The following is a 56520-nucleotide window of genomic DNA, read 5'->3' as shown; positions in this document are numbered from 1 at the left end:
CGTGATCGCGATCACCACCAGGATGTTGCGCCCCGGCACCCCGCGCGCGACGAGGAACAGCACGAGGAGGAGCGAGACGACGGAGATGGCGAGGTCCATGAGGGGCTCCCTGGCGGCGCGGTCGCGCGCGGGCGGCGATGGTCAGCGCTGCGGCGGTGCGATGCCCGACGGCCGCAGCGCGGCGAGGACGCGGCGCAGCCGCAGCCGCCAGGGATCGCGCCCGGTGCGGGCGAGGTCCCGGCCGCAGGCCCGGGCGGTCTCGGGGCCGAACTGAAAGGCGATCTCGGTCGACTCGGCGATGCGCAGGGCGAGGGCCGGCCTCTGCGGCGCCACTTCGCCGGCCGTCCAGCCGAGCACCGGAAAGAAGCAGTTCTCCACCACGGTGCCGGGCTCGACCGGATGCGCCACATCCGCGCAGACCGAGGCGGTGGCCAGAAGGGCGAGCCCGAGTTCCGAGGCTTCCGCGGCGCTGAGGCGGACCGGGTAGTCCCGCGGGCCGAAGCGCACCACGAGGTCGAGGGCGTCGGTGCCCGCGGCCACCACCGTGAAGCGCACGTCCGCCGGGGGAGCAACCTGCGATCCCATGGGGGAGCAGCCTTCCGCGCGCTGGCCGACGCGTCCGCCGGCCGGACCACCTTGCGGACGCATAGCGCCGCGCTTGCCCCAGACGCAACCCCGGGCTCAACGCCCGGGTGCGGCGGGGACGTTCGCGGCCTGCCGCCCGTCCGCCGCGCGGGTGCCCACGCGCTGTCCCTGGCGCAGCAGCTCAATATGCGAGGTGGCGACGCGGGCGCCTGGCTTGAGGCCGCGCAGGATCGCGGTCTGCTCGCCGTAGGCATCGCCGGTCTCGACCGGCGTCATGGCGACCGTGCCGTCCTCGCCCACCGTCCAGACGATGCGCTGGTCGAGCTGCGAGGAGAGCGCGATGGTCGGCACGAGCAGCTTCTCCTCCTGCCCGACATGCACGCGGGTGCGCACGAACGCGCCGGGCAGGAAGCGCTCATCCGCGTTCTCCAGCCGCGCCCGCACGAGGCGGCGCGCGGTACGCGGATCGAATCGGTTGTCGAGCCGGTAGATCTCCGCCCGCCGCTCGGGCTCGGAGGCGCCGCTGGTCACCCCGATGGAGGCCGTTCCGGCCTGCATCGCGCGGCGCACGGCCTCGGAATCCTCCGCCGACAGCGCGACCTGTACCTCGATCGGCTCGATCTGCACCACGCTCACGAGTTGCGTGGCGTTCTCGGTGACGAGGTCGCCGAGATTGACCTCGGACAGGCTGGAGCGCCCGTCGAAGGGGGCGCGGATCACCGCGTATTCGAGATTGAGCTTCTGGCGGGCGATGGCGGCCTCCGCCTCCTGCACCCGGCTGCGGGCGACCGCGCGGTTGCTCTCCAGCTGCTGGTAGCGCTGCTCGGAGGCGAAGCCCTTCTCGGCCAGGGTCTCGGTGCGCTGCACCTCCACCTCCGCGAAGGAGAGCTGCGCCTGGGCCTGCTCGCGCTGGGCCTCCGCGGTTCTCAGCGCGACCTCGAAGGGACGGGGATCGATGCGGAACAGCACCTGCCCCTTCCGGACCGGCCCGCCCGGCTCGAAGGGCCGCTCCACCACCACCCCGGTCACCCGGGGCTGGAGCGCCGCGTCGCTGTTGGAGACGATCACCCCCGTGTAGGAGAAGGCGATGGGCACCGTCTCGGTGCGGGCCTGCGCCACCGTCACGTCGAATTCGGGCCTGGCCGCGTTCCCGGCGGTGTCCTTGGCAGCCTCCTTGCCCGGTTCCTGGCCCGGCTCCTGGCCCGCCGGACGGGCGCCGAGCCAGCCGGCCACCGCGGCCGGCAGCGCCGCGCGCAGGCCCTCCGGCAGCGGGCGGCCGGCCAGGAGCCACAGGCCGGCGCCGGCCAGCACGAGGCCGAGCCCAGCGAGCCCGGCACGAATCCATGAACGCACGCGGTATCTCCCCGACGAGGGCAGCAGAGGAAGGGGCGCAAGGCCCGCCGGCCGGCCAGCCGCCGCCCCTTGGGGAACTCGCCCGGGGGCGAGACGTTGCACGGCCTTGTTGGCCCACACCTCAATTGCGCGCGAGTTCATCCGCTGGCTGCGCGCGGGAACGCCGAGGCCGGGATGTTCGCCTATTTCGTCGACCGCCCCGTCCTGGCGGGCGTGATCTCCGTGCTGATCACGCTGATCGGCGGCGTCGCCGGCCTCGCCCTGCCCATCGCCCAGTTTCCCGAGATCGCGCCGCCGATCATCAACGTCCAGGCGACCTATCCGGGCGCCACCGCGCAGCAGGCCTACGAGGCGATCGCGATCCCGCTGGAGCAGGAGATCAACGGCGCCCAGAGCCTTCTCTACATCAGCTCCACCAGCAACTCCGACGGCAGCGTCAACCTCGACGCCACCTTCGAGGTCGGCTCCGACCTCAACGCCGCCGCCGCCGAGGTGCTGACGCGCGCCCAGCGCGCCGAATCCCGCCTGCCCGAGGCCGTGCGCGCCCAGGGGCTGGAGATCACCAAGAGCACGCGTCAGCGCCTGGGCAACGTGGTGCTCTACAGCGACACCGACACGTACGACGAACTCTTCCTGTCCAACTGGGCCGAGACCCAGGTGATCAAACCGCTGCGGCGGGTGACCGGCATGGGCCGGATCGTGAACTTCTCCAACAAGCGCTACGCCATGCGCATCTGGCTCGACCCGGCCCGCATGGAGGCGCTCGGCATCGCGCCGAGCGCGATCACGGCGGCGATCGAGCAGCAGAACGCGCAAATCACGGTCGGCTCGCTCGGCCGCGAGCCGGTCGAGGCCGCGCCGGCCTTCGAATTGCAGATCGTCACCAAGGGCCGCCTCACCGAGGCGCGGGAATTCGCCGACATCGTGATCCGCGCCAACCCGGACGGGTCGGTGGTGCGCGTGCGCGACGTGGGACGGGTGGAGCTCGGCTCCGAGCAGTACGGCAGCCGCTCGACCTTCGACAACAAGCCCGCCGCCTCGCTGGGCCTGTTCCAGAACCCGGAGGCCAATGCCGTCGAGGTCATGCGGGGCGTGCACGCCACCATGGCCGACCTCGCCCAGCGGTTTCCCCCGGGGCTGAAGTACAAGGTCGCCCTCGACCGCACCGACTTCGTCCGCGCGGCGATCCACGAGGTCTACAAGACGCTGTTCGAGGCGATCCTGCTCGTGGTGATCGTCACCTACGTCTTCCTCCAGAACTGGCGGGCGACGCTGATCCCGGCCATCGCCGTGCCGGTGGCGCTGGTGGGCACCTTCGGGCCGATGGCGGCGCTCGGCTTCTCGCTCAACACCCTGAGCCTGCTCGGGCTCGTCCTGGCGGTGGGCCTCGTGGTCGACGACGCCATCATCGTGGTGGAGAACACCGAGCGGCTGATGCGCGAGGGCCGGCCGCCGCGCGAGGCGGCCCGCGAGGCGGTGAACGAGGTCGCCGGCCCGGTCATCGCCACCACCCTGGTGCTCGCCGCGCTGTTCGTGCCGGTGGCCTTCATCCCCGGCCTCACCGGCCAGCTCTACAACCAGTTCGCGCTCACCATCGCGATCTCGGTGCTGATCTCGGCCGTGGTGTCGCTGACCCTGACCCCGGCGCTGTGCGCGCTCCTGCTCAAGCCGGGCCACGGCGACGACCGGGCCCGCTGGCGCGCGCCCCTGCGCTGGTTCAACCGCGTCCTCGACCGCGGCGCGCAGGCTGCGGCCTCCTCCACGGCGGCGCTGTCGCGGCGCTTCGCCGTTACGGCGCTGGTCTTCCTGGGCTTCGCCGGCCTCACCGTCTGGCTCGTCTGGCAGCGCCCCACCGCCTTCGTGCCGCAGGAGGACCAGGGCTACTTCTTCGCCGACATCGCGATGCCCAAGGGCGCCTCGGTCGCGCGCACCGCCGAGATGGTGCGCAAGGTCGGCGAGGCGGTGCTGGAGAATCCGGCCGCCTCGAACACGATCGGGGTCGCGGGCCGCGGCATCCTGGCGGACGTCACCGCCCCCTTCTACGGCTTCCAGATCCCGACCCTGAAGCCCTGGGACGCGCGCGAGGCCACGGTCACGGACGTGATCGCGGCGCTGCGCCGCCAGTTCAGGAACCACCCGGACGGGGTGCTGCGCATCGTCGACCCCTCGCCGCTGCCGGGGCTCGGCAACCGCGGCGGCCTCACGGTGGAACTGCAGGACCGCAGCGGCGAGGGGGGCCTGCGCCTGGCCCGCACGGCCGACGCCTTCATCGCGAAACTGAAGGAGCTGCCGGAGATCGGCGGGGCCACCGCCACGACGAGCTACGGCGTGCCGCAGCTGCGCCTCGACATCGACCGGGCCAAGGCCGAGCAGCTTGGCGTGAGCCTGCAGAGCCTGTTCGACGCGCTCGGCACCTATGTCGGCTCGTCCTTCGTCAACCTCTTCAACCGCTTCGGCTTCGTCTACCAGGTCTACGTCCAGAGCGAGGCGCAGGGGCGGCGCACCCTCGACGACCTCCAGCGGCTGACCGTGCCGAACAACCGCGGCGAGCCGGTGCAGATCGGCTCCCTCGTCACCGCCCGGTTCGTCAGCGGGCCGACGGCCGTCCTGTCCTACAACACCTACCCGGCGATCGAGATCGCGGTGGAGACCGCCGACTCGGCGAGTTCGGGGGCGGCCATCGCGGCGGTGGAGAGGCTCGCCGACACGGCGCTGCCCACCGACTTCGCGGTGGAATGGACCGAGGTCGCCTACCAGGAAAAGATCGCGGGCGGCTGGGCGCCGCTGATCTTCACCCTCGGCGTGGTGATGATCGTGCTCCTGCTCGCCGGCCAGTACGAGAGCCTGCGGCTGCCCTTCGTGGTGGTGCTGGCAACGCCCCTGGCCGTGTTTGGCGCCGTCGGCGCGCTCGCGCTGCGCGACCTGCCCCTCGACATCTTCGGGCAGATCGGCCTGCTGCTTCTGGTCGGGCTCGCGGCCAAGAACGCGATCCTCCTCGTCGCCTTCGCCAAGGAGCGGCGCGAGGCGGGCGAGGAGGCGCTGCAGGCGGCGCAGGACGCCGTGCGGCTGCGCATCCGCCCGATCCTGATGACCTCCTTCGCCTTCATCCTCGGCGCGGTGCCCCTCGCCATCGCCAGCGGGGCCGGCGCCAACGCGCGCATCTCCATCGGCACGGTGGTGATCGGCGGCCTCGTGGTGGCGACCGTGCTGACGCTCCTGGTCACCCCGGTCTTCTACGTCGCGGCCGAGCGGCTGGGATTCCGGCGCCGGCGCGCCGCGCCGCAGGAGGTGCAGAAGGAGGCGCCGCAGCCGGCGGAATGAGCTACCGCGGGGCCGTCGCGACCGCGATGTCGTAGTGCAGAACCTCCTCGCGGGTGCCGAGCGATTCGTAGAGCGCGATGGCCGGATCGTCGCCGTGATCGGCCTGGACGAACACCGCCCAGGCGCCGCGCTCCGCCGCGATCGCGCGCAGGCGGGTGATGAGCGCGGTGGCGATGCCCCGCCGCCGGTGCTCCTGCGCGACGGCGAGGTCGTAGAGGTAGACCTCGCGCCGTGCCCGCTCGAGCTTGTCGAGTTCGTAGGCGACGAGCCCGCCCGCCACCGCCTCGCCCGCGAGCGCCACCAGCACGACGATGTGCTCCCGGCCGAGCAGCCCCTCCAGGTAGGCGTCGTCCGGCGGCGCCGCACCGTAGGTTTCGGGCTCCGCGAAGGCCGTCCCGAACAGCGCGTTCAGGGCGCGGGCCGGGGCGAGGTCGGCGGGGCCGAGGCGGCGCAGGGTGACGGGGGGTGCGGACATGGCGTGGGCCTCGACCTGACACGGGGGCGCCTTCGGCCGGAGCGGCCGCGCGGGTCCATCCTTCCCGCCCGGTTTGGCGTGCGGATGGCAAGCGCGCGCAGCAACCCCTCTCCCGTCCGGGCTGGCAAATGCACAGTTCGGGTCCTGCGGGTGTCTCCTCTCCCCGCACGCGGGGAGAGGAGACGTCTGCGCCTCATGCGGCGAGGTGGAGGGCACGGCCGAGCCGGAGGCCGCCTCCGCACGCGCGCCTTCAGGCCGCCCGGCTCTCGAAATCGATCCGCGGGTCGATCCAGCTGTAGGTCAGGTCGGAGATCAGGTTCACCACCAGCCCGACCAGCGAGAAGATGTAGAGGTTGGCGAACACCACCGGGTAGTCGCGGTTCACGATCGACTCGAACGACAACAGGCCGAGGCCATCGAGGGAGAAGATGGTCTCGATCAGCAGCGAGCCGGCGAAGAAGGCCGAGATGAAGGCGCCCGGAAACCCCGCCACCACGATCAGCATGGCGTTGCGGAAGACGTGGCCGTAGAGCACTTGGCGCTCCGAGAGGCCCTTCATGCGCGCGGTGAGCACGTATTGCTTGCGGATCTCGTCGAGGAAGGAGTTCTTGGTGAGCAGCGTCGAGGTCGCGAAGGCGCCGAGCGCCATCGCGGTGATCGGCAGCGTGATGTGCCAGACGTAGTCCGTGACCTTGTGCCAGAGCGAGAAGCTCTCCCAGCCCTCGCTGGTGAGGCCGCGCAGCGGGAAGATCTGCACGAAGGAGCCGCCCGCGAACAGCACGATCAGCAGGATGGCGAACAGGAAGCTCGGGATCGCGTAGCCGATGATGACCACCCCCGAGGTCCAGACGTCGAAGGACGATCCGTCCCGCACCGCCTTGCGGATGCCGAGCGGGATCGAGATCGCGTAGGAGATCAGCGTCATCCACAAGCCCAGCGTGATCGACACCGGCAGCTTCTCGCGGATCAGCTGCAACACCGAGACGTCGCGAAAATAGCTCTTGCCGAAGTCGAACCGGGCGTAATCCCAGATCATCTTGGCGAAGCGCTCGTGGGCGGGCTTGTCGAAGCCGAATTGCTGCTCCAGCCGCTTGATGAAGGCGGGATCGAGTCCTTGCGCGCCGCGGTAGCGGGAATTGGTCTCGCCGCCGCGGGGCGCGGCTTGGCCGCCGCCGAGGTCCCCTCCCCCGCCGGTCACGCGCGACATCGCGGAGTTCTGGCCCTGGAGCTGGGCGAGCACCCGCTCGACGGGGCCGCCCGGGGCGAACTGCACGATCACGAAGGAGATCAGCATGATCCCGAGGATGGTCGGGATCATCAGCAGGAGCCGGCGCAGGATGTAGTGGGCCATCGTGTCCTATCCGCGCCCGATCCGCCGCGCCTTGGCGGCGTCGTGCCACCACAGGGCCGGGGCGCCAAGCCCGTATTTCGGCAAGGCGGCCGGGCGGCCGTAGATGTCCCACAGGGCGAGCCGGTGGGTGCCCGAATACCACATCGGCACCCAGTAGCGGCCCGCGCGCAGGCAGCGGTCCAGGGCCTTGCAGGCGACCGTGAGGTCCTCGCGGCTCGTCGCATCGGCGATGCGGTCGAGCATGGCATCGACGGCCGGATCGCCGATGCCGGCGAGGTTCTGCGAGCCCGGGGTGGCGGCGCTGCGGCTGCCGTAGACCTCCCGCAGGGCCGCGCCCGGCGTGACCGAGCCGCCGAAGCGCGCGGCCACCACGTCGAAGTCGAAATCCTTGAGCCGCGACTGGTACTGCGCCGGATCGACGATGCGGGACGAGGCCCGGATGCCCAGGAGCGAGAGGTTCTTGATGAAGGGCTGGACGTGCGGCTGGAACACCGGCGTCGAGTCGAGGAACTCGAAGGCGAGCGGCTGGCCGCCGGGCAGCCGGAGCTGGCCGCCCTCGCGGGTGCAGCCGGCCTCGCGCAGGAGCGTGTCCGCCCGGCGCAGCAGGCTGCGGTCCTGGCCCGAGCCGTCCGAGCGCGGCGGCACCCAGGGCTGGCCGAACACCTCGTCCGGCACCTTGCCGCGGAAGGGGTCGAGGAGCGCCAGTTCCGCTGCGGAAGGCATTCCCTCCGCCTTCAGGTCCGAGTTCTCGAAGAACGAGGCCGTGCGCGTATAGGCGCCGTACATCAGGTTCTGGTTCGTCCACTCGAAGTCGAAGGCGAGCCCGATCGCCTCGCGGATCCGGGGGTCCTTGAAGACCGGACGGCGCAGGTTGAACCACCAGCCCTGCGTGCCCGAGGGGGTCGCGTCCGGCACCGTCTCGCGCCTGACCCGCCCCTCGGTGGCGGCCGGGAAGTCGTAACCCGTTGCCCAGACCCGGGCGGTGAATTCCTCGCGCCACGTGAAGGCACCGGCCTTGAACGCCTCGAACGCGACGTCGCGATCGCGGAAGTACTCGTAGCGGATCTCGTCGAAGTTGTTCTGGCCGGCATTCACCGCGAGGTCCGCGCCCCAGTAGTCGCGCACCCGCTCGAAGGCGATGAAGCGGCCGACCTCGAAGCGCCCGACCTGATAGGGGCCGGAGCCGAGCGGCGCTTCGAGGGTCGAGGCCTCGAAGTCCCGGGTGCGGTAATAGGCCTCCGAGAAGACCGGCAGTTCGGCGACGATCAGGGGCAGGTCGCGGCTGCGGCCGGGCGCGAAGGTGACGGTGACGGCCTCGTCCCCCTCCGGCACCGCCTCGGCGACGTCGCGCAGCACCTGCGCGATGCGCGGATGGCCCTTCTCCTTGAGAATCCTGATCGAGAAGGCGGCGTCCCGGGCGGTGAGGCGCGAGCCGTCGTGGAAGCGCGCCTGTGGGCGTAAGGAGAAGCGGTAGGCGAGCCCGTCCGGGCTGATGCGCACCGAGCGGGCGATGAGGCCGTAGAGGGCGTCCGGCTCGTCGAGCGCCCGGGTCATCAGGCTGTCGAAGGTCAGGTCGAGGCCGGCGGCGCCGTCGCCCTTCAGCACGTAGATGTTGAGCGTGTTGAAGGTCTCGAACGACTGATTGCCGGTGGTGGTGGCGATCTGCGTCGAAAAGGTGCCGCCCTTCGGCGCCATCGGCTCGACGTAGTCGAAGCGGGCAAAGCCCGCCGGGTACTTCAGGTCGCCGAAGCTCGACAGGCCGTGCCGCTCCTCCCCGGAGGCCCGCGCGGCGCCGGGCCGCCCGAGGGGCAGCGCGGCGGCGGCAGCGCCGGCGAGCAGCGCGCGGCGGGTGGGGCGCCGGCTCATCGGGCGACCCCGGTCTTGGCGGCGAGCGCCTCGTCGTACCACCACGTCCAGGGGAAGCCCGAGCCGCCGTATTGCGGCAGGGTCGAGGGCCGCGCGAAGCGGTTCCAGCGCAGCGTCCGGCTCACTCCCGAGGCCCATTGCGGCACCACGTAATCGTGGGCGAGGAGCACCCGGTCGAGCGCCCGCGTCGCGGCCACGAGCTCCGCCCGGTCGCCCGCGAAGATCACCTTCTCGATCAGGGCATCCACCCCCGCATCCTTGATCCCCGCGAGATTGCGCGAGCCCGGCCGGTCGGCGGCGGCCGAGCCCCAGAAGTCGCGCTGCTCGTTTCCCGGCGAGAGCGATTCCGCCCAGGAATTCAGCGCCAGCGCCTCGAATTCGAAGCTGCGCACGAGGTTCTGGTACTGGGCCGGATCGACCACCCGCAGGGTGACGCGGATGCCGAGGCGTTCGAGCTGGGCGCGGTAGGGCAGCACCACCCGCTCGGCGGCGTTGTCGTAGCCGAGGAACTCGATCGTGAGGGGCTGGCCGGCGGCATCGACCATCTGGCCGCCCTTCTGGCTGTAGCCGGCCTCCTGGAGCAGCCGCACCGCCTCGCGCAGGTTGGCGCGCAGCGCCTCGGGGCTGCCGTTGACGGGGTTGCGGTAGGGCTCGGTGAAGACGCGCGCGGGAATCTTGTCCTTCACGCTCTCGAGGATCTCGCGCTCGCGCCCCTCGGGCAGGCCGGAGGAGGCGAGTTCGGTGCCGAAGAAATAGGAATCGACCCGCTTGTAGAGCCCGTAGAACAGGGTGCGGTTCATCTCCTCGAAGTCGAAGGCGAGGTTGAGCGCCCGGCGCACCCGCGGGTCGGCGAATTTCTGGCGGCGCAGGTTGAGGGTGAAGGCCTGCATGATGCCGCTGCCGCGCGAGGGAAACTCCTCCTTGAGGATCCGCCCCTCCCGCACGGCCGGGAAACCGTCGTAGGCGGTGGCCCAGTTGCGGGCGATGTTCTCGGTGCGCCAGTCGAACTGGTCGGCCTTGAACGCCTCGATCAGCACCGTGGCGTCGCGGTAGTACTCGTCGCGCAGCGTGTCGAAGTTGTAGCGGCCCTTGTTCACCGGGATGTCGCGGCCCCAGTAATCCGGCACGCGCTCGTAGGTGACGCTGCGCCCGGCCTCGAAGCGGGCGATGCGGTAGGGGCCGGAGCCCAGCGGCGGCTCCAGGGTCGTCTCGGTCGGGTTGCGGGGCCGCCCGCTCGCGTCCTTGCCCTCCCACCAGTGCTTGGGCAGCACCGGCATTTGCCCGACGATCTGCGGCAATTCCCGGTTGCCGGTCTCCGAGAAGGTGAAGCGCACCTCGCGCTCGCCCAGGGCCTCGGCCTTCGTCACGTTCTGATAGTAGAACGCGTATTGCGGGCTGTTGGCCTTCAGAACCCCGAACGAGAACACCACGTCTGCGGGCGTCAGCGGCGCCCCGTCGTGCCACTTGGTCCCGGGGCGCAGCCGGTAGGTGACGCTGCCGAGATCCTCGGCCACCTGCACGCCCTCGGCCAGGAGGCCGTAGGAGGTGAAGGGCTCGTCGCCCGCCTCGGTCATCAGCGTGTCGTAGACGAGCGGGACCTGGCTCTCGAGGTCCCCCTTCACGCCCGCGACCACGAGGTTGAAGTTGTCGAACGAGCCCTGGAAGCCGAGGCGCAGCAGGCCGCGCTTCGGCGCGTCCGGAGCCGCGTAGTCGAAATGGGTGAAATCGGCCGGGTATTTCGGGCTGCCGAGCAGCGACAGGCCGTGGCGCCAGGGTGCATCGGCGGCCCCGGCGGGGCCTGCGGCGAGGCACAGGAGGGCGAGGGCGGCGAGGCGACGTGCGATCAAGCGAGCAGATCCTCCGGCTGGCCGGCGCGAGGGCCGGTCTCGTCGTGGGTTCGCCCCTGTTGTAGGTCTGGCCGGTCCGATCCGCCAACCGGACCGAAGCGCACCCCCCGCCCCGCAGACCCTCTCCGGGTCGGGCGCAGGCCACCCCCTCGTCCCGGGTGTCGCCTTTGGGCCGTTGCGGGGATGATGTAGGCTCGTCGGGACGGAGGGCCTCATGGCCGACGCCGCCCACCAGCCTCATCCCCTGACCATCGCCGATTACGACCGGTTCGTGGAGGCGCAGCACGACGACCGCGAGTGGCAACTCGTGGAGGGCGGGCTCGTGATGATGGGCCGTCCGACCGAGAACCACGAGCAGATCGCGGGCAATGTCGGTGCGCCGCTGAAGCTTGCGGATGGATGCCGCGGGCTGCCGGAGCTACCAGGGCGGCTTGCGCGTCCAGCGCTCCAGCGACAGCCGCGGCAAGGACAAGTCGAAGCCCGATATCGTGGTCCGGTGCGGACCACGGCAGAACCAGACCTACGTCACCGATCCTCTCGTCGTGGTCGAGGTGCTGTCGCCCTCGACGATGGACCACGACAGGGGCGGGAAGCTCAAGTTCTACAAATCCTTGCCGACGCTCCGCCACATCGCCCTGGTCTACCAGGACCAGATGCGGGTCGAACACTACGAGCGGACGGAGGAGGGCTGGCGCCTCGACGTCCTCGTCTCGCCGTCCACGGTCCTGCGATTCGATGCGGTCGATTTCGAGATCGAGCTCGACCGCATCGACTTCGACGTGGCGGTACTCCGGCCGATCATGGACACCGGCTACACGCGCTGAAGCCGGTCCGGCCAGCGACGCTCGATGGGACGGTACGACCCGGCCGGCACCCTTACGTGCGGGGCGGCGCCAGACGCAGAGAGCGCCGGCACGGGGCCCGGCGCTCTCCTCACGGTAGATGGTGCCGGCGGATGGTCCGCGGCAACCCGGATCAGTTCAGCACGACGACCTTGGCGCCGACCCTGACGCGCTCGTAGAGGTCGGTGACGTCCTCGTTGGTCATGCGGATGCAGCCCGACGACACCGCCTGCCCGATCGTGTCCGGCTCGTTGGAGCCGTGGATGCGGTAGAGCGTGCCGCCGATATACATCGCGCGGGCGCCGAGCGGGTTGTCGACGCCGCCGGCCATGTAGCGCGGCAGGTCGGGGCGGCGGGCCAGCATCTCCTTCGGGGGCGTCCAGGACGGCCACTCGCGCTTGGCCACCACGGTCTTGGTGCCCGACCACGTGAAGCCCGGGCGGCCGACGCCGACGCCGTAGCGGATCGCCATGCCGTCGCCGAGCACGTAGTAGAGCCGCCGCTCCGAGGTCGAGACCACGATGGTGCCGGGGGCGTAGCGGCCGGTGAAGGGCACGAGTTCGCGCGGGATGGGCGCGACCTGCGCCTGGGCCGTGCTGCCGGCGGCCTGACCTTGACCGTAATACCCGGGCGCGCCGTAGACCGGAGCGCCGTAGGGCCGGCTCGCGTAGTAGTCTTCGCCGGGGTTGACGTCGAAGGGGTCGTAGGGCGCGGCCTTGACCGGGGCCGAGGCGAGCACGCATGCACCGAGAACGCCCGCGAGGGCGGCAGTGAAGATCTTCATGGCCGGATGCCTTACCTCAGCAATTACCTTTGCAGTTAAGAATGTCGCTCCGCCACTTTGGTTCCGCAAAATCGCCACGCTTTGTGCTGCGGCGAACAACGGAGGCGCCGGAACGGTTCACGACTGCTTGACCGGTCCGCGCGGATGCTGCCGTGCGCGGGCACACCTTGGCCGTAAGCGGGCCTCGTCCTGCCGGAGACAGGCCCGGGACGAGGCTCCGCCGGCAGCGGCTCACGCCCTGCCGCCCGGATGGGTGCCGGACGGCCAATGGCTTCGAGCGGGCCGGCGGCCCGGCCTTGCCGGGTTATCCCAGCCTAGGCCGAACGGAAGGTCGTCAAAGCCCCGCGGCGCTGTCAGAATCGGGACGGGCGGAGTGTGCGCGGCTCGCGGCCTGGCCGGACCTCTCGGACGTGGCGCGTCGAGAGCACCACCCGGCATGACCGCTGCCGCGCACGAGCGGAAGTGCAGTCATGGTGACCCACAGCGAGTTGGTGGACCGCGTCTACGAGGCGGCGATGCTGCCCGAACTCTGGCCGTCGGTGCTGGCGGACCTGTCGCGCTTCGCCGATGGCGACGGCGCGCTGCTGTTCACGATCGACGGGGGCGACTTCCGCTACGTGGCCTCGGACGGCCTCGACGCGACCGTGGCGGAATACGTCGCCGCGGGCTGGCCCGCCCGCACCGACCGGGCGGCCCGGCTGTTCGAGCGCCAGCACGCCGGCTTCCTCACGGATCTCGACGTCTATACGCCCGCCGAGATCGAGGATGAGCCGGTCTACCGCGACTTCCTGCGCCCGCGCGGACTCGGCTGGGGAGCGGCGAGCGCCATCGTGGTGCCCACCGGCGACTGCCTCGTCGTCGACGTGGAGCGCCGGCACGCCAGGGGACCGGTGCCGCCCGAGGCGGTGGCGCGGCTCGACCGCCTGCGCCCGCATCTCGCGCGTGCCGCCACCCTGTCGGCGCGGCTGCGGCTCCAGACCCTGCGCGGCGCCGCGCAGGCGCTCGACACGCTGGGCCTGCCCGCCGTGGTGCTCGGCGGCCAGGGGCAGATCCTGGCGATGAGCGAGACCTGCGAGGGGCTGCCCCCGGGGCTCCTGACGGAGGGCCGCCGCCTCGTCCTCGGGGATGCGGGGGCGGACCGGCTTTTTGCGCTGGCCCTCGACGGCCTCGGCCACGAGGATCGTCCGAGCGTGCGCTCGATTCCGCTGCCGGCGGGCGAGGGCCGCGAGCCGATGATCCTCCACGTGGTGCCGGTCCGGCGGGCGGGGGCCGACCTGTTCGCGGCAGCCTCCAGCCTCGCGGTGATCACGCCGCTGACGCGCAAGGCCCCGCCCTGCCCATCCGTGCTGGAGGGCCTGTTCGACCTCACCGGCGCTGAGGCCCGCGTGGCGCGGGGCATCGCGGCCTGCCGCACCGTCGAGCAGATCGCGGGCGAGTTCGGCCTCTCGCGCGAGACCGTGCGCTCGCAGCTCAAGGCCGTCCTGGCCAAGACCGGGCTGAGCCGCCAGTCGGAGCTGGTGGGCCTCCTCGCGGCCGGCACGCTGCCGGGCGTGTTCTGAGCCGCGGCACCCCGGGCGCCCCGGTCCCGATCTTCCGCCGCTCCCCGTTCCCGGGTCTGCGGCCGCGGCACCGCGCCGTCCGCCGGAGGCTCAGCGCCGGGCCGGGACTCCCGCCGCGTGCTTCGCCGAAACCAGGATGACAACACCGTTGCGGCGGCGGTGAACCGGGCGCCTGCCCGGTCTTCGTGGCTCATGCGCCTGTCGTCGGTACCGCCCGCGGGGATGAAGGCGATCCGGGCCATGACCTTGCCATGATGGCGCCGCGCCGCGAGAGGCCGCTCCCGCCTTCTTGCCCGGGGCGGCATAGAATCGATCCCGCTCAATGCTGGCTTCTCCCAAGGAATCATGAGCAACGGCGATTGACTTAAGGTCGTCATCACCCATTTGGGTGAAATGCGGGACTGCGCGGATCAACGATCGCGCGGGCCCGCATGACGCCGGCGTGACGAACGGGCCGGCGTTCCCAAGCGAGCACCGAAAGGTGCCGTGAACTGCGGGATCAAGAGGACTGGGTACATGACGGCAGAGAAAACCGTGCAGACGGACACATTCGTCTCCCTGGCGAGCGATATCGTCTCGGCGTATGTCGCCAAGAACGCCGTTCCGGTGGGCAGCCTGCCGGAGCTGCTGAGCTCCGTGCACGGCGCCTTGCGGTCCCTGGGACGGGACGGGGCTCCCGCCGCTCCGGAGAAGCCCGTTCCGCCGGTGGCGATCCGCAAGTCCGTGACGCCGGACTATCTCATCAGCCTGGAGGACGGACGGCAGTACAAGTCGCTCAAGCGCCACCTCGCCACCCGCGGTCTCACCCCCGAGCAGTACCGCCAGAAGTGGGGCCTGCCGCCGGACTACCCGATGGTGGCGGCGAGCTACGCGGCGCAGCGCTCCGACCTCGCCAAGAGCATCGGTCTCGGCCAGAAGCGCCGCCCGGCCGCCTGAGCGGGTCGCGGACGAGGGCCTGCACGGCCGCTCCGCCGCACCAGCGACCTCGGCAGGCGAGCGTGGCTTGCCGAGCCGACCGCCGTCATGACGCCCGACCCGGTCGGGCGGTATGACGCAGAGGCAGACCCGCCCCCCGTCCCGGTCACCAGATCTCGGCATCCGAGCCGCCGGAACCACCGCCCTCGGCTGCAGGCTAACCCGCAATCGCGGTCCTTCCATCCCGCCTGCCGCAAGATCAACGGCGTATCCTCCGCCGCCGAGATGCCTCCGAGTGCCGCGCTCGATTGCCGCTGCGCGCAACGGCCCGACGAGCACGCACGAAGCCCCTGTCTGCCGCAGCGTCAACCATTCCGATAACGTTAGGTCCTAGAAGCGGTCAGACGCGACGGTGTCGGAGGATGCCGTCGGATCTGGCGGATGGGACACGGCGGTGTCGGAACGGGCGTGCGGGCGTCGGGGGCGATCCTTCGGACGCGATCGAAAGGGGTCCATCCTCGCCATCCTCGGCGTGGCCTTGCCCGTGCTCGTCATGCTGGCCTTCGGCACCGTGGAATACGGCACGCTCCTGCACCGGCGCGCCACGCTGCAGACCGCCGTGGACGAGGGCGTGCTGGCGGCCGGCAACATGCTCAAGCTCGCCAACACCCTGGATCCGGTGGTGATCGCAGCGGCGACCCACGTCATCGCCCAGCGGGCCGCGACGCCGCCGGACCGCAGCGCCACCATCAGCGTCCGGGTGCTCGATCGGCGCACGAGCGTCGAGGCGCAGGTCGAGGAGACGGTCCCCTCCCTGATGGGGCGCCTGATGAACCTCCCCAACACCACCATCGTGGTGCAGGCGAAGTCGCAGCTCGTGGGCGCGTTGCGGCTCTGTCTGCTCGCCCTCGACGACCAGACCCGGGACGCGTTCCTGCTGCAGAAATCCGCGCAGGTCACCGCGACCACCTGCTCGCTCTACTCCAACTCGCGGCACGCGAGCGGCCTGGCCGGGCGCCACGACGCCACGGCGCGGGCGGCCTCGATCTGCTCGGCGGGCGGCTTCGACGGCAGCAAGGCCAGCTTCCAGCCGTCGCCCGTGACCGGCTGCCCCTCGCTCGGCGATCCGCTGAAGGACCGCGCGCCGCCCCGCGCCGAGACCTGCATCAGCGTTCCGGCATGGCTGAACCCGAAGGGACAGGCCGGCAACACGGTCACGGAATCCGGCTCGCTCGACCCGGGCACCTATTGCGGCGGCCTCACGGTGACCGACACCGCCGTGGTGACGCTGCGCCCCGGCATCTACGTCATCAAGGACGGCCCCCTCCTGGTGACGAAGTCCGCCAGCATCTCCGGCCAGGGTGTCGGCTTCTACTTCATGGGGAACAGGGGAGGCATGCTGCTGGGCAAGAAGACCACGATCAGCCTGACGGCGCCGGTGAGCGGCCCGATGGCCGGCCTGCTGATGATGGAGGAGCGCACGGTGGTCGATCCACGGCCCCTGGCGGTCGATCTGACGGAAGCCTTGCCGCCCCCGCCCGCCCCCGTCGAGGCCCCGCCGATGCGGGAATACCGGATCATCAGCGACAATGCCCGCACGATGCTGGGCACCATCTACCTGCCGGCCGGCCGCCTGATCATCGACAGCAGCAAGCCGGTGGCCGACCAATCCGCCTACACGGTGATCGTGGCGCGGATGATCCATCTCTACGAGGGGCCGAACCTCGTCCTGAACGCCGATTACGCGGGCACCTCCGTGCCGGTGCCGCCCGGCGTCGGGCCGAGAACCGGCACCATCGCGCTGGCCCGCTGAGGCGGGACGTCAGCCCTTGTCGCGCATCAGCCGCGCGCGGTCGCGCTGCCAGTCCCGCTCCTTGGCCGTTTCGCGCTTGTCGTGCAGCTTCTTGCCCCGCCCCAGGCCCAGCTCCACCTTCGCCCGGCCGCGGTCGTTGAAGTAGATCTTGAGCGGGATGACCGTGTAGCCCTCGCGCTGCGTGGCGCCCAGGAACTTGTTGATCTGGCGCCGGTGCAGCAGCAGGCGGCGCGGGCGCTTGGTCTCGTGGTTGAAGCGGTTGGCTTCGAGATATTCGGGAATGTAGGCGTTGAACAGGAAGAACTCGTCGCCGGAGGGGCCGGCATAGGCCTCGCCGATCGTCGCCTTGCCGCCGCGCAGGGACTTCACCTCCGTGCCGGTGAGCGCGATGCCGGCCTCCACCGTGTCGGTGATCTCGTAGTTGAAGCGGGCCTTGCGGTTGTCGGCGACGACGCGGCGGCCGGGTTCGGGCTTGGGGGCCATGCAGGCTGTCTGTCTCGGGCTGTCTGTCTCGGGCGGGGCGCTCAGGCGTTGGCGAGGCCGGCGTGGCGCAGGGCGGCGTCGACGAGGCGGCGCGTGCCCTCCCCCACCGGCACCATCGGCAGGCGCACGTCCTCCTGCATCAGGCCGAGGCGAGCGAGCGCGTACTTGGCCGGCGACGGGTTGGTCTCGGCGAACAGGTGGGTGTGGAGCGGCATCAGGCGGTCCTGAACCGTGAGCGCGGTGCGGTACTCGCCCGCGAGGCAGGCCTCCTGGAAGTCGGCGCAGAGCCGGGGCGCCACGTTCGAGGTCACCGAGATGCAGCCGTGGCCGCCATGCGCCATGAATCCGAGCGCCGTCGCATCTTCGCCAGAAAGTTGGACGAAGTCTTCTCCCATCGCTTGGCGCTGAAGGCTGACGCGGGCCACGTTGGCGGTGGCATCCTTCACGCCGACGATGTTCGGCAATTCGTAGAGCCGCTGCATGGTGTCGACACTCATGTCGATCACCGACCGGCCGGGGATGTTGTAGATCACGATGGGAATGCCGATCGCGTCGTTCACCGCCTTGAAGTGCTGGTACAGCCCTTCCTGGGTCGGCTTGTTGTAGTAGGGCGTGACGATGAGCACAGCGTCCGCCCCGGACTTCTCGGCATGATGGGCGCGCTCGATCGCCTCGGCGGTGGAGTTGGAGCCGGCGCCGGCGATCACCGGCACCCGCCCGCCGGCCTCGTCGATGCAGGCCTCGACCACGCGGTCGTGCTCGGCGTGGCTCAGGGTCGGGCTCTCGCCGGTGGTGCCGGTGGGCACGAGGCCGTGGGTCCCGTTCTCGACCTGCCACGCCACGAAGGCCCGGAACGCGCCTTCGTCGAAGGCACCGTCGCGGAAGGGCGTCACCAGGGCGGTGAACGAGCCGCGGAGGCGCTGCGAAATCTGCGTCGACGTCATGCTGCTGGTCCTCGCCCGGACGGGGCTGCTGCCGCCGGCGCGCTGTCCCGCAGCCGGCGACCGAGACATAGGCCGTCGCCCCGCGCGGCGCAAACCGCAACCGCTACGGTTAATGCGTTCTTAACGCGACGCTTCCACGATGGCGTGTCCGCTCTCGATCGGGGGAACGACGACCATGCAGCTCTCGCCTGAGCGCCGCCGCCTCGCGGCCCTGGCCCTCCTGGCCACCGGTACCGCGATGGCGGGGGTCTGCGGCCACCGGGTCTGGGCGGCCGGCCCCGCAGCCCCGGCCGCCGAGGCGCCCGCGTCCGTGGCGGCCGCTGCGGCGGCGAACTCCGCGCAGGAGCCTCGTCAGGAACTCGGCCAGGAGATCGGCCAAGAGATCCGCCAGGAGATCAGCCGGGAGTTCCGCGACGGGATCGGCGAGGAGGTCGCGGGCGCGCTGCGTGCCGGCGTTCCGCCGGAGGCCCCCGCCGCCAAGGTCTCCACCACCAAGGCCCTCCCGGCCGAAGGCCGGCCGTCCGGCGGCCTGCCGGCGGGAACGACCGCCTACGCCTCGGCCGATCCCGAGGCGCCGATCCCCTTCCCCGGCCCGGACCTGCCCGTCACGCCGCCGGCCCCGGTCCCGACCGTGCCCGATCCGGGCCGCCCGACCCCTGCGGTCGAGGTCGACGCGCCGGCCCTGCGCAGCGCCATCGAGGCCTATCGCCGGGGTCAGGTGGACGAGGGCGACCGGCTCCGGGACGGCTTCCGGGATCCCGCCATCCGCAGCCTGCTCGACTGGGTGGCGATCCGTGCCGGAGCCGGCATCGGCTTCGAGCGGATCGTCGGATTCATCCGCGACAATCCGGACTGGCCGGTCGGCGGCATGATGCGGCGGCGGGCCGAGGAGGCGCTGCTGAGCCAGCGCAAGTCCCCCGGCCTGGTTCGGGCCTACTTCGCCACGCGCAAGCCCGGCAGTGCGCCGGGCAAGTTCGCGCTCGCCCTCGCGCTCAAGGCCGAGGGCCTGAACGAGGATGCGGCTTCGCTGGTGCGCGACCTCTGGCGCGAGGAGAGCTTCGGCCGCACCCTCGAACTCAAGGTGCTCGACGCCTTCCCGGGCGTCGTCACGGAGATCGACCAGCGCTACCGCATGGAGCGGGCGCTGATGAAGGAGGATTGGGAGGCCGCCGGCCGGGCCGCGACCTATGCGGGCAAGAGCTACGGCACGCTGGTGCGCGCCCGCCGCGCCGTGGAGGCAAAGGCGTCGAACGCGCAGAGCGCCCTCGACGCGGTGCCGCCGAGCCTGCGCAACGACTCCTCCTTCCTGTTCTCCCGCGCCCAGCTGCTGCGCCGGCTCGACAAGCCGGTGGAGGCCGCCGCGATCCTGCTCGCCGCCCCGCGCAACCCCGAGGTGCTGGTCGATCCCGACGAATGGTGGATCGAGCGCCGCATCGTCGCCCGCAAGCTCCTCGATGCCGGCGATGCCAGGACCGCCTACGCGGTGGTGGCCGGGCACAGCGCCAAGGTGGTGGAGAAGCGCATCGAGGCGGAGTTCCACGCCGGCTGGATCGCCCTGCGCTTCCTCGACGACGCGGCCCTCGGCGCCAAGCACTTCGCGGCCGCCGCCGAGGTGGCGGAGACGCCGATCTCGGTGGCCCGCGCCGCCTACTGGCAGGGCCGCGCCGCCGAGGCGATGGGCCGCGAGGCCGAGGCGAGGACCTTCTACGAGCGCGCCGCCGCCCTGCCGATCGCCTATTACGGGCAGCTCGCCCGGGCCAAGCTCGGCCGCAGCGACTTCGCCCTGCGCCACCCCGGCACGCTGGAGGGCGCGGCGCGCGCGGCCTTCGACAACCGCACGGTGATCCGGGCGCTGCGCCTGCTCGCCGCCGCCGGGCTCAAGGAGCAGGCGCTGCCGCTCTACATCGACCTCGCCCAGCGCCTCGGCGATCCGGCGGAGCTGAACGCGCTCGGCGACGTCGCGGTGGCGGACAACGACCCGCGCGCGCTGGTGGCGCTCGGCAAGGTCGCAGTGCAGCGCGGCCTGCCGCTCGACCCGCACGCCTACCCGACCATCGGCATCCCGGCCTACGAGGCCTCGGCGGCGGTGCCGCTGGTGGAGAAGGCGATGGTCTTCGCCATCGCCCGCCAGGAGAGCCAGTTCGACCCGCGGGCGCAATCCGGGGTCGGCGCGCGCGGCCTGATGCAGATGATGCCGGCCACCGCCCAGCGCACCGCCCGGCGGGTCAGCGCCGCCTTCGACGTGGGCCGCCTCATCAGCGATCCGGCCTACAATGCCCGCCTCGGCCACGCCCATCTGGGCGAGCTGATGGAGGATTGGCGCGGCTCCTACATCCTCGCCTTCGCCTCCTACAACGCGGGCGGCGGCAACGTGAAGAAGTGGATCGACGCCTACGGCGATCCCCGCAATCCCGGCGTGGACCCGGTGGACTGGGTGGAGCGGATCCCCTTCACGGAGACCCGCAACTACGTCCAGCGCGTGACCGAGAACCTGCAGGTCTACCGCAACCGCCTGGACGGCAAGAGCGCGCTCCTGATCCAGGACGACCTGCGGCGCGGCGCGAAGTAGCGCCCGCCCCCTACTCCGCCAGCAGCTTCGTGGTCTCGCGGAACGGGTGGGCCGGATAGGTGCCGATGATCCGCAGCTCGCGGGAGAAGAACGCGAGTTCGTCGAGCGCCCGGCGCAGCGGGGCCTCCTCGGGATGGCCGTCGACCTCGGCGTAGAACTGCGTCGCGGTGAACTGGCCCTCGACCATGTAGCTCTCGAGCTTCGTCATGTTGACGCCGTTGGTGGCGAAGCCCCCGAGCGCCTTGTAGAGCGCCGCCGGCAGGTTGCGCACGCGGAAGACGAAGCTCGTCACGGTGGGGCCGCTGTCGGGCGGCGGCGGGGCCGGCTCGCGCGCGAGCACCACGAAGCGCGTGGTGTTGTGGGCCTCGTCCTCCACGTCCTCCTCCAGGATCGCGAGGCCGTAGATCTCGGCGGCGAGCCGCGGCGAGAGGGCGGCCCGGGTCCGGTCGCCGCTCTGGGCGACCTCGCGCGCCGCGCCCGCGGTGTCGCCCGCGACCACGGCCTTGAGGCCGAGGCGCCGGATCAGCCGGCGGCACTGGCCCAGCGCGTGGACGTGGCTGTGCACGGTCCGGATGTCGCCGATCGCGGTGCCCGGCAGCGCCATGAGCTGGAAATGGATCGGCAGGAACTGCTCGCCGACGATGTGCAGGCCGGAGGCCGGCAGCAGGTGGTGGATGTCCGCCACGCGGCCCGCGATGGAGTTCTCGATCGGGATCATCCCGAGCTGCGCCGTGCCGTCCACCACCGCGGCGAACGCGTCCTCGAAGGTGGCGCAGGGCAGCGGCGTCCAGTCCGGATAGGCGTCGGCGCAGATCAGGTGCGAATTCGCGCCCGGCTCGCCCTGGTAGGAGATGACGTGGCTCATCGGAGGAGACTCTCGGGGCTGTCGCCCGGTGGATCAGTTGAGGCGCCGCGCGGCCAGCACGGCGCGGGCGCGGTCGAGGTCGTGGGGCGTATCGACGCCGAGCGGAACGTCGTCCACCAGCACGGCATCGATGCGCAGGCCCGCCTCCAGCGCGCGCAGCTGCTCCAGCTTCTCGCGCTGCTCCAGCGGGCTCGGCGGCAGGGCGACGAAGCGCTCCAGCGCCCGGCGGCGATAGGCGTAGAGGCCGATGTGATGGTAGAGCGGCCCGTCGCCCCAGGGGGCGGTGGCGCGGGTGAAATAGAGGGCGCGCAGGCGGGTCGGCGTGAGCCGGGTGCCGACGAGCTTGACCACGCTCGGCTCCATGCGCTCCTCCTCCCGCACGATCTCGGCGCAGAGCGTGGCGATGTCGACCGCCTTGTCGGCGAGGGGCGTCACGGCGGCGGCGATGATCGCCGGATCGATGGTCGGCAGATCGCCCTGCACGTTGACCACCACGTCGTGGCGGCCCTCGGGATCGATCACCGCCAGCGCCTCGGCGAGGCGGTCCGAGCCCGAGGGATGGTCGGGCCGGGTCATCACCGCAAGGCCGCCCACCGCCTCGATCGCGGCCACCACCGCCGGGGTGTCGGTGCAGACCACCACCGGTCCGACCCCGGATTCGATCGCCCGGCGCCAGACATGCACGATCATCGGCTCCCCCAGGATGTCGGCGAGCGGCTTCTCGGGCAGGCGGGTGGCGGCCAGGCGGGCCGGGATCAGGATCAGGGGATCGGACATGCGAGGGAGCGGGATTCCGCGGGATCGTTCTGAACCGGGGGCTCCATAGAGCATTTCCGTCCGGTATGGACACCTCGTCCGCACAGAAATTCGCGCCGGCGCCATGCCGCTGGACGGCGCTGCGACCAACCGACAGGGTCCTGCACCATTGTCAACGTCATCGCAGAACGGCTAAGCACCCGCGCGAGTTCGCACCGCGCGGCCCTGCGGCCGGTCCTGCATTCCTCACCCGCCTACGAGGCCCTGCTCGTTCGAGCACCGGAGCTGCCGAGACATGGATTCCTTCGAGCTTAACAAGATCGCCGGCGCCGTGCTGGGCGCGCTGCTCCTCGCGATGGGCACGGGGTTTCTGGCCGAGTTGATCTACAAGCCGAAGCCCGCGGGCGACCGCGGCTATCCGCTGCCGGCCGCGCAGGAGACGGCGGGCGGCGCCCCGGCGGAGGCGCAGAAGGAGGAGCCGCTGCCGGTGCGGCTGGCCAGCGCGGACGCCACCAAGGGCCAGTCGGCCGCCAAGAAGTGCGCCGCCTGCCACAGCTTCGACAAGGGCGGCCCGAACAAGGTCGGCCCGAACCTCTACGAGGTCGTTGGCCGCGCCAAGGGCGGCCACGAGGGCTTCAACTACTCGGCCGCGCTGAAGGCCAAGGGCGGCGAGTGGACCTACGACGACCTCGACCACTTCATCCGCGCGCCGAAGGGCTACATCTCGGGCACCATCATGGCCTTCGCCGGCGTCTCCTCCGGGGCGGAGCGGGCCGACATCCTGGCCTACCTGAAGACCCTCTCGGACAAGCCCGTGGAGTTCCCCAAGCCCTGACCCCCGAGCCCTGACGGGCGAGGCGGCCTGCATCGCAAGGCCGGGCTGTCGCCCGGCCTTCGTCGTTTCGGGCAGGGCCCTGCGCGCCGCCTTGCTCGCGCCGAAAACCGGGCGATGATGGGCCGGATGCGGCCGCGCCCGGCGGGGCGCCGCAGCAGGAATTCCGGCAGGACGGCGCCACGCGCCGGGCTGCATCCGCGAGGTGGCTCTCCGTGTCGCTCCGTTCGCTCGGCTGGCTTACCGGCCTTCCCGTTCTCGCCGGTCTCGGCTTGGCGACCGTGCCGTGGATCGAGCCGGGTCTCGACCGGGACCTGACCGCCCCGGCCGAGGCCGTCGCGACCGCCACGTCGGGCGAGGCGGGCGAGCCGTGGCTCAGGATCGAGCGGCGCGGGCGCGACCTCGTCGCGCTCGGCGACGCGCCGACCCCGGCGGAGCGCGACGCCGCCCTCGACCGCTTGGCGGACCTGTCGGGACCGCGGCGGATCATCGACCGCGTCGGCGTGATCGGCGAGCAGAGCCCCTTCGTCTGGAGCGCGGCGCGGCGCGACGACGACCGCATCGACCTCCTGGGCTACCGCCCGGCCGAGACGCGGCGATCCGTGCTGACGGAGCGCTTCGGCGCGATCCTGCCCGAGGGGGTGACCCTGCGCGACCATGCCCGCGCGGCCCGGGGCGCGCCGGCGGGTTTCGCCGAGGCCGCCGACTTCCTGCTGCGCCAGGTCGTCCGCCTCGGCCCGGGTGCCACCGCGAGCCTGCGCGACCGCACGCTCACGCTGCAGGGCGAGGCGGCGAGCGTGGACGCCTACGAGGCGGTCCGCGCCGATCTCGCGCGCCCGCCCGCCGGATTCGTGCTCGGCGACGGGGCGCCCGAACCCGCGACCGTGAAGCCCTTCACCTGGGCGGCGGCCCGCGCGCCCGACGGCAGCATCCGGCTGTCCGGCCACACCGTGTCGGAAGCCGAGCGGGCGGCGATCGTGGGCGCGGCCCGGGCGCTGGCGAACGGCGCGCCGGTCGAGGATGCCATGCGCACCGCCCGCGGCCTTCCCGCCGGCGTCGATGCGCGGGCGCTGACCGAGCGGGCCTTCGCGGCGCTGGCGCTGGTGCGCGACGGCAGCGTCGCCCTGGAGGGCTCGGCCCTCTCGGTGCGCGGCGCGGCCATCGACGCGCAGGCGGTGCAGGAGGCGGATGCCCTCACCACCGGGAGCCTGCCGGACGGCGTCACCCGCGGCAGCGTCGACCTGACGGCGAGTCCCGTCTCGCCCTACGTGGTCGGCATCCGGCGCGCCGGCGAGACCGTAACCCTCACCGGGCACCTGCCGGACCCTGCGAGCCGCGCCGCCCTCCTCGCCGCCCTGCGTCCGCACTTCTTCGGGGAACGCATCCTGGACCGCACCCGCCTGGCCGAGGGCGCCCCGCCCGATCTGGTGCGGGCCCTGCAGGCCGCGGCGGCCCCGCTCGGGCAGCTCGCGGCCGGCGAGGTCACGGCAACCGACCAAGTGCTGCGGATCGCGGGCGAGAGCCTCTATCCCGAGAGCGCGCGCCGCCTCTCGGGCACCGCGGACCGGCTCGCCCCGCCCGGCTGGCGCGCCGAGATCGCCGTGAAGGCCCGGGATGCGCCGGCGCTGCTCGACGACGCCGCCTGCCGCACGGCCTTCGACGCGCGGCTCGCGACCCCCACCGTCCGCTTCGCTCCCGGCAGCGCCGACCTCCAACCGGACTTCTACCCGCTGCTCGACGACCTCGCGGCCCTCGCCCGCTCCTGCCCGGACGAGCGCATCGAGGTCGCGGGCCACGTCGATCCGCCCGGCACCGCCCCGCCGCCGGTCCCGAAGCCGCCCGCGCCAGCGGCGCCGAAGGGCAAGGCCGCCAACGCGAAGAAGCCCGACCCCAAGGCCGCCGAGAAGGCCGGCGAGGAGAAGGCCGCCGAGGCGGCGATGCCGGATGTGGGCCTGCCGCAGCGGCGCGCCGCCGCGATCGTCGACTACCTGCTCAAGGCCGGCGTGCCGGCCCAGCGCGTGGGGCCGGGACCGGCCGAGACCATGGCCGAGCGCGGGGCCGTGGCGTTCGCGCTGTCGAGGGCGCGGTGACGCTGCTCGTCGCCCAGCTCTGGCCCGCCGCCCTGGCCGCGCTGCTGCTCGGCCTCGCGGTGGGCTGGTGGTTCGGCTGGCCGGGCGACCGCGCCGCCCACGCCGCGGCCGTGCTGATCGCCGCGGGCGCCCTCGTCCTCGCGGCGGTGGCGGGCGGCGCGATCGTGCCCGGGGAGCCGGGCCTGTGGGTCGAGACGGCGGCCCTGCTGCTGGTGCCCTACGCCATCGGCTGCGTCGCGGGCGCCGCGCTCCTGCGGCGCGGCCCGGCCCCGGAGGCGCCGCGCCGCCCGGACGGGGCCGCCAAGGGCTGAGAACGCGCCGTTTGCACGCGCTGCCCGGCGCTGCTATCCCGCAGCGCGGCTCGCGGCGAGAGCCGGACGGGAGCGGCGGATGGCAGCGCGGCGGGGCGAAGCGCGACGACGGCGGGACTGATCCGCCGCCCGTCCCCGTTCCGATTGCGCGAGCTTCGTCCGTGAGCAGCCTTCCCCTCGTCATCCGTCCCGAAACCACGCGCGACGCCGAGGCGATCGAGCGCCTGCACGAGCGCGCCTTCGGCCCCGGCCGCTTCGCCCGCACCGCGTATCGCCTGCGCGAGGGGGTGAGCCACCTGCCCGCCCTCTCCTTCACGGCGCTCGTCGGCACGCTCCTGGTCGGGTCGGTGCGCGTTTCGCCGGCGCGGGCCGGCGGCTCCCCCGCGCTGGTGCTGGGTCCGCTCACGGTCGACCCGGCCTTCGGCAGCCGCGGCATCGGGGCGGCGCTGACCACCGCCTCGATCGAGGCTGCGCGCGCGCAGGAGCACCGGATCGTGCTGCTCGTCGGCGACGCGCCCTACTACGCCCGGTTCGGCTTCCGTCCGGTCCCGCCCGGGCGCCTGACGCTGCCGGGTCCGGTCGACCCCGCCCGCCTGCTTGCGCTGGCGCTCCGCGAGGGCGCGCTCGACGGTGTGTCGGGCGCGGTGGTCGGGGGAGCTTGAACGCACCCTGCGTCGGCACGCCTGAGAGAACGAACCGCTTCGGCAAGAGGTCAGGCGCGCCCGCGCCGCCCCTCGGCGAGCCACATGGCGAGCACCGCGGCGGTGAGGAGCGCCAGGGCCACGAGTCCGAGCGCCAGGGGATAGACCGAGACGCCCCGCACCACCGCGCTGTCGCTCGGCCGGAAGCCGATCCACTCGGCCCCGGCGAGCCGGCCCGAGCGGGCGATCTGGAGCCGCGGCACCGTCGCGGCGCCGCCGGCCTCGGCGAGGCGACGCACCGAGCCGCCCGTGGCCTCGGCCACCGGGCGCAGCCGCTCGGTGTCGCTGAACACGTCCACGAGTTCGCGCGGATTGGCCGGGCCGACGCTCACGAAGGTGACGAGGCTGCCCGAGCGCAGGGTGTGCAGGCCGAGTTCCCCCGCCTCGAAGGCGGTGGCGAACAGGCCCGGCTTCTCGGGATCCAGGGTGAGCGTGCGGGTCGTGCCGTTCGGCGCCGTGACGGTGACGGGCTCGGCGGAATCCGACATGGTCTGGCGCTCGACGCGCACCTCGCGGCCGTGGCCGGTGGCGGCGGCGCGCAGCGCCTCCTCCTCCAGCGCCGGCTCCTTCATCAGCCAGTGGCCGAGGCGGCGCAGCAGGTCGAGATGCGGCCCGCCCTCCTGGTAGCCGCGCGCCCACAGCCAGGCGTGGTCGGAGAGCAGCAGGGCGACCCGGCCCTTGTCCTCGCGGGACAGGGCCAGGAGCGGCAGCGCGTCGGCGCCCGCCATGATCGGGGTGATGCCGGGCCGCACCGCCGCCCCGATCACCCGCAGCCAGTCGCCCCAGGCCGGCGGGTTCGCCTCCGAGCCCGGCAGGTCCCGGGTGACGGGATGGCGCTGGCCGCTGCCCGTGAGGGCGGCCTTGTAGGGCCGCTCGACCACGCGCCCGTTCGGCTCGCCGGGCAGGATCGCGGACAGCCGGGTGCGCGCGAGGCTCGCCGCGGAGGCGAATTCGGGTCCCGCCGCGATCAGCAGCGCCCCGCCCTCGCGCACGTAGCGCACGATGTTGTCGAAGTAGCTCGACGGCAGCACGCTCTGGTTGGCGTAGCGGTCGAAGATGATGAGGTCGAAATCCCGGATCTTCTGCTGGAACAGCTCGCGGGTCGGGAAGGCGATCAGCGAGAGTTCGGAGATCGGGGTGCCGTCCTGCTTCTCGGGCGGGCGCAGGATGGTGAAGTGCACCAGATCGACGTTGGCGTCGGACTTGAGCAGGTTGCGCCACGTGCGCTCGCCCGCATGCGGCTCGCCGGACACGAGCAGGACGCGCAGCTTCTCGCGGATGCCCTCGATGGGCAGCACCGCCCGGTTGTTGGCGGTGGTGAGTTCGCCCGGCAGCGCCTCGGCCTCGATCTCCACCACGTTGGGACCGCCGTGCTCGATGCGCAGGGTCAGCGCGAAGGGGCGCCCGGTGCGCACGGTCTGGCGGGCCACCTCCTCGCCGTCGCGGCGCACCGTCACCACGGCCGAGCCGGTGCCGCCGCGCTCCATCACCTCGGCGCGCACCGTCTGCTCGCGCCCGACGATGCCGAAGCGCGGCGCCTCGATCAGGCGGATCTGCCGGTCGCGCTCGTCCGGCCGGCCGGTGACGAGGACGTGCAGCGGCGCCCGGAAGCCGAGGGCCGCCGCATTGGCCGGGATGTCGTGGACGACACCGTCCGTCACCATGACGACGCCGGCGAGCCGGTCCGGCGGCACGTCGGCCAGGGCGTTCGAGAGGGCGGTGAACAGCTTGGTGCCCTCGTCGCTACCGGCCTCCGGCACCTCGATGAAGCGCGGCTCGATCTCGGTGAGGCCGCCGAAGCGGCGCTGCAACTCCGCCCGGACCTGATCGGTCATGGCCGGCCGGTCGCCGAGGCCCTGGGAGCCCGAGCGGTCGATGACGACGGCGGCGATGTCCCTGACCGGCTCGCGCTCCTCCTGGACCAGCGACGGGTTGGCGAGCGCCGCCAGCACCAGGGCGAGGACGAGGACGCGCAGCAGCGCCACCGGCCCGCGGGCGAGGAACGCCACCACGCCGAGGAGCACGATGACGGCGGCGAGGCCCCAGAGGACCGGGACCGGGAGCAGGGGCGAGAGGCTCAGGCTCAGCATGGGGACACCTCAGCGCCTCGACGCCGCCGCCCCACGGGGCGCGGGGATCGCGAACCTCATTGCCCTAGCCGCTCCAGCAGGGCCGGCACGTGCACCTGATCCGCCTTGTAGTTGCCGGTGAGCGCGTACATCACGAGGTTGACCCCGCCCCGGAAGGCCATCTCGCGCTGGCGCGGGTCGCCGCCGACCACCGGATAGAGCGCCTCGCCGCGGCGGCCCACCGCCCAGGCGGAGGCGAGGTCGTTGCCGGTGATGACGATGGGCGAGACGCCGTCGCCCGCCCGGGCCGGGCGGCGCTCGGCGCCGTCGCCCGCGGGCGGCAGGGCCTCGACCCAGGTCTGGCCGTTGGCGTAGCGGCCCGGGAAGCTGTCCACGAGGTAGAACGCCTTGGTCAGCACGTGGTCGCGCGGCACCGGCTCCAGTTCGGGCACTTCGAGGGTCGCCAGCATCCGCTGGAGATAGAGCCCCTCCGGCGTCGGCGGCCCCCCCGACCGGGCGGTCATGGCGTCGCGGGTGTCGAACACCACGGTGCCGCCGTTCTTCATGAAGGCGTCGATGCGCCGGATCGCGGCCTCGCCCGGCTGCGGCCGGCCTGGGACGATCGGCCAGTAGATCAGCGGGTAGAAGGCGAGTTCGTCCTTCGCCGGATCGACGCCCGCCGGATCGCCGGGTTCGAGGGCGGTGCGACTCGACAGCATCTGGGTGAGGCCGGCGAGACCCGCCCGGCTGGTCTCGTCGACGGCGGCATCGCCCGTGATCACGTAGGCCATGCGGGTGACGAGGGCGGATTCGATGCCGTTCGGCCGGTTGGCCACGGCCTCGGCCGCGCGGACCGGGTCCGGCGCGCCGGCCAGGACCATCGGCAGGACCAGCGGCAGCAGCAGCGCCGCCGTGGCGGGCCGGCGCCAGCGCGCCGCCATCAGGCCGAGGAAGCCGCCGAGCCACAGGGTCGCCAGCGTGTCGAGGGCGAGGAGCCCGAGCGCCAGGAGGAAGAGCGGGCCGCGCAGGTCGCGCATGCGTGCCTGTTCGAGGCCGCCGAAGCGGGCCGATACCAGGGGCGCGTAGTCGAGGGGGCGCAGGCGGTCGTCGGGCCTGAGCGCATTGACCGCGAGCCCACCGTCGGGCGGGCCGTAGAAGCCCGGCGGATGCTCGGCCGTCGCGCGCTCGGTGTAGGTGGCCGGCACCGCGCGGGCGGTGGCGGGCGGGGCGACGAAGGCCCCGAACCCGTCGAGGACCAGGCGCGGGGCCAGCACCGGCGGCGGCCCGGCCTGCGGGCCGCCCTCCAGCGGGGGATTGGTGCCCGCGAGCGCCACCGTGCGGCGCAGCATGTCGAGGAAGAGACCGGAGAGGGGCAAGTTCGACCACGTGGTATCGGCAGTGACGTGGACCAGCACCAGCAGGCCCTCACCCCGCTTGGCGGCCGTTACAATCGGCGTGCCATCCTCCAGCGCCGCCCAGGTCTTGCGCGCGAGGTCGCCGTCCGGCTCGGCCAGGATCTGGCGGCGCACGCCGATATCGGCCGGGGGCTTGAGGCCGGAGAAGGGGCTCTCGGGGGCGAAGGGGGCGAGCGTCTTGGGGCTGTCCCACGAGAGGGCGCCGCCGAGCACCCGCCCGCCCCGGCGCAGGCGCACCGGCACGAGGTCGTCGCTGCCGGCCGCGAGGCGCGGGCCGGCGAAGCGCAGCAGGAGCCCGCCCTTCTCGACGAAGCGGCCGACCCGCTCCAGCGTGGCCGGGTCGAGGGCGCCGACATCGGCGAGCACCAGCACCGAGACCTGCGCATCGAGCATCTGCCCGACCGATTCCGCCACGCCCTTGCCGCCGCGCGGCTCCTGCACGTCTGCGAAGGGCGAGAGGGCGCGGGACAGGTAGTAGGTCGGCGAGAGGAGCGGCTGGGCCTGGTCCGCCGTGCCGCCGAACACCAGACCGACCCGCCTGCGGCGTCCCCGCTCGTCGGCAAGCGTCACGGCGGCGGCCGAGCGCTCGCCCACGATCTCGAAGCGGGCGATGGCGTTGCGGATCTCCACCGGCAGGTCGAAGCCCACCTCGGCCTCGGTCGCCCCGCCCGTAAAGGCGAAGGGGCCTTCGGCGAGCGCCAGCCCCTTGGCGTCGACCGCCCGCACGGCGCCCGCCTCGCGGCCGTTCGCCTCCGCGCGCACCACGCGCACGCCGATGCGCCCGCCGCTGCCCTCCGGCCCGGCGAGCGCCAAAGCCGCGGCGCGGTCGCCCTTGAGCACCGTGAGCGCGGCCGCGCCCTTGGCCGCGGCCTCCGCGAGCCCGGCGGGAAAGCGCCCGGCCTCCGCGCCCCCGACCCCGTCGCTGATCCAGACCACGGCACTGCCCGGCGCCCGTTCCAGGAAGGCCGCGATGGCCGGCAGGTGCGCCTCGCGCTCGGCGAGGTGGGGCTGCGGCCGCACGGCGCGCAGGCGCTCCAGCGCCGGCCCGGGGCCGGTCGCGTCGAGCCCCGCGGGCGCGGTGGCGGTGGGCAGGAGCGCCACCGGCCGGCCGGCGCGGGCCGCCGCCTCGATCTCGTCGGTGGCGATCCGCACCCGGTCGCGCCAGTCCTGCGCGGCGGTGGCGCCGTTGTCGAGGATGAGGAGCAGGGGCGTGCGCCCGTCGCCCAAAGCCGGGGCGGCCGGGTTCCAGACCGGCCCGGCCACCGCCAGGATCAGGCAGGCGGCGGCCAGAAGGCGCAGGATCAGCAGCCAGGGCGGCGTGCGGGCCGGCGTCTCGCGCTCGGGCAGGAGGTCGGCGAGGATGCGCAGCGGCGGGAAGTCGATCCGGCGCGGGCGCGGCGGCGTGACCCGGAGCAGGTACCACAGGGCCGGCAGCGCCAGGAGGGCGCCGAGCGCGAGCGGAGCCGCGAAACTGAGGGGCAGGCCGAGCATGCGGTGAACCTCCCTCAGCCCGCCGCGCGGGCGGCGACGAGCGTCACGAGACGCAGGGCCGCCTCGCTCGCCGGGCGGTCGGTGCGGTGGAGACCGAAGGTCCAGCCGTGGCCGCGGGCGATCTCCGCCAACGCGTCGCGATGGGCCTGGATCCGCGCCCGATAGGCGCTGCCCCAGGCCGCCGCGTCGCCGACGCGCAGCGACAGCCCGGCTTCGAGGTCGTGCAGTTCCGCCTCGCCCGCGAACGGGAAGGTTTCCTCCACCGGATCGACGATCGCCACGAGGTGGCCCCGGCAGCCCGCCCCGGCGATGCCGGCGACCGCGGCCCGCACCTCGTCGAGGGGCGAGAGGAAGTCGCCGATCAGCACCGCCTCGTCGAACCGCGCCACGGGAGCGCGCGGCGGCAGATCCTCGTCGAGGCCGGCGGCGTCCGCGGCGAGGGACTCGGCCACCCGCTCGACGATGGAGCGGGTGGCCTGCGGCCGCGAGAGGCCCAGCAGCCCTACCCGCTCGCCCGCCTCCACGAAGGCGTCCGCGAGCGCGAGGCCGAGCACGAGGGCGCGTTCGACCTTCGGGCAGAGGGCCAGCGAGGAGGAGAAGCCCATCGAGGCGGAGCGGTCGATCCAGAGCCAGACGTTGTGGGCCGCCTCCCACTCGCGTTCGCGCACGTAGAGCCGGTCGTCGCGGGCCGAGCGGCGCCAGTCGATGCGGCCCGCCGCCTCCCCGGCCACGAAGGGCCGGAACTGCCAGAAGCTCTCGCCCGGGCCGGCGCGGCGGCGCCCGTGCAGCCCGTGCGAGAGGGTGGCGGCGACGCGGCGCGCCTCCAGGATCAGGCGCGGCATCCGCTCGGCGAGCGTCAGCGCGCTCTCGGTTTCCCGCCGTCCGGGGGAGCGTCCGCCGGGGCTGAGGACGCGGGTCGATGCCATGCGGCTCTCAGAGCCGCGCGGTCAGGCGGCCGACGAGGCCCGGGATGGTCTCCCCGTCCGCCCGGGCCGCGAAGGTCAGCGCCATGCGGTGCTTGAGCACCGGCTCGGCGAGCGCCGCCACGTCGTCCGTCGAGGGGGCGATGCGGCCCTGGATCAGGGCGCGGGCGCGCACGGCCAGCATCAGGGCCTGGCTGGCGCGCGGCCCGGGTCCCCACAGCAGCTTGCCGGCGATCTCGGGGGCGCCGCCCTCCGGCCGGGCCGCGCGCACGAGGTCGAGGATCGCGTCCACCACGCCCTCGCCCACGGGCAGGCGCCGCACGAGGCGCTGGGCGGCGAGCAGCGCCTCGGTGGCCATCACGGGCTGGGGCCTGTGCTCCTCCGCGCCCGTGGTCTCGAGCAGGATGCGCCGCTCGGCGGCGCGGTCGGGATAGCCGACGTCGATCTCCAGCAGGAACCGGTCGAGCTGGGCCTCGGGCAGCGGGTAGGTGCCCTCCTGCTCGATCGGGTTCTGGGTGGCGAGCACGTGGAACGGCCGCGGCAGGTCGTGCCGGTCGCCCGCCACCGAGACGAAATGCTCCTGCATCGCCTGCAGCAGCGCCGACTGGGTGCGGGGGCTGGCGCGGTTGATCTCGTCGGCCATCAGGAGCTGGGTGAAGATCGGCCCGCGCACGAACCGGAACGAGCGGTGCCGGTTCTGGTCCTCGTCGAGGATCTCGGTGCCCAGGATGTCGGAGGGCATCAGGTCGGGGGTGAACTGCACCCGGCGCGCATCGAGCCCGAGCACGGTGCCGAGCGTCTCGACGAGCTTCGTCTTGGCGAGGCCGGGGAGGCCGACGAGCAGGCCGTGGCCGCCCGCCAGGATGGTCACGAGGGCGAGATCGACCACGCTCTCCTGGCCGAAGATCACCTGATGGATGGCCTCGCGGGCGCGCCCGACGGAGTCCAGGCAGGCTTCCGCCGCGGTCACGATGCCGTCGTCCAGGGTCGTCGCGGTGGCCGGCGCGCTGCCGTGTGTCATGCGGGTGTCCTCACCGATCAGCCTCGTCCACGGACCCGCCCCGATCCGCACCAGACCCGGGAGTGTGGAACCCTTGTCCCCCGCGGGCAAGGTCGGCGAGACGACGCAGGCCGCGCTGGGCGCCGGGCATCGGCCCGCGGGACGTCGCGCGGTGGAGCCGTCGAGCCCGCGCCCGCCTCCGTTCCCGAGGGAGATGCATATGCTCCGAAAGACCACAACTTGCATCACCTAAGGGTATTCGGAGGCATTCGCACCGGTTCATCCGACGGAATGTTAACCGCCACATCCTATTCGTCGGAGCGGGAGGGCCTCGTCTTGCAGTGCGATCCGAACCAGCATGCTGCACCGCGGTGGCGTCTGACAGCATGGCTTGCGGCACCCGCCACGACCGTCGAGGCGGAAGTCGCGGCCGAGTTGCGGGCCGGCATGTTCCGGCGGCTGGAAGCGGTGCTGGCGAGTTCGGTCGCCATCGCCCTCGTCGCGGCCCTCATCATGCTGCGCCACCCGGGTTCTCTCGTCTGGGCATGGTCCGCCGCCACGCTGGCGATCCTGCTCGTGCGGGTCGCGGTGGTGATCGCCGCCATGCGGGCCGCCCGGCGGCACCTGCCCCGTTGGGGCTCCGTCCTCACCGACATGTTCATCGTGACGGGCATATTCCCCAATGCCGTGCTGGGACTCGATGCCTTCCTGTGCTTCGCCCTGCGGGACCAGGATCTCGCCCTCGTGGCGGGACTCGTGGCGATCGCGGTGGCCACCTCGCAGAGCGGCCACAGGCCGGGCTCTCCCCGCCTCAACACGGTCTACGCCTGCCTGACCATGATTCCGCTCGCCGCCGGGTTGGTCGTGAGCGGCAACCTGCTCCTGTGCGCTTGCGGCCTGATCCTGGCGCCGATCCACCTCATGACTATCGCCAACATCTCGCGGCATCTCCACGAGGATTTCGTCGCGACCATCATGGCGCGGGTGGAGAACCGGCGGCGCGCCCTCCACTGCGCCCTGACGGGCCTGCCGAACGGGGCCTGCTTCCGGGAGACGCTCTCGGCCGCGCTCGGCGCGGCCGGGCCGCAGCGGCCGGTCGCCGTGCTGTGCCTGGACCTCGACGGCTTCAAGGGGGTGAACGATGCCCTGGGCCACCCCGCGGGAGACGACCTGCTGCAGCAGGTGGCTGGCCGGCTGCGCGGTCTCGCCGGACCATCCGACCTCGCCGCCCGCCTCGGCGGCGACGAGTTCGCGCTGATCCTCCAGGGCAGCGACCTGACGGCGGCCCGGGCCCTCGCGGCCCGCATCGTCGCGGCGATCGGCCAGCCCTTCGTGCTGCACGGCCGGGACTCCGTCGCGATCGGCACCAGCGTCGGGATCGCGGTCGCCGCCACCGCGGTGTCGGACGCCGCGGCGGCCGCGTCCGCCCTGGTGGCGCAGGCGGATGCGGCGCTCTACGCCGCCAAGCGCAGCGGCAAGGGGACGGTCCGCCACCACCGCGACGGCGCGCCGCCCGAGGCCGACGCCGCCGCGCCCGCGCCGCTGCGGGTCCCGGCCTGACCGGGCGGCGTTGCTCCGGCGGCATTGCCCCCGTATGCCACCCGCATGACCGCTCCCGATCCCCTCGCCGACGGCTGGCAGCCCTTCACGGATCCCGGCTTCATCGACCTCGTCGGACCGATCCTCGTGCGCGAGGGCTTCGGCCCGACCGCCTACGCGTTCCGGGCCTCGCCCAAGCACGCCAACCTGATCGGCGTCGTGCACGGGGGCATGCTGATGACCTTCGCCGACCGCGCGCTCGGCGTCGCCGCGATGGCGGCGGCCGAGGGGGCGAACTGCGTCACGGTGCAGTTCGAGATGCAGTTCATCGGCGCGGTGCGCATGGGCGACGTGGTCACGCTCGTCCCGGAGGTGGTGCAGCGCACCGGCACTCTGGTGTTCATGCGCGGCGACCTCAGGGTCGGGGGCCGGATCGCGGCGAGCGGCACCGGCGTGTGGAAGATCCTGCGGCGGCGCCCCGAGAGCACGGCCTGACGGAGCGCGGCGTGACGGAGTGCGGCCTGACGCCGTTCAAAACCGACACGCCTCCCCTATGTTGGCCGGGATGACCCAGGAGTCGACCCAGGACAGGCCCGCACCCGGTGCGCTCGAACGCCTCGCGGCCGCCCTCGGCCCCGAGAGCCAGGGCCGCCGCGGCCCGCCGCCGGTGGAGCGGTGGAACCCCGCCTATTGCGGCGAGATCCCGATGCGGATCGCCGCGGACGGCACGTGGCACTACAACGGCAGCCCGATCGGCCGGCCGGCCCTGGTGCGCCTGTTCGCCTCGATCCTGCGGCGCGACCCGGACGGGCGCATCGTCCTCGTCACGCCCGTGGAGCGGGTCGGGATCGAGGTGGAGGACGCGCCCTTCCTCGCCGTCGAGATGGCCGTGGAGGGCGAGGGCGAGGACCGCGCCATCGCGTTTCGCACCAACGTCGACGACGTGGTGGCGCTCGATGCCGAGCACACCCTGCGCTTCGCGCGCGACCGGGACGGCGGCTTCAAGCCCTACCTGCACGTCCGCCACGGCCTGTGGGCGCTGGTGACGCGCGCGCTCGTCTACGATCTCGTGGAGCTGTGCGAGACGCGCGAGGAGGACGGCACGGCGTGGTTCGGCCTCGCGGCGGGCGGGCGCTTCCACCGCATCATGCCGGCTGCCGACCTCTCGTGAGCGCCGCCCCCGCCGTCGCGGCGTTCCTCGCCCGTGCCGCCGCGGGCCTGCGGCCCGAGCCGCCCGGCCCGCTCGACCCGACCGCGAACCCCCGCGGCGACCACGACGTCGAGCCCGACGTGCTCGACGCCGCCCTCGCGCGCCCGCCGCGCCTCGCGGCCGTGCTGGTGCCGGTGCTGGCGCGCCCGGACGGCGTCACGGTGCTGTTCACCGAGCGCGCCGCGCACCTGCGCGACCATTCCGGGCAGATCGCCTTCCCGGGGGGCAAGATCGACCCGGCCGACCCCTCCCCGCTCGCCGCGGCCCTGCGCGAGGCCGAGGAGGAGATCGGGCTCGACCGCGCCTTCGTGCGGCCGCTCGGCTACCTCGACCACTATCTCTCGGGCACCGGCTTCCTAGTGACGCCGGTGGTCGGCCTCGTGCGGCCGCAGGCCCCCCTGCACCTCAACCCGAACGAGGTGGCGGACGCCTTCGAGGTGCCTCTCGACTTCCTCGTCGACGTCGCCAACCACGCGCTCCACAGCCGGGAATGGCGCGGCAGGCAGCGGCGCTACTACGCGATCCCCTTCGGCGATCGCTATATCTGGGGGGTGACCGCCGGCATCGTGCGCAACCTGTCGGAACGCCTCGCGAGCCCCGCCCAGCGATGATCCGCACCCTCCTCGACGACATCGCGCTGTTCCTGCTGCCCTTCGGGCTCTACGCGATCTACCTGCTCGCGCGCCGCCGCAGTCCCCTGCTCTGGGTGCACTGGAACGACCACGCCCTCCGGCTCGCCCTGGCGGGCGGCCTCCTGGTGATCGGCTCGCTCCTGGCCGCGGGATTGTTCGGGGAGCGCCACCGCACGGGCTACGTGCCCTCGCACATCGAGAACGGGCGGGTGGTGCCGGGGCAGTTCCGGTGAGCGGCGAGGCCGGGCGGCTCGCGCCGGACGGCGTCGCGGCCCTCCTGGCGCGGGCGCACCTGCGCCGGGTGCTCGATGCGCTCGCCGCACCCGGCGAGGAGACCCGGCTCGTGGGCGGCGCGGTGCGCGACGCGCTCATCGGGCGGGAGGTCACCGACATCGACCTCGCGACCACGCTGCGGCCCGAGGCGGTGACGGAGCGGGCAGCGCGCGCCGGCCTCAAGCCGGTGCCGACCGGGATCGAGCACGGCACCGTCACGGTGGTGGCGGGCGGCGCGCCCTTCGAGGTCACGACCCTGCGCGAGGACATCGAGACCGACGGGCGCCGGGCCGTCGTGCGCTTCGGGCGCGACTTCGCGCAGGACGCGGCCCGGCGCGACTTCACCATCAACGCGCTCTCGGCCGGCCCCGACGGGCGCTTGCACGACACGGTCGGGGGTCTCGCCGACCTCGCGGCGGGGCGGGTGCGGTTCATCGGCGAGGCGGGCCAGCGCATCCGCGAGGATTACCTGCGGATCCTGCGCTTCTTCCGCTTCCACGCCCGCTACGGGCGCGGGCCGGTCGATCCCGAGGGGCTGTCCGCCGCCATCGCCGCCCGCGAGGGCCTGGATTCCCTGTCGCGCGAGCGGGTGCGGACGGAACTGCTGAAGCTCCTGGCCGCGCCGGGCGCACCGGCCGTGACGGCGATCCTCTCCGGCACCGGGCTGCTGCAGCGGCTTCTCGGCGGCATCGGCGATCTCGGGAGGCTCGCGCGGCTGTCCGGGGCCGAGGCGGCGCCGGATCCGGTGCGCCGCCTCGCGGCGCTCGCGGTGCACGCCGCCCCCGACGCCGAGCGCCTGCGGGAGGTCCTGAGGCTCTCCAAGGCCGAGCACGCGCGGCTTGCGGGCTTCGCGGCGGCGGCGGCCGTCCTGCACGGCAGCACGGCGCCCCTCGGCGCGGCCGAGATCCGCCGCCTCGTCGCCCTGCACGGGGTCGCGGCGGCGACGGATGCGGCGGCGGCTCTCGCGGGCGAGCCGCGCCCGGTGCTGGAGGCGGAGGCGCAGCGCGCGCTCGCCGCCTTCGCGTCCGGCGCGGAGCCGGTGCCGGTCCTGCCCGTGACGGGCGCCGCCCTGGTGGCCCGCGGGGCCGCCCCGGGCCGCGCGCTCGGGGCCGCGCTCGCGCGGGCGCGCCGGGCCTGGCTCGCCGCCGGCTGCCCGACCGACCCGGAGGCCCGCGAGCGGCTGACGGCGCTGGCCCTGGCCGGCGGGCAGGACCCGCCGTCCTGAGTCGGCCGGCGTCAGGCGCGGGCGCGAAGGGCCTCCGATCGGCGCAGGGCCGCGGGGGCGTCCGGCGGGCGCAGGGCCGGCGCCGAGGCCATCACGACGCGCAGGAGTTCCGCCTGGCGCCGGGTCCCGGTCTTGTCGAACAGCCGGGCGAGGTGCGTGCGCACCGTCGCGACCCCGATGCCGTAGGCCTGCGCGATCTCGGTCAGGGTGAGGTCCTGCAGCAGGCCGCGCAGGACGCGCAGTTCGCCCCCGGTGAGGCCGTAGAGCCGCACCAGCGCCTCGCCCGGCACCGCGCAGGGCTGATCGGGATCCTGCACGAACAGGGCGGCCGCGGGTCCGGCCGCGCCGGCGGGATCGCCGCCGGCGTCGCGCAGCCGCACGAGGCGTCCGACGAGGCCCCGCCCCGCCCCGGCCCGGCCCGGCGGGAACGGCAGGGCCGGCGCGGGCGGCGCGGCGCCGAGCCGGCAGGCGGAGAGCGCCGCCGCCAGCGCCTCCTGGGCGGCCGTATCGTTCGCCGCGAGCGTGCCGGCGCTCAGACGCCGCAGCACGCTGCCCTCGCGCAGGATCGTGTCGGCGGCGGCGTTGGTGCGCAGGATGCGGCCGGCCTCGTCGAGCAGGATCACCCCGGCGCTGAGCGCGTCGACGGCGGCGCCGAGGCCGCGCGACTCGCCGTCCCGCTCGGCGAGGCGCTGCCCGGTCTCCACCGCCTGCCGGACATGCGGCAGCAGCAGGCGCAGCACCTCGCGCGCGGCCTCGGGCACGGGCGGGCCGCCGTTCACGGGCGCCTGCCCGCCACCGTGGCCGGAGAGCCGCGCCCGGCGCGCCGCGGGCGAGGGAAACGGATCGTCGCCGGCCTCGCACAGCCATGCGACCACCTGAAGCGGGCAGAGGCCGGCGAAGAGACCGGCCAGGAAGTCGTGGTCCACCGCGCCGTCCGGCCCCGCGCGCGGCGGGGCACAGACCGGATGCGGCAGGCCGGCGAGGCAGGCGAGGCAGACGGCCATGCCGGCCGCCTCGACGATGCCCGCCAGGGTGTCGGGCCAGAGCTGCGGCTCGGCCGCGCAGGCGTAGATGCGGGCCACGAGATCCGAGAACTCACTCTGCGTCAGGGACATGTCGCGAAACCCCCACGGCCGCCGATACACCCCGGGCAGAGCCGCGCAGCGACTCGACCAGTCCAGGCAGGATTGAGTTTGGTATCTTTTTGGGCCTATCGACAAGTCGAGATCCTGTAACGGCCGGCCGGATCCCCACCGTCATGTGCTCCCGCGCACATCGCCCGCGCACATCGGCCGTGCCGGGCCGCCGCCGCCCTTTCGGGTGCCGTCACGCTTGATCTTGCGGCGGCGGACCCCACGTGCCGGACGAGTGCAGCCTACCCACCAGGAGTGCGAGCGGCCGATGCTGAGCCTGTCGATCCGGCGCCCGGCGGTCCGCGCCGCGGCGGCCCTGGCGCTGAGCCTGCTCGCGGCGCCCGCGGGCGCGCACGACCTCTGGCTGACGCTCAGCTCCTCCGAGGCGGGTCCCCAGGTGCGGGTCAATTTCGGCCACGCCCGCGCGCGGCTGACGCCGGCCAAGCCGAAGCTCCTCGACCTGACGGCGATCACCCCCGACGAGACGAAGGACCTCGCGGCCGCGCTGAAGCCGAGCCCGCCCGACGTGCCGCCCGCGCTCCTCGCGGCCCTGCCCACCCGGCCCGGCCGCACGCTCGTCGCCGCCTCCTACGACAGCGGCTACTGGGTGCGGCAGAAGGACGGGAGCGGGCGCAACACCAGCCGCCGCATGCGGCCGGACGCCGAGGCGGCGCGCTGGTCGATGAAGTTCGCCAAGGCGGCGTTCGGGCCGTCGGCGCCCTGGCAGCGCGTGGTCGGGCACATCCTGGAGATCGTGCCGCTGGAGGTGCCCGGGCCGACCGCGGGGGCGCTGCGCGTGCGGGTGCTGTTCCGCGGCGCGCCCCTGGCCGGCGCCGCCCTCGTGACCGGCGAGGGCGCGATGGATGCCGGGCAGACGCCCCACTACACCACCGACCAGGACGGGATCGCGACGGTCCCGATCCGCCAAGCGGGCGCGCAGCTCCTCACGGTGACCCACGCCATCGTCCCCTCGGCGACGCCGGAGCTGGCCGACCGCGACGAGTACAGCGCGACCTTCGCGTTCCGCCTCGACGAGGCCCCGGTGAACTGAGGCCCGCGCTCAGCGGGGCAGGATCTGTCCCGACAGGACCTTGCCGGGGTTGAGGAGCCCGTCCGGGTCGAGCGCCGCCTTGATGCGGCGCGCGAGCGCGATCTCCTCCGGGCGGCGGTGACGCAGGAGTTCGGCCACCCGGTACTGCCCGATCCCGTGCTCGGCCGAGATGCTGCCGCCGAAGCGGTCTACCACCCCGTGCACCAGCCGGTTGATCGCGTCGCCGTCGTGGTCGGGCGCGGCCAGCACGTTGTAGTGGATGTTGCCGTCGCCCATGTGGCCGAAGGCGTTGGCCCGCGCCCCCGGGGCCCCCTCCGCCAGCGCGCGGCCGGCCGCCTCCAGGAAGGCCGGGATCGCGGTGATCGGCACCGAGACGTCGTGCTTGACGCCGCGGCCCTCCTTGGCCTCGGCCTCGGTGATGCCCTCGCGCAGCGCCCACAGGCCCGCGGCCTGCTGGCCGGATTCCGCCAGCACCCCGTCGAGGGCGTCCCCGCGCTCGAAGGCGGTGCCGAGCATGCCCTCGGCGGCCTCGCGCAGGGCGGGCAGCGAGGAGGCCGCCTCCAGGAGGACGTACCAGGGCGCCGGCTCAACCGGGCGCGTCAGCGTGGAATGGCGCCCGACGAGATCGAGCGAGAGCCCGGAGATCAGCTCGAAGGCCTGGATGCAGTCGCCGAGCTCCTCCTGCGCCAGGGTGAACAGCCGCAGCGCCGCGTCCGGATCGGGCACCGCCAGGAGCGCCGTCGCCACGTGGCGCGGCCGGGCGGCGAGCCGCATCACCGCCGCCGTAACGAGCCCGAGCGTGCCCTCGGTGCCGATGAACCACTGCTTCCAGTCGTAGCCGGCATTGTCCTTGCGCAGCGCCCGCAGGCCGTCGACCACGGTCCCGTCCGCCAGCACCACCTCGAGCCCGAGCACGAGGCCGCGGGTCATGCCGTAGCGCACCACGTTGAGGCCGCCGGCATTGGTGGCGATGACGCCGCCCAGCATCGCCGAGCCCTCGGCCGCGAAGCTGACCGGCAGGAGACGCCCGGCCGCCTCCGCGGCGGCCTGGGCCGTCCCGAGCACGCAGCCCGCCTCCGCCGTCAGGGTGAGGCCGACCGGATCGACGGCGCGCACCGCGTTCATGCGCGCGAGCGAGACCACGACCTGGGTGCCGGAGGCGTCCGGCGCCGCCCCGCCGGCCAGCCCGGTGTTGCCGCCCTGCGGCACCATGGCGGCCCCGGCCGCGCGGCAGAGCCGCACCGCATCCGCCACCTCGGCGGTGCTGGCGGGCCGCACCACGCAGGCCGGGCGCCCCGGGAAGAGGCGGCGCCAGTCGACCGCGTACGGGGCCATGTCGGCCTCCTGCGTCAGCACGCCGGCCGGACCGAGCCGCGCGCTCAGGCGAGCGACGAGGTCGTGGTTCGTCGCGTCGCGGGTCATCTCCTGGCTCATCGCGGATCCGGTCTCCGGCGGGGTCTCTCGCCGCGCGGCCTCGCGCGGATGCGGCGCCGGGTCAAGGGCGCAGCCGGCGGCGGACCGCCCGATCAGGCCGCCCGAGCGGTTCGCGCGAACAGGTCCCTCCAACAGGTCGCTCCAACAGGTCCCTCCAACAGGTCCCTTGGCCGGCAGCTGCCGCCGGGCCAGAGTGGTGCCCGTGACCGCCCCGGGAGACGCCATGAGCGCGACGGACGAATTGCTGTGCGAGGTGGATGCGGACGGCATCGCGCACCTCACCCTGAACCGGCCGCAGGCCCGCAACGCGCTCACCTTCGCGATGTACGAGCGCCTGTACGAGCTCAGCCGCAGCCTCGACGAGGATCGCGCCGTGCGGGCGATCGTGATCACCGGGGCGGGCGACCGGGCCTTCGCGGCCGGCACCGACATCGCGCAGTTCCGGTCCTTCTCGACCCCCGAGGACGCGCTCGGCTACGAGCGCTTCATGGACCGGGTGCTCGGCAGCCTGGAGCGCTGCCGCAAGCCCACCGTCGCGGCCATCGCGGGCGCCTGCACGGGCGGCGGCGCGGCGATCGCGGCCGCCTGCGATCTGCGGATCGCCACGCGGGACGCCCGCTTCGGCTTCCCGATCGCCCGCACGCTCGGCAATTGCCTGTCGCTGGGCAACCTGCGGCGGCTGTCGGCCCTGGTCGGGGCGGCCCGGGTGAAGGAGATGATCTTCACCGCCCGCCTCGTGGAGGCCGAGGAGGCGAAGGCGATCGGGCTCGTCGGCGAGGTGCTGGCGGATGCGCCCGCGCTGCGGGCGCGGGCGGGCGAGCTGGCGCGCCTGCTCGCCTCGCACGCGCCGCTGACGCTGGCGGCCACCAAGGAGGGCCTGCGCCGGCTGAACGAGGCGGAGGCCCCCGAGGGCGCCCGGCCCGGGGATGACCTGATCCTGATGTGCTACACCAGCCGCGACTTCCGCGAGGGCATGGAGGCGTTCCTGGCCAAGCGCCCGCCGGAATGGACGGGCACCTGAGGCCAGGGGGCCGTCCCGCCGGTAGCGGCGGGATCGACGCGCGGGACTAGGCGGACCGGCCGCCCGGGCCTTACGCCGCGGCCTTCAGCCCCACCTCCGGCAGGGCCGGCCGGGTGGCGACGGCCTTGGCCACCATCGCCTCGACCTCGGCCCGCTCGGACCCGGTCAGCGCGAGGCGCGGCGGGCGCGTGAGCGCGCTGCCGCGGCCCATCAGGTGCTCGCACAGCTTGATGCACTGGACGAGGTCGGGTCGGGCGTCGAGGTGCAGGAGCGGCATGAACCACTCGTAGAGCGGCATCGCCTCGGCGAAGCGGCCCGCGGCGGCGAGGCGAAAGAGCGTCTCGCCCTCGCGCGGGAAGGCGTTCGACATGCCCGAGACCCAGCCGACCGCGCCCATCGCGACGCTCTCCACCACCACGTCGTCGAGGCCGGCGAACAGCACGAAGCGGTCGCCGACCTGGTTGCGGGTGTCGATGAAGCGGCGGGTGTCGCCCGACGAATCCTTGAAGCAGACCACCGTCTCGACGTCGGCGAGCGACACGAGGATGTCGGGCGTGACGTCGTTCTTGTAGATCGGCGGGTTGTTGTAGAGCATCACCGGCAGGTCGGTGGCGGTCGCCACCGTGCGGAAATGGGCCGCCGTCTCGTGCGGCTTGGCGCTGTAGACGAGGGCCGGCATCACCATGATGCCGTCGATGCCCACGCGCGCGGCCTCCCGCGCGGTCTCGACCGCGAAGGCGGTGGTGAACTCGGCGATCCCGCACAGGACCGGCACCCGCCCGGCCGCGACCGCCTTCGCGGCCTCCATGACGGCGACCTTCTCGGGGCGGGTCAGGGAGGTGTTCTCGCCCACCGAGCCGCAGACGATGAGCCCCGACACGCCGTCGCGGATCAGGCCCTCCATCACCCGGGCGGTGGCGTCGATGTCGAGGGAGAGGTCGTCGCGGAATTGCGTGGTGACGGCCGGAAACACGCCCGTCCAGGAAACGCGGGGAGCCATGGAACATTCTCCGAAGGGCGGGCGCCAGCGGCCCGCGGGACACGAGCGGCCCCGGCCCGCGGCCGGGGCCGCGGACATCAGGCGAGAGCCGCCCCGACCTTGCGCAGCTCGGCCAGAACCGGCGCCTTCGGCAGCCAGATCCTGTCGTAGGCCTCGATGATCGGGTCGGCGTCCTTGACGTCGGCGACGACGATCTTCACCGGCTGCTTGGCGAGGTTCGCCCAGATCCCGGGCTGGTTGGCCACGATCTCGTCGATCTCGGCGTCGAGCGCCGCCTTGGTGGTGCGGGTGACGAGGTCGCGGTCCGCCGCCGGCAGGCCCTGCCAGACTCGGCCCGACACCAGCGCGATCATCGGCATGTGCACGGCGTTCATGCGCAGGACGGTCTTCGAGACGCGGTCGAAGCGCTGGTTCCACGAGAAGTCGAGATCCGCCTCCAGGCCATCGACCTGGCCGTTGGCCATGGCGTCGTAGACCTGCGGGGTCGGGATCGGCGTCGGCGCGGCGCCCAGCAGCTGGTAGAAGTCGCGGAAGGCCGGCGTCGGGTTGATGCGCAGCTTCATGCCCTTGAGGTCGGCCAGCGAGGCGATGTCGCGCGCCGCGAACACCGCCCGGATCGAGGTGATGCCCCAGGCGAGCCCGATCGTGCCGGTCTCGCGCGGCAGGACGTCGAACAGGCCGAGCGCCACGGGATGGCGCACGAGCTTGGCCACGGCTTCCGTGGAGCGCACCACGTAGGGCGCGTTGATCGCCGCGATGGCCGGCACGCGCGAGCCGAGTTCGGCGGCCTGGATGAAGGCCATGTCGAGGGCGCCCGATTGCAGCTGCTGCATCATCGCGCCCTCGTTGCCGAGCTGGCCGGCATGGAAGACGGTGAGCGAGAGCCGTCCGCTCGTCTCCTGCTTCAGGCTCTCGCCGACCTTGAGCGCCGCGTTGTTCCAGGGGTGGTTGGGCGGCGTGATCAGCCCGAGGCGGAACTCGCGCGTCTGCTGGGCGCGCAGCACCGAGGGGGCGGCGAGCGGCAGCGCGGCGCCGGCCGCGGCGGCAAGGAGGTGGCGGCGGGAGAGGGTCATGATCGGCACTCCTTCAAGGGCCTCTCGGGGCGATGGATCGGGCGACGCGGACACGAACGGGCTCACGGCTTGACGAGGGCGAGGGACAGGCCCGGCCAGACCGACAGGAGCAGCAGCAGCACGCAGGAGATGAAGAAGAACGGCAGGGTGACCAGGAACATCCGGCCGGGCTTCGCCCCCGTGACCGCGGCGGCCACGAAGAAGCACAGGCCCACCGGCGGCGAGAGCAGGCCGAGCACGAGGTTGACCGTCACGACGACGCCGAAGTGGCGCGGGTCGATGTGGTAGACCTCGGTGGCGATCGGCAGCAGGATCGGCACCGTCATGATCAGGCCGGGCACGCCGTCGATGACAGTGCCGATGACGATCAGGATCACGTTCACGAGCAGCATGAAGGTGACCGGATCCTTGGCCACGGTGCGGATCCAGCCCGCCACGTCCTGCGGCACCTTGCCGAAGACCAGGACCCACGAGAACACCGCCGCGGCCGCGACGAGGAAGAGCACGATCGCCGAGTAGATGCCGGCGCGGCCGAGCATCGCCGGGAGCTGCCGGAAATCGAACTCGCGGGTCCAGTAGCGCCCGACCAGGGCGGCGGCCACCGTGCCGACCGCCGCCGCCTCGGTGGCGTTGGCGAGGCCGGAGAGGATCGAGCCGACGATGACGACCGGGATCGACAGGGTCGGCAGCGCACCGAGCACCGTCCTGACGCGCCGGCGCAGGCTCATGGCCTCGCCCGCCGGGAAGCCGTGCACCCAGCCCAGCACCGCGATCACGAGGCAGAACAGGACCGTCAGGATCACGCCCGGGATGATGCCGGCGATCAGCATGTCGGAGACCGGCACCTGGGCGAGCACGCTGTAGACGACGAACATCACCGAGGGCGGGATGATCGGCCCGAGCATGCCCGCATAGGCGGTGAGGCCCGCCGCGAAGGTGCGGTCGTAGCCCTTGCGCTCCATCTCCGGCACCATGATCTGGGCCATGATGGCGACCTGGGCGGTGGCCGAGCCCAGGATCGAGGACACGAACATGTTGGCGAGCACGTTGACGTAGGCGAGCCCCCCGCGCAGGGCGCCCACGAAGGCCATCGCCATCTCGACGATGCGGCGCGTGATGCCGCCGCCGTTCATGATCTCGCCGATCAGGATGAAGAGCGGGATCGCGATCAGCCCGTAGCTGTCGACGCCGCCGAACAACTGCATCGGGTAGGACTGGAACAGCAGCGGGTTGCCCGAGGCCGCGATGTACACCATGCCGGCGAGGCACAGGCAGAGGCCGATCGGGACGCCCGCCAGCATGACGGCGGCGAAGGCCGCGCCCGTGACCATCAGTTGATCCCCTCGTTCGAGGAGATGCCGAAGCGGGGCAGCACCGCGCGCTCGGCGAGCCCGAGATCCTCGGCGAGCAGCGCGAGGCCGTGCACCACCAGCGACGCCGAGAACAGCGGCAGGATCAGGTAGAGGACCCAGGTCGGCCAGTTCAGCGTCTGGGTCCGCTCCGTGTAGAGGAAGTTGAAGGTCTCGGCCGCGAGTGCCCGCGCGTCGAACCCGGCCCGCACGAGGCCCGGCGGGTCCATCCACAGCCAGCACATCCAGGCGAGCGCGAGCCCGAAACCCACCACCGCGGCGGTGGCGACGACCCGGGCCGCCGCTTGGCCCGAGGCCGGGAGCCGCTCGGTCAGCATCGTCACGGCGAAGTCGAGCCGCAGCCGGGTCATCGCCGAGGCGCCGATGAAGGTGAGCCAGACCACCGAGTAGACCGCCGATTCGTCCACCCAGTAGAGCGGCACCCCGAGGTAGCGGGTGGCGACGTTGAGCAGGATGAGCGCCATCAGGAGCCCCATCAGCCCGACAAGGGCGTGGCGCTCGGCGGCGAGCAGCAGGCGCGAGGCCTCCATGACGAGCCGCACGGGACGGGCGGCCGGACGGGCCGCGACGATGCTGGGCGAGACGGACATGCGCGGCCCCCGGTGGAACGCGCCGCATCGTAGATTTTATACAATCGACAAATCAAGCGCAAAGCGCCATCGTGATGCCCGTTTCCGCAGCACCCCGCCGATGCCCGCTCTCAAGCACCGCACCCTCTCGGCCGCGATCCTCGACCAGATCCGGCAAACCATCCTCGACGGCTCCGCGCCGGCCGGCACGCAGCTGCGCCAGGACGCGCTTGCGGAGCTCTATGGCGTGAGCCGCATCCCGGTGCGCGAGGCGCTGTTCCAGCTCGAAGCGGAAGGGCTGGTGCGGATGGTGCCGCACAAGGGGGCGGTGGTGTCCGACCTCTCGCTCGGCGAGGTGGACGACGTCTTCGACCTGCGCGCGCTCCTGGAGCCCCGGCTCCTCGCCGCCGCCCTGCCCCATTACGACGCGGCCCTGTTCGAGAGCCTGGAGGCGATCCAGGGCCGCTTCGTCGCGGCGATCGCGGCCGGCGACGTGGCGCGCTGGGGGGTGCTCAACGCCGAGTTCCATATGGCGCTCTACGGACGGGCACCGCAGCCGCGCACCCGGCAGGTGGTGGCGGGCCTGCTCCAGACCAGCGACCGCTACACGCGCATGCAGCTCTCCACCCCAGCGGCGATGCGCGTCGCCGAGCGCGAGCACCGCGGGCTGATCGACCTGTGCCGCGCGGGCGACCCCGCCCCGGCCTGCGCGCTCCTCGTGCGCCACATCGAGACGGTGCGGGCGGGCCTGCGGCGGGTGCTGGGGCAGGCCTGAGAGCGGCCAGCGGGCGGTGTGAGGCCGTGTCCGGACGCGGGCAGGCTTCGGCCAGACGGCGGGCGGCGTTCAGCCCGACCGGGGAGGCCTGCGCAACGCTGACCCCCGTGCCGCACCGCCGCTCGCCCGGCTCCCTTTCGGGCTAGTGCCGGGGAGACGCGTCGTCGAAGGAACCCGCCGCTCGGCAGGCCGGGCCGTCGGCATGACGACCTCTCGAGACGGCCGCGTCCCGCCTCAAACCCAAGCCCGGCCTGACCGGCCGGCCTGGACGACCCCGCGCACGGCCTCGATCCCGGCCGCTGCCGCGCTCGTAGGTATTAAGAGCAATCGCCCTAGCCCGGATGATCGATTGTCCGCAATGAGAGATTATCAGACATATTTCAGATACAAATTGGCTATGGGAAGGACGATCCCATGCGTAGAAAGATCGCGGTGACGGGTGCAGGCGGCTACATCGGTTCCGTACTTATTCAGAGACTACTTGAAACCAACTCCTGCATTAAAGCAGTCGATATGTTTTTCTTCGGGGAGACGCCACTGTCGAGGCATCGCACGCATCCTTCACTCGAATTGATCCGCCAGGACATTCGTACGATCGAGCCCGACATCTTCGAGGATTGTGACTGCGTCATCGATCTGGCCGCCCTTTCGAACGATCCGTCCGGGGATCTCGACCCAGAACTGACGCGCTCCATCAACGAGCGGGGCCGCATGCGCGTCGCCATGGCCGCCGAGCGGGCCGGGGTGCGCCGCTACCTCTTCGCGAGCTCGTGCGCGGTCTACGGCGCCGGCCAGGACATGCACCTCTCGGAGGAGGCGCCGCTGCGCCCCCTGACCGTCTATGCCCAGACCTGCGCGCGAGCCGAGGAGGCGGTGCTCGCCCGCAACGGCGCCCGCTTCACGACCGCGGCTTTGCGCAACGCCACCGTCTTCGGCCTGTCGCCGCGCATGCGCTTCGACCTTGTCGTGAACCAGATGACGCTCGACGCCCACGCGCGCGGCCGGATCACCGTCGCGGGCGACGGCACGCAATGGCGGCCCCTCGTCCACGTGCGCGACGTCGCCGAGGCGTTCCTGCTCGCCCTGCGCGCCCCGCGGCAGGCCATCGGCGGCCACGCCTTCAACATCGGCGCCGAGAACCGTCAGGTCATCGACATCGCCCGCGCCGTGAAGCGCGCCGTCGCGGCGCCGTCCCTCATCACCTTCGCGCCCGGCGGCCCCGACCGGCGCGACTACCATGTCGCCTTCGCCAAGGCCGAGCGGAGCTTCGGTTTCACGGCAGGCCTGACCATCGGCGAGGCGGTGGTGGAGATCGCGGCGGCGATCCGGGCCAAGCGCCTGAGCGACACGCCGGCCTGCCACACGGTGCGATGGTACCGCGACCTCCTGAGCCGGCCCGGTCACGGATTGCGGCTCCCCGATGCGCTGCCGGCCGAGACCTTCCTGCCCGCAGCGGCCACGGCGTGACCGCCCCGAATCGTCCAGGAGGCCGCGCCATGCTCTCCCCCGTGAAGGATCCGGCGCGGTCGCCCGCGCCGGACCGGCCGCTCGACATCCGCCACGTCGTGATCGCCGATCGCGGCGGCTATCCCTCCGCCTCGAACGGGGTGCATCAGGTCGCCCGCGCGCTGGCCCTGGAACAGGCGCGCGCGGGGGATGCGACCCGCATCGTCTTCGTGGCGGACGACCCCGGCGGCTTCGCGGCGCCGCCCGGCATCCGGCTCGACCCCGTGCCGCTCGCCGGGCCGGCCATCCGCGGCCGTGTCGTGACGCTGCGGGCGTCGAGCCGCGAGGCGCTGCTCGCCGGGGCGGGGCCGCAGACGGTGTTCCACCTCCACGGCGCCCGCCAGCCGCTCCTCGTCGCGCTGACGCGGCACCTGCGGGCGCGCGGCCTTCCCTACATCGTCACCCTGCACAGCTGCTTCTCGCACCTGTTCGACCGCCACGGCCGGGTGAAGAAGCCGCTCGTCGCCCTCTACGTCGCCCTGATGGAACGGGCAGCCCTGAGCGGCGCGCGGTTCGTCCACGTGCTCACCGATCTGGAGCAGGCCGAACTCGCACGGCTCGCCCCGCGCGCGCGGGCCTGCCTGATCCCGAACGGCGCCTTCTCCAGCACTGGATCGGGGCGTCCGCCGCCGCCCGAGCGGGCCGGGCCGGCGGCGGACGGGCCGGTCTTCGGCTTCTGCGGGCGTCTGGCCGTCTTCCACAAGGGACTGGACCTGCTGGTCGAGGGGTTCGCGCGCCATTGCCGCCGCGGCGGCCGCGGCCGCCTCGTGCTGATGGGTCCGAGCGGCGGCGAGGACCTCGCCGCGCAGGCCGCCGCGCTGGGGATCGCGGATCGCGTCACGGTGCTGGAGCCGCGCTACGGCGCCGAGCGGGACGCGGTGGTGCGGGGCTGGGACTTCTTCGCCATCTCCTCTCGCCTCGACCATTGGCCCACGGCGGCGCTGGAGGCCGCGCTTCTCGGCGTGCCCGTCCTCGTCACCCGGGAGACCGGCCTGCACGAGCTGGCGGTGCGCTACGGCGCGGGCCTGCTCGTCGGCGATCTCACGGCCGAGCACGTGGCCGACACCCTGGCGCAGGCCGCGGACATCGCGCCGGCCCGCTGGCGGGCGATGTCGGCCGGTGCCCACCGCATGGCCTGCGAGGTCGCGGACTGGAACGTCGCGGCCGCGCGGATCCGCGCCCTCTACCGCGGCCTGCCGGAGCCGCACGCCGCGCCGCCGATCATCCCGCTCGAGCCCGCAGGCGTCGCCCGCGCGGCGCCGTCCCGGTGACCCGTCACAGCCCAGACCAGGGAGGACCCGCATGGCCGTTCCGTTCTACCGGCACGCCCTCTCGCCCGCCTGCAGCGAGCGCGTCGCCGGGGTGCTCGCGAGCCCCTTCCTGACGAGCGGCCCCCAGGGCGCGCGCGTCGAGGCGAGGCTGCAGGCCTTCTTCGGCGTGCCGCACGCGAAGCTGACGTCGAGCTGGACGCAAGGGGCGGTCGCGACGCTGCTCGCCCTGGGGATCGGGCCGGGCGACGAGGTGATCGTGCCCGCCATGACCTTCGCGGCGACCGCCAATGTCGTGCGCCTCGTCGGGGCGGCCCCGGTCTTCGTCGACGTCGACCCGGCCACCCTCCTCATCGACCGCCGGCAGGTGGCCGCGGCGGTGACGCCGCGGACCCGGGCGGTCATTCCCGTGCATCTCTACGGCCAGATGGTCGACATCCTGGCCCTGCGCAGGCTGCTCCCCCCCGCCGTCCGGATCATCGAGGATGCGGCGCATTGCTTCGAAGGCCGGCGCGACGGCAGGCGTCCGGGCCAGGACGGGGATGCGGCGATCTTCTCGTTCTACGCCACGAAGAACGTGACCTGCGGCGAGGGCGGGGCCGTCGTCACGACCGATCCGGATCTGGCCGCGGCGCTGGTCCAGACGGTGCTGCACGGCATGTCGGCCGGGGCCGCCCAGCGCTTCCAGGGCGGCACCTACCGCCACTGGGACATCGCGCGCCTGGGCACCAAGGCCAACCTGCCCGATCTCCTGGCGGTCCTGCTCGAACCGCAGATCGACGGGATCGAGGCGCAGCTCGTCCGGCGCGAGCGGCTCTGCGCCCGCTACGAGGCCGCACTCGCCGACACCCCGTTCACCTGGCCCGTCATCGAGGCCGGCGCCGTCTCGGCCCGCCACCTCTTCCCGATCCACGTGCCGGGCGGGCGGCGCGACGCGGTGCTGCAGGCGCTGGGCCGAGCCGGGATCGGCGCGACCGTGAACTACCGCAGCGTGCCGAGCCTCACCCTCTACGCCGCCTCCGGCACCATCCCCGACCTGCCGGTCTCGCGGCGCTGGGGCGAGGGCACGCTCTCGCTGCCGCTCTTCCCAGACCTGCGGGACGAGGAGCAGGACGAGGTGATCGCCGTGCTGCGCGCCCAGATCCCCGCGATCGAGGCCCCGGCGATCGAGGTGCCCGCCGCGCTGCGCCGGGAGGAACCCGCGCTCGTCTGAGCGTCGGACGGCCGGGGGCCCCCACCGGCGGGCCCGCCGGCCGGCATGCGCCTCGGCCCGAAGGCAGGCGTCATGCAAGGCTCGACCGCGAGACGTCGTCGGCGCCCCCCGCGCCGTCGCCGCGCGGCCATGCGGCGCGAAGGCCCGTCCGGGGTCGCGCGCGATCCGCCCGTGATGGTATTCAGCCGCGCGGGCGAGACGCCCCCCGCGGCGGCTTGGCCCCGTGCCGACGCCCAGACCATTCTCCTATCTTATAAAAGACAGCCCAATCTTTACGCCTCCGACCCGGATTGCTATGTCCGGAGCCGTCCCGCCGGATGCCGAGACGCCAGCGGCGCCCGAGCGGGACGAACCCGCCCCGCCCGGGGATGGTCTCGCGGAGACACGACCGCACCGGGCACGTCGGAGAAGCCGGCGCGGCCGCGCGGTCCCATCAAGACACGAAGCTCGCAACGACACCAACGCGGCCCGAGCCGCGACGTCAGGGAGGAGCGCATGGGCTTGAGCCAGCCGCTGCTGGAAGTCGACGGGGTCACGCTCCAGTACAAGACGCCGCATCACCTCATCACCGCGACCTACAAGGTCAGCTTCGACGTCCTGCGGGGCGACCGCTTCATCCTTCTCGGCCCCTCGGGCTGCGGCAAGTCCACGCTGCTGAAGGCGGTCGGCGGCTACATGGCGCCCACCGAGGGCGAGATCCGCCTGAACGGCAAGCCCGTCACGGCGCCCGGCCCCGACCGGATGATGGTCTTCCAGGAATTCGACCAGCTCCTGCCGTGGAAGACCGTGAGGCAGAACGTCGCCTTCGCGCTGACCGCGAGCGGGCGGGCCACCGGCGCGGAGGCGCAGGACCGGGCGATGGCCACGATCGAGAAGGTCGGCCTGACGAAGTTCGCCGATTCCTACCCGCACATGCTCTCGGGGGGGATGAAGCAGCGGGTCGCCATCGCCCGCGGCATGGCGATGGAGCCCGACATCCTGCTGATGGACGAGCCCTTCGCGGCCCTCGACGCGCTGACGCGGCGGCGCATGCAGGACGAGTTGCTGCGGCTGTGGGAGGAGACCCGCTTCACCGTCCTGTTCGTCACCCACTCGATCCCGGAGGCGATCAAGATCGGCTCGCGGATCCTCCTGCTCTCGCCCCATCCCGGCGAGGTCAGGGCCGAACTCAACAGCGCGCGCGCCCCGGACGAGCAGCGGCATCTCGAGAGCCGGATCCAGCAGATGCTGTTCGCCGAAGAGATCGAGGAGGCCGAGAATGTCTAGCGCCGACCTGCTCGAACCCGCCGCCCCCGCCCGCCCCGAGATCGTCCGCGATGTCCGGGCGGCACAGGGCGGAATGATCGTCGAGAAGCCGCTCTCGACCCTGGAGCGGCTCTACAACCAAGCCTGGCTGCGCAAGCTCGTCATCCTGGTGGCGCTCGCCGGGATCTGGGAGATCTACGGCCGCTCCCTCGACAACGACCTGTTGTTCCCGACCTTCTCGGCGACGCTCGGCGCGTTCCTGCGCGGGATCGCGGAGGGCACCCTGCTCCTGCGGGCCTGGGGCTCGATCAAGGTCCTGCTGATCGGCTACGCGGCCGGCATCGTGCTGGCGACGCTGCTCACCGGCCTCGCCATGACCTCGCGGATCGGCACCGACTTCCTGGAGACCATGACGTCGATGCTGAACCCGCTGCCGGCGATCGCGCTCCTGCCGCTGGCGCTGATCTGGTTCGGCCTGGGCAACGGCAGCCTCGTCTTCGTGCTGGTGCATTCCGTCACCTGGGCGATCGCGCTCAACACCCATTCGGGCTTCCTGTCGGTGAGCCGCACCCTGACGATGGTGGGCCAGAATTACGGCCTCTCGGGCGCGGGCCTGATCCGGCAGATCCTGATCCCGGCGGCCTTCCCCAGCATCCTCACCGGCCTCAAGGTCGGCTGGGCCTTCGCGTGGCGCACCCTGATCGCCGCCGAACTGGTCTTCGGCGTCTCCTCGGGCTCGGGCGGCCTCGGCTGGTTCATCTTCGAGAACAAGAACATGCTCGACATCCCGAACGTCTTCGCCGGCCTGTTCACCGTCATCATCATCGGGCTTATCGTCGAGAACCTGATCTTCCAGACGATCGAGCGCCACACCATCCGCCGCTGGGGCATGCAGGCGTGAGGCGCGGCGCGGGCGCCCGGGTCAGTCCTCTATATGACAGAAGACAGTTGACAGGGGGCACCCCGACCGTATCCTCGCCCCAGGACCGACGAAGTCGGCTGCGGATCACCGCGACATGGGACGGAAACGCATGTCTGTCAAAGGCTTGCTTCGGCTGCTCGGGGCCGCTGCGTTCGTCGCCGCCGGGCTCTCGGGCGCCAGGGCCGAGGTCGCGACCGTGCGCCTCGCCAAGCAGTTCGGCATCTCCTACCTGCCGCTCACCCTGATGGAGGAGGAGCGCCTGCTGGAGAAGCACGCCAGGGCGAAGGGCCTCGACCTCAAGACGGAGTGGCTGCGCTTCACCGGCGGCTCGGGGATGAACGACGCGCTGCTGTCGGGCAACCTCGACCTCGCGGCGGGCGGCGTCGGCCCGATGCTGACGATGTGGGGCCGCACGCGCACCAACCTGAAGGTGAAGGGCGTCGCCGCCCTCAATGCGATGCCGCTCTGGCTGGTGAGCGTCAATCCGGCCGTGACCTCGATCAAGGACTTCACGCCGAAGGACAAGATCGCGCTCCCCACCGTGAAGAGTTCGATCCAGGCCATCACCCTGCAGATGGCCGCCGAGAAGGCCTTCGGCCCCGGCGAGCAGAACCGGCTCGACGCGCTCACCGTCTCGATGGGCCACCCCGACGCGCAGACCGCGCTGCTCAGCGGACGCTCCGAGATCACCGCCCATTTCGGCTCCTCGCCGTTCCAGGAGCAGGAGATGAAGGACCCGCGGGCGCGTAAGGTCCTCGACAGCTACGACGTGCTCGGCGGTCCCCACACCTTCAACCTCGTCTGGGCGTCGAGCCGCTTCGTGACCGAGAACCCGACCGTCACGGCGGCGTTCCTGGCGGCGCTGGACGAGAGCCTCAGACTGATCCGCGACGACCCGTCCCGCGCCGCCGCGCTCTGGATCAAGGCCGAGAACGCCAAGCTGAGCCAGACCGAGGCCGAGGAGATCATCCGCTCGCCCCAGACCGAGTGGACGACGCAGCCCAAGCGCATGCTCGACTACCTCGCCTACATGAACCGCATCGGCCTCGTCACCGCGAAGGCCGCCGACGAGTCCGAGCTGTTCCACGCAAGCCCCGCGGCGGGGCGCTGAGCGTGACCGCCCAAGTAATCCCTGAGACCGTGACCCCGGAGGCCGTGCAGGGCGCCGCCCGCATGCTGGAGGTGCGGGTCCGGCGCGGCGAGGTCTTCCAGACCTTCGCGGTGGCGCGCCGGCCCAACCAGACCGTCCTCGACGTGGTCACCGAGATCCAGCGCGAGCAGGATCCGACGCTCGCCTACCGCTTCGCCTGCCGGGTCGGCATGTGCGGCTCCTGCGGCATGACCGTGAACGGCCGCCCGCGCTGGACCTGCCGCACCCGCGTCGCCGAGGCGGCGACGGGCGACGCGCTGGTGCTGGAGCCCCTGCGCAACCTGCCGGTGGTCAAGGACCTCGCCGTCGACATGGAGCCCTTCTTCGAGAAGTGGCGCCGCGCCCACGGCTACTTCGAGCCGGGCGAGGCGCCGCCGGAGGATTTCGCGCCGGTGCGGCCGGACGAGCCGGAACGCCGGAAGGCCGATGCCGGCATCGAGTGCATCAATTGCGGCGTCTGCTACGCGGCCTGCGACGTGGTCGCCTGGAACCCGGATTATCTCGGCCCCGCCGCGCTCAACCGCGCCTGGACGCTGGTGAACGACGTGCGCGACCGCGGCCAGGAGGCGCGTCTCGCCGCCGTCGCGGGCGATGCCGGCTGCCATTCCTGCCACAGCCACATGAGCTGCACGGAGCATTGCCCGAAGGCGCTCTCGCCCACCTTCGCCATCGCCGGCCTGAAGCGCGAGACCGGCCGCGCCGCCCTGCGGCGCCTGTGGAGGAAGGCATGAGCCCGCTGCTCTACCTCGCCCAGCGCGCCACCGCGCTCATCCTCGCGCTCACGGTCGCGGTGCATCTCGGCACCATCCTGTACGCGGTGCGCGGCGGCCTCACGGCGGGCGAGATCCTGGCGCGCACGCAGGGCAACGGGGCCTTCCTCGCTTTCTACGCGGTGTTCGTGCTCGCCGCCGCGATCCATGCGCCGATCGGCCTGCGCAGCGTGCTGCGGGAATGGACGGGCTGGCGCGGGCGCTCCCTCGATATGGCGATGATCGCGCTCTCGGCCCTGATCGCGGTCCTGGGCCTGCGCGCGGCGCTGGCGGTCTTCCTCGCATGATCCGGCCCGGGCACCGCCGGCCCGGCTACGCCGCGGCCCTGATCCACCGCCTCTCGGGCGTGGCGCTGGCGCTCTTCCTGCCGATGCACTTCGTCGCGCTCGGCACCGCGCTCCAGGGCGCCGACCGGCTGGAGAGCTTCCTCGGGCTCACCCACAACCTCGCGGTGCGCACCGCCGAATGGGGCCTCGTCTGCGCGCTCGCCGTCCACATGACGCTCGGCCTGCGCGTCCTGGCGATCGAGTGGCTCGCCCACCGGGAGCGCACCGCCATCGTCGTCTCGGGCTGTCTCGCGACCTCGTTCGCGGTCGGCCTCCTGTTCCTCCTGAGCGCCTGAGCCGCAGGCCAACCCCCGGGGAGACCGGCATGGAGCTCGATCTGCACGAAGTGGAGGAGGTCTGCAGGGACCTCTACGTCCGCGCCCTCAAGATCCTGCCCCCCGACATCAAGGCCGGCTTCGCGGCGCTCCAGCGCCAGGAGACCAGCGCCACCGGCCGCGCCATCCTCGACACCATGGTCGAGAACGTCGCGGTGGCCGAGCGCACCAACAACATCCTGTGCCAGGACACCGGCATCCCGATCTACAACGTGGTGATCGGGCGCGCCGTGACCTTCGACGGGGCCGGGCTGAAGGCCGCCATCCGCCGCGGCTGCGAGCGGGCGACGAAGGATTTTTGGCTATCCGGATTTTGGCGT

The 56520-nt window shown here is 72.9% G+C and carries 51 protein-coding genes (1 of these 51 only partly in view); 29 read left to right on the top strand and 22 right to left on the bottom strand.

Features of this window, described 5'->3' with window-relative positions:
- The 3 genes from MFF61_RS18485 to MFF61_RS18475 form a co-directional block, all read right to left on the bottom strand.
- Window positions 1-99, bottom strand: the 5' portion of a protein-coding gene (locus MFF61_RS18485; RefSeq protein ID WP_238236851.1) for a hypothetical protein. Its footprint begins 72 nt before the window's first position; only the first 99 of its 171 coding nucleotides appear in the window; its start codon is at window positions 97-99; its stop codon lies beyond the left edge, outside the window.
- A 42-nt stretch (window positions 100-141) separates the two neighbouring features.
- On the bottom strand, window positions 142-585 hold the full coding sequence (locus MFF61_RS18480; RefSeq protein WP_238236849.1) for a hypothetical protein: 444 nt from the start codon (window positions 583-585) through the stop codon (window positions 142-144).
- A 96-nt stretch (window positions 586-681) separates the two neighbouring features.
- Entirely contained in the window at window positions 682-1938 is a 1257-nt protein-coding gene (locus MFF61_RS18475; RefSeq protein ID WP_238236846.1) for an efflux RND transporter periplasmic adaptor subunit, read from the bottom strand.
- A 174-nt stretch (window positions 1939-2112) separates the two neighbouring features.
- On the opposite strand from MFF61_RS18475, the gene MFF61_RS18470 reads away from it, so the two are divergent.
- Entirely contained in the window at window positions 2113-5259 is a 3147-nt protein-coding gene (locus tag MFF61_RS18470) for an efflux RND transporter permease subunit (RefSeq protein WP_238236845.1), read from the top strand.
- Window position 5260: 1 nt separating this feature from the next.
- Here the strand turns inward: MFF61_RS18470 and MFF61_RS18465 are convergent, their stop codons facing one another.
- From MFF61_RS18465 to MFF61_RS18450, 4 genes are all read right to left on the bottom strand, one after another.
- Window positions 5261-5734, bottom strand: coding sequence for an AAC(3)-I family aminoglycoside N-acetyltransferase (locus MFF61_RS18465; protein WP_238236842.1), 474 nt, complete (start codon window positions 5732-5734; stop codon window positions 5261-5263).
- A gap of 250 nt (window positions 5735-5984) precedes the next feature.
- Window positions 5985-7085: a microcin C ABC transporter permease YejB gene (locus MFF61_RS18460; RefSeq protein WP_238236840.1), complete on the bottom strand. Its 1101-nt coding sequence runs from the start codon at window positions 7083-7085 to the stop codon at window positions 5985-5987.
- Window positions 7086-7091: 6 nt separating this feature from the next.
- Window positions 7092-8951, bottom strand: a complete 1860-nt coding sequence (locus tag MFF61_RS18455) for an extracellular solute-binding protein (RefSeq protein ID WP_238236835.1) — start codon at window positions 8949-8951, stop codon at window positions 7092-7094.
- Window positions 8948-10798, bottom strand: coding sequence for an extracellular solute-binding protein (locus MFF61_RS18450; protein ID WP_238236834.1), 1851 nt, complete (start codon window positions 10796-10798; stop codon window positions 8948-8950). The genes MFF61_RS18455 and MFF61_RS18450 overlap by 4 nt, the downstream gene beginning before the upstream one ends.
- 395 nt (window positions 10799-11193) lie before the next feature.
- On the opposite strand from MFF61_RS18450, the gene MFF61_RS18445 reads away from it, so the two are divergent.
- Complete coding sequence (locus tag MFF61_RS18445; RefSeq protein WP_238236833.1) at window positions 11194-11622, top strand: Uma2 family endonuclease; 429 nt, start codon at window positions 11194-11196, stop codon at window positions 11620-11622.
- A 151-nt stretch (window positions 11623-11773) separates the two neighbouring features.
- On the opposite strand, the gene MFF61_RS18440 is transcribed toward MFF61_RS18445, so the two are convergent.
- On the bottom strand, window positions 11774-12424 hold the full coding sequence (locus tag MFF61_RS18440) for a L,D-transpeptidase (protein ID WP_238236832.1): 651 nt from the start codon (window positions 12422-12424) through the stop codon (window positions 11774-11776).
- A 470-nt stretch (window positions 12425-12894) separates the two neighbouring features.
- On the opposite strand from MFF61_RS18440, the gene MFF61_RS18435 reads away from it, so the two are divergent.
- The 3 genes from MFF61_RS18435 (at window position 12895) to MFF61_RS18425 (ending at window position 16711) form a co-directional block, all read left to right on the top strand.
- The gene (locus MFF61_RS18435; protein ID WP_238236831.1) at window positions 12895-13983 is read left to right on the top strand and encodes a helix-turn-helix transcriptional regulator; all 1089 of its coding nucleotides are present in this window, start codon (window positions 12895-12897) and stop codon (window positions 13981-13983) included.
- 516 nt (window positions 13984-14499) lie between these two features.
- Window positions 14500-14919: a Ros/MucR family transcriptional regulator gene (locus tag MFF61_RS18430; protein ID WP_238236829.1), complete on the top strand. Its 420-nt coding sequence runs from the start codon at window positions 14500-14502 to the stop codon at window positions 14917-14919.
- 391 nt (window positions 14920-15310) lie between these two features.
- Window positions 15311-16711, top strand: a complete 1401-nt coding sequence (locus MFF61_RS18425) for a TadE/TadG family type IV pilus assembly protein (RefSeq protein WP_373324737.1) — start codon at window positions 15311-15313, stop codon at window positions 16709-16711.
- Window positions 16712-16720: 9 nt separating this feature from the next.
- On the opposite strand, the gene smpB is transcribed toward MFF61_RS18425, so the two are convergent.
- Together smpB and dapA are read right to left on the bottom strand one after the other, a co-directional pair.
- A complete protein-coding gene (gene smpB, locus MFF61_RS18420) occupies window positions 16721-17194 on the bottom strand; it encodes an SsrA-binding protein SmpB (protein ID WP_238236825.1) in 474 nt (157 codons plus the stop codon).
- Between the two features lie 41 nt (window positions 17195-17235).
- Entirely contained in the window at window positions 17236-18138 is a 903-nt protein-coding gene (gene dapA, locus MFF61_RS18415; protein ID WP_238236823.1) for a 4-hydroxy-tetrahydrodipicolinate synthase, read from the bottom strand.
- A 175-nt stretch (window positions 18139-18313) separates the two neighbouring features.
- Here dapA and MFF61_RS18410 point away from each other — a divergent pair, with 175 nt between their 5' ends.
- Complete coding sequence (locus MFF61_RS18410; RefSeq protein WP_238236822.1) at window positions 18314-20707, top strand: lytic transglycosylase domain-containing protein; 2394 nt, start codon at window positions 18314-18316, stop codon at window positions 20705-20707.
- A 10-nt stretch (window positions 20708-20717) separates the two neighbouring features.
- On the opposite strand, the gene MFF61_RS18405 is transcribed toward MFF61_RS18410, so the two are convergent.
- Both MFF61_RS18405 and MFF61_RS18400 read right to left on the bottom strand, forming a co-directional pair.
- Window positions 20718-21572, bottom strand: a complete 855-nt coding sequence (locus MFF61_RS18405; RefSeq protein ID WP_238236821.1) for a prephenate dehydratase — start codon at window positions 21570-21572, stop codon at window positions 20718-20720.
- Between the two features lie 33 nt (window positions 21573-21605).
- On the bottom strand, window positions 21606-22349 hold the full coding sequence (locus tag MFF61_RS18400) for a 3-deoxy-manno-octulosonate cytidylyltransferase (protein ID WP_238236820.1): 744 nt from the start codon (window positions 22347-22349) through the stop codon (window positions 21606-21608).
- A gap of 274 nt (window positions 22350-22623) precedes the next feature.
- On the opposite strand from MFF61_RS18400, the gene MFF61_RS18395 reads away from it, so the two are divergent.
- The 4 genes from MFF61_RS18395 (at window position 22624) to MFF61_RS18380 (ending at window position 26223) form a co-directional block, all read left to right on the top strand.
- Window positions 22624-23163 carry a c-type cytochrome gene (locus tag MFF61_RS18395; RefSeq protein ID WP_238236819.1) on the top strand — a complete coding sequence of 180 codons (540 nt, stop codon included), beginning with the start codon at window positions 22624-22626 and terminating at the stop codon, window positions 23161-23163.
- A gap of 212 nt (window positions 23164-23375) precedes the next feature.
- Window positions 23376-25250 (top strand): OmpA family protein, encoded by a 1875-nt coding sequence (locus tag MFF61_RS18390; RefSeq protein ID WP_238236817.1) that lies wholly within the window; start codon window positions 23376-23378, stop codon window positions 25248-25250.
- Window positions 25247-25561: a hypothetical protein gene (locus MFF61_RS18385; RefSeq protein WP_238236816.1), complete on the top strand. Its 315-nt coding sequence runs from the start codon at window positions 25247-25249 to the stop codon at window positions 25559-25561. The genes MFF61_RS18390 and MFF61_RS18385 overlap by 4 nt, the downstream gene beginning before the upstream one ends.
- A 161-nt stretch (window positions 25562-25722) precedes the next feature.
- Window positions 25723-26223: a GNAT family N-acetyltransferase gene (locus MFF61_RS18380; RefSeq protein WP_238236814.1), complete on the top strand. Its 501-nt coding sequence runs from the start codon at window positions 25723-25725 to the stop codon at window positions 26221-26223.
- Between the two features lie 50 nt (window positions 26224-26273).
- Here the strand turns inward: MFF61_RS18380 and MFF61_RS18375 are convergent, their stop codons facing one another.
- Genes MFF61_RS18375 through MFF61_RS18360 form a run of 4 tightly spaced genes read right to left on the bottom strand, consistent with a single transcriptional unit; the run spans window position 26274 to window position 33181 of the window.
- Entirely contained in the window at window positions 26274-28352 is a 2079-nt protein-coding gene (locus MFF61_RS18375) for a hypothetical protein (RefSeq protein WP_238236812.1), read from the bottom strand.
- A gap of 56 nt (window positions 28353-28408) precedes the next feature.
- Complete coding sequence (locus MFF61_RS18370; RefSeq protein ID WP_238236808.1) at window positions 28409-31237, bottom strand: DUF4159 domain-containing protein; 2829 nt, start codon at window positions 31235-31237, stop codon at window positions 28409-28411.
- A 14-nt stretch (window positions 31238-31251) separates the two neighbouring features.
- Window positions 31252-32163: a DUF58 domain-containing protein gene (locus MFF61_RS18365; RefSeq protein WP_238236807.1), complete on the bottom strand. Its 912-nt coding sequence runs from the start codon at window positions 32161-32163 to the stop codon at window positions 31252-31254.
- Window positions 32164-32170: 7 nt separating this feature from the next.
- A complete protein-coding gene (locus tag MFF61_RS18360) occupies window positions 32171-33181 on the bottom strand; it encodes an AAA family ATPase (RefSeq protein WP_238236806.1) in 1011 nt (336 codons plus the stop codon).
- A gap of 315 nt (window positions 33182-33496) precedes the next feature.
- Here MFF61_RS18360 and MFF61_RS18355 point away from each other — a divergent pair, with 315 nt between their 5' ends.
- The 6 genes from MFF61_RS18355 (at window position 33497) to MFF61_RS18330 (ending at window position 38039) form a co-directional block, all read left to right on the top strand.
- Window positions 33497-34720 carry a GGDEF domain-containing protein gene (locus tag MFF61_RS18355; RefSeq protein ID WP_238236804.1) on the top strand — a complete coding sequence of 408 codons (1224 nt, stop codon included), beginning with the start codon at window positions 33497-33499 and terminating at the stop codon, window positions 34718-34720.
- Window positions 34721-34765: 45 nt separating this feature from the next.
- A complete protein-coding gene (locus MFF61_RS18350; RefSeq protein ID WP_238236801.1) occupies window positions 34766-35194 on the top strand; it encodes a PaaI family thioesterase in 429 nt (142 codons plus the stop codon).
- Between the two features lie 70 nt (window positions 35195-35264).
- Window positions 35265-35870, top strand: a complete 606-nt coding sequence (locus tag MFF61_RS18345; RefSeq protein ID WP_238236799.1) for a DUF1285 domain-containing protein — start codon at window positions 35265-35267, stop codon at window positions 35868-35870.
- The gene (locus MFF61_RS18340) at window positions 35867-36520 is read left to right on the top strand and encodes a CoA pyrophosphatase (protein ID WP_238236794.1); all 654 of its coding nucleotides are present in this window, start codon (window positions 35867-35869) and stop codon (window positions 36518-36520) included. Before MFF61_RS18345 ends, MFF61_RS18340 begins: the two co-directional genes overlap by 4 nt.
- Window positions 36517-36774 (top strand): DUF6111 family protein, encoded by a 258-nt coding sequence (locus MFF61_RS18335; RefSeq protein WP_238236793.1) that lies wholly within the window; start codon window positions 36517-36519, stop codon window positions 36772-36774. Before MFF61_RS18340 ends, MFF61_RS18335 begins: the two co-directional genes overlap by 4 nt.
- Window positions 36771-38039 (top strand): CCA tRNA nucleotidyltransferase, encoded by a 1269-nt coding sequence (locus MFF61_RS18330; protein ID WP_238236791.1) that lies wholly within the window; start codon window positions 36771-36773, stop codon window positions 38037-38039. The genes MFF61_RS18335 and MFF61_RS18330 overlap by 4 nt, the downstream gene beginning before the upstream one ends.
- An 11-nt stretch (window positions 38040-38050) precedes the next feature.
- On the opposite strand, the gene MFF61_RS18325 is transcribed toward MFF61_RS18330, so the two are convergent.
- Window positions 38051-39154: a helix-turn-helix transcriptional regulator gene (locus tag MFF61_RS18325; RefSeq protein ID WP_238236790.1), complete on the bottom strand. Its 1104-nt coding sequence runs from the start codon at window positions 39152-39154 to the stop codon at window positions 38051-38053.
- Between the two features lie 286 nt (window positions 39155-39440).
- Here MFF61_RS18325 and MFF61_RS18320 point away from each other — a divergent pair, with 286 nt between their 5' ends.
- Window positions 39441-40223, top strand: coding sequence for a DUF4198 domain-containing protein (locus tag MFF61_RS18320; protein ID WP_238236787.1), 783 nt, complete (start codon window positions 39441-39443; stop codon window positions 40221-40223).
- A gap of 9 nt (window positions 40224-40232) precedes the next feature.
- On the opposite strand, the gene MFF61_RS18315 is transcribed toward MFF61_RS18320, so the two are convergent.
- Window positions 40233-41657: an FAD-binding oxidoreductase gene (locus MFF61_RS18315; RefSeq protein ID WP_373324736.1), complete on the bottom strand. Its 1425-nt coding sequence runs from the start codon at window positions 41655-41657 to the stop codon at window positions 40233-40235.
- 223 nt (window positions 41658-41880) lie between these two features.
- On the opposite strand from MFF61_RS18315, the gene MFF61_RS18310 reads away from it, so the two are divergent.
- Window positions 41881-42678 (top strand): enoyl-CoA hydratase/isomerase family protein, encoded by a 798-nt coding sequence (locus tag MFF61_RS18310; RefSeq protein ID WP_238236785.1) that lies wholly within the window; start codon window positions 41881-41883, stop codon window positions 42676-42678.
- 70 nt (window positions 42679-42748) lie between these two features.
- Here the strand turns inward: MFF61_RS18310 and MFF61_RS18305 are convergent, their stop codons facing one another.
- The 4 genes from MFF61_RS18305 to MFF61_RS18290 form a co-directional block, all read right to left on the bottom strand.
- Window positions 42749-43678, bottom strand: a complete 930-nt coding sequence (locus tag MFF61_RS18305; protein WP_238236783.1) for a dihydrodipicolinate synthase family protein — start codon at window positions 43676-43678, stop codon at window positions 42749-42751.
- A 77-nt stretch (window positions 43679-43755) separates the two neighbouring features.
- Window positions 43756-44751, bottom strand: coding sequence for a TRAP transporter substrate-binding protein (locus tag MFF61_RS18300; protein ID WP_238236780.1), 996 nt, complete (start codon window positions 44749-44751; stop codon window positions 43756-43758).
- A 62-nt stretch (window positions 44752-44813) separates the two neighbouring features.
- Window positions 44814-46082 (bottom strand): TRAP transporter large permease, encoded by a 1269-nt coding sequence (locus MFF61_RS18295; protein ID WP_238236778.1) that lies wholly within the window; start codon window positions 46080-46082, stop codon window positions 44814-44816.
- Complete coding sequence (locus MFF61_RS18290; protein WP_373324735.1) at window positions 46082-46711, bottom strand: TRAP transporter small permease; 630 nt, start codon at window positions 46709-46711, stop codon at window positions 46082-46084. Before MFF61_RS18290 ends, MFF61_RS18295 begins: the two co-directional genes overlap by 1 nt.
- A 100-nt stretch (window positions 46712-46811) precedes the next feature.
- Here MFF61_RS18290 and MFF61_RS18285 point away from each other — a divergent pair, with 100 nt between their 5' ends.
- The 11 genes from MFF61_RS18285 to MFF61_RS18235 all read left to right on the top strand — a co-directional run.
- Window positions 46812-47465: a GntR family transcriptional regulator gene (locus MFF61_RS18285; protein WP_238236775.1), complete on the top strand. Its 654-nt coding sequence runs from the start codon at window positions 46812-46814 to the stop codon at window positions 47463-47465.
- Between the two features lie 414 nt (window positions 47466-47879).
- Window positions 47880-48932, top strand: coding sequence for an NAD-dependent epimerase/dehydratase family protein (locus MFF61_RS18280; protein WP_238236774.1), 1053 nt, complete (start codon window positions 47880-47882; stop codon window positions 48930-48932).
- Between the two features lie 29 nt (window positions 48933-48961).
- Window positions 48962-50242, top strand: coding sequence for a glycosyltransferase (locus MFF61_RS18275; RefSeq protein ID WP_238236772.1), 1281 nt, complete (start codon window positions 48962-48964; stop codon window positions 50240-50242).
- A gap of 31 nt (window positions 50243-50273) precedes the next feature.
- A complete protein-coding gene (locus MFF61_RS18270) occupies window positions 50274-51452 on the top strand; it encodes a DegT/DnrJ/EryC1/StrS family aminotransferase (protein ID WP_238236771.1) in 1179 nt (392 codons plus the stop codon).
- Window positions 51453-51947: 495 nt separating this feature from the next.
- Window positions 51948-52718 (top strand): ABC transporter ATP-binding protein, encoded by a 771-nt coding sequence (locus tag MFF61_RS18265; protein WP_238236770.1) that lies wholly within the window; start codon window positions 51948-51950, stop codon window positions 52716-52718.
- Window positions 52711-53598 (top strand): ABC transporter permease, encoded by an 888-nt coding sequence (locus MFF61_RS18260; RefSeq protein ID WP_373324734.1) that lies wholly within the window; start codon window positions 52711-52713, stop codon window positions 53596-53598. The genes MFF61_RS18265 and MFF61_RS18260 overlap by 8 nt, the downstream gene beginning before the upstream one ends.
- 130 nt (window positions 53599-53728) lie before the next feature.
- Window positions 53729-54730, top strand: coding sequence for an ABC transporter substrate-binding protein (locus tag MFF61_RS18255; RefSeq protein WP_238236769.1), 1002 nt, complete (start codon window positions 53729-53731; stop codon window positions 54728-54730).
- Window positions 54731-54792: 62 nt separating this feature from the next.
- Window positions 54793-55500, top strand: a complete 708-nt coding sequence (locus MFF61_RS18250; protein ID WP_306423402.1) for a succinate dehydrogenase/fumarate reductase iron-sulfur subunit — start codon at window positions 54793-54795, stop codon at window positions 55498-55500.
- On the top strand, window positions 55497-55826 hold the full coding sequence (locus tag MFF61_RS18245; RefSeq protein ID WP_238236767.1) for a succinate dehydrogenase/fumarate reductase transmembrane subunit: 330 nt from the start codon (window positions 55497-55499) through the stop codon (window positions 55824-55826). Before MFF61_RS18250 ends, MFF61_RS18245 begins: the two co-directional genes overlap by 4 nt.
- Complete coding sequence (locus MFF61_RS18240; RefSeq protein WP_238236766.1) at window positions 55823-56161, top strand: succinate dehydrogenase, cytochrome b556 subunit; 339 nt, start codon at window positions 55823-55825, stop codon at window positions 56159-56161. Before MFF61_RS18245 ends, MFF61_RS18240 begins: the two co-directional genes overlap by 4 nt.
- Before the next feature lie 29 nt (window positions 56162-56190).
- A partial coding sequence (locus MFF61_RS18235; RefSeq protein WP_238236765.1) for a fumarate hydratase occupies window positions 56191-56520 on the top strand: 330 nt, incomplete at its 3' end.

The sequence above is a fragment of the Methylobacterium isbiliense genome, from assembly GCF_022179325.1.
Taxonomy (GTDB): Bacteria; Pseudomonadota; Alphaproteobacteria; order Rhizobiales; family Beijerinckiaceae; genus Methylobacterium; species Methylobacterium isbiliense.
Note: the sequence above shows the minus strand (reverse complement) of the source record. Positions and strands in the feature narration are given on the sequence as shown.

Coding starts and splice junctions, on each gene's coding strand:
- MFF61_RS18460 (WP_238236840.1), bottom strand. CDS start 7,085: ATGGCCCACTACATCCTGCGCCGGCTCCTGCTGATGATCCCGACCATC.
- MFF61_RS18295 (WP_238236778.1), bottom strand. CDS start 46,082: ATGGTCACGGGCGCGGCCTTCGCCGCCGTCATGCTGGCGGGCGTCCCG.
- MFF61_RS18325 (WP_238236790.1), bottom strand. CDS start 39,154: ATGTCCCTGACGCAGAGTGAGTTCTCGGATCTCGTGGCCCGCATCTAC.
- MFF61_RS18400 (WP_238236820.1), bottom strand. CDS start 22,349: ATGTCCGATCCCCTGATCCTGATCCCGGCCCGCCTGGCCGCCACCCGC.
- MFF61_RS18360 (WP_238236806.1), bottom strand. CDS start 33,181: ATGACACACGGCAGCGCGCCGGCCACCGCGACGACCCTGGACGACGGC.
- MFF61_RS18265 (WP_238236770.1), top strand. CDS start 51,948: ATGGGCTTGAGCCAGCCGCTGCTGGAAGTCGACGGGGTCACGCTCCAG.
- MFF61_RS18320 (WP_238236787.1), top strand. CDS start 39,441: ATGCTGAGCCTGTCGATCCGGCGCCCGGCGGTCCGCGCCGCGGCGGCC.
- MFF61_RS18245 (WP_238236767.1), top strand. CDS start 55,497: ATGAGCCCGCTGCTCTACCTCGCCCAGCGCGCCACCGCGCTCATCCTC.
- MFF61_RS18435 (WP_238236831.1), top strand. CDS start 12,895: ATGGTGACCCACAGCGAGTTGGTGGACCGCGTCTACGAGGCGGCGATG.
- MFF61_RS18240 (WP_238236766.1), top strand. CDS start 55,823: ATGATCCGGCCCGGGCACCGCCGGCCCGGCTACGCCGCGGCCCTGATC.
- MFF61_RS18465 (WP_238236842.1), bottom strand. CDS start 5,734: ATGTCCGCACCCCCCGTCACCCTGCGCCGCCTCGGCCCCGCCGACCTC.
- MFF61_RS18280 (WP_238236774.1), top strand. CDS start 47,880: ATGCGTAGAAAGATCGCGGTGACGGGTGCAGGCGGCTACATCGGTTCC.
- MFF61_RS18275 (WP_238236772.1), top strand. CDS start 48,962: ATGCTCTCCCCCGTGAAGGATCCGGCGCGGTCGCCCGCGCCGGACCGG.
- MFF61_RS18405 (WP_238236821.1), bottom strand. CDS start 21,572: ATGAGCCACGTCATCTCCTACCAGGGCGAGCCGGGCGCGAATTCGCAC.
- MFF61_RS18430 (WP_238236829.1), top strand. CDS start 14,500: ATGACGGCAGAGAAAACCGTGCAGACGGACACATTCGTCTCCCTGGCG.
- MFF61_RS18270 (WP_238236771.1), top strand. CDS start 50,274: ATGGCCGTTCCGTTCTACCGGCACGCCCTCTCGCCCGCCTGCAGCGAG.
- MFF61_RS18345 (WP_238236799.1), top strand. CDS start 35,265: ATGACCCAGGAGTCGACCCAGGACAGGCCCGCACCCGGTGCGCTCGAA.
- MFF61_RS18365 (WP_238236807.1), bottom strand. CDS start 32,163: ATGGCATCGACCCGCGTCCTCAGCCCCGGCGGACGCTCCCCCGGACGG.
- MFF61_RS18440 (WP_238236832.1), bottom strand. CDS start 12,424: ATGAAGATCTTCACTGCCGCCCTCGCGGGCGTTCTCGGTGCATGCGTG.
- MFF61_RS18455 (WP_238236835.1), bottom strand. CDS start 8,951: ATGAGCCGGCGCCCCACCCGCCGCGCGCTGCTCGCCGGCGCTGCCGCC.
- MFF61_RS18305 (WP_238236783.1), bottom strand. CDS start 43,678: ATGGCTCCCCGCGTTTCCTGGACGGGCGTGTTTCCGGCCGTCACCACG.
- MFF61_RS18255 (WP_238236769.1), top strand. CDS start 53,729: ATGTCTGTCAAAGGCTTGCTTCGGCTGCTCGGGGCCGCTGCGTTCGTC.
- MFF61_RS18350 (WP_238236801.1), top strand. CDS start 34,766: ATGACCGCTCCCGATCCCCTCGCCGACGGCTGGCAGCCCTTCACGGAT.
- MFF61_RS18310 (WP_238236785.1), top strand. CDS start 41,881: ATGAGCGCGACGGACGAATTGCTGTGCGAGGTGGATGCGGACGGCATC.
- MFF61_RS18300 (WP_238236780.1), bottom strand. CDS start 44,751: ATGACCCTCTCCCGCCGCCACCTCCTTGCCGCCGCGGCCGGCGCCGCG.
- MFF61_RS18410 (WP_238236822.1), top strand. CDS start 18,314: ATGCAGCTCTCGCCTGAGCGCCGCCGCCTCGCGGCCCTGGCCCTCCTG.
- dapA (WP_238236823.1), bottom strand. CDS start 18,138: ATGACGTCGACGCAGATTTCGCAGCGCCTCCGCGGCTCGTTCACCGCC.
- MFF61_RS18370 (WP_238236808.1), bottom strand. CDS start 31,237: ATGCTCGGCCTGCCCCTCAGTTTCGCGGCTCCGCTCGCGCTCGGCGCC.
- MFF61_RS18285 (WP_238236775.1), top strand. CDS start 46,812: ATGCCCGCTCTCAAGCACCGCACCCTCTCGGCCGCGATCCTCGACCAG.
- MFF61_RS18375 (WP_238236812.1), bottom strand. CDS start 28,352: ATGCTGAGCCTGAGCCTCTCGCCCCTGCTCCCGGTCCCGGTCCTCTGG.
- MFF61_RS18315 (WP_373324736.1), bottom strand. CDS start 41,657: ATGAGCCAGGAGATGACCCGCGACGCGACGAACCACGACCTCGTCGCT.
- MFF61_RS18260 (WP_373324734.1), top strand. CDS start 52,711: ATGTCTAGCGCCGACCTGCTCGAACCCGCCGCCCCCGCCCGCCCCGAG.
- MFF61_RS18250 (WP_306423402.1), top strand. CDS start 54,793: ATGCTGGAGGTGCGGGTCCGGCGCGGCGAGGTCTTCCAGACCTTCGCG.
- MFF61_RS18480 (WP_238236849.1), bottom strand. CDS start 585: ATGGGATCGCAGGTTGCTCCCCCGGCGGACGTGCGCTTCACGGTGGTG.
- MFF61_RS18290 (WP_373324735.1), bottom strand. CDS start 46,711: ATGTCCGTCTCGCCCAGCATCGTCGCGGCCCGTCCGGCCGCCCGTCCC.
- MFF61_RS18470 (WP_238236845.1), top strand. CDS start 2,113: ATGTTCGCCTATTTCGTCGACCGCCCCGTCCTGGCGGGCGTGATCTCC.
- smpB (WP_238236825.1), bottom strand. CDS start 17,194: ATGGCCCCCAAGCCCGAACCCGGCCGCCGCGTCGTCGCCGACAACCGC.
- MFF61_RS18445 (WP_238236833.1), top strand. CDS start 11,194: ATGGATGCCGCGGGCTGCCGGAGCTACCAGGGCGGCTTGCGCGTCCAG.
- MFF61_RS18395 (WP_238236819.1), top strand. CDS start 22,624: ATGGATTCCTTCGAGCTTAACAAGATCGCCGGCGCCGTGCTGGGCGCG.
- MFF61_RS18335 (WP_238236793.1), top strand. CDS start 36,517: ATGATCCGCACCCTCCTCGACGACATCGCGCTGTTCCTGCTGCCCTTC.